Here is a 57,671-nt window from a genome sequence, read left to right as displayed (position 1 = left end):
AAAGCTTCAGGCTTATAATGAAGGGAATGAGCAAAACTTGACGCAATTGGTGCTACCATCATCACTGTTGCTGCATTATTCAAAAATGGCGTGACCAACATAGCTGTCACCAACATAAGCGCTAAAGCACCGGATGGCGGGAAAAATATTGCCAATTGGCTCAGCCATTGACCAATGAGATCAGTACATCCTGTTTTCTCTAACGCTTCACTCACTGGAATAAGAGCCGCTAATAGCACTAATATTGGGCCATCTAATGCCTGATACAGATCACGCGCGGGCAAAACACGAAAGATCACCATTGCAGCAGCAGCAGAAAAGAAAGAAAAAGCAACTGGAACAATATGAAAAGCTGTAAAAATAATTGCTATAAATAAAACAGCTAAAGAGATGAAACCATGTCGTAAATTTCCAAACACAATATTTCGTTTTGCTAGGGGCAAGCATTTCAATTCTCTTAATAAATTTGGAATAACTGCATCCTGTCCTTGCAAAACAATCACATCTCCAAGATGGAAAATAATATCATCAAGTCTTCCCCGCACCCTTTCATGTTGACGACTTAACGCAAGCAAATTTACATTATAGCGATCAAATAAAGAAAACTCTTTCGCACTAATACCGATAAGAGGTGAATTATGGGTAATGACTGCTTCAATAATATCAATATCACTGTCCTTATCACCTGCAACAATAGTTCGCCCCTTAGAAAACTCTAAACGAGCAGAGTTCATCACGCTATCTAACCCTGTATGTGATCCTTCCAGCAAAATAATATCATTTTCAGACAAAACAAAATCTGGTAATGGTGAAATAGATACTTTGTTTCTGATGATTTGAATCACCATAACATCACCACTTGATGGCTTAACCAAATCAACAATATTTTTTCCCACAATCGGTGAATTTATTGGAATATGTACTTCTGCAACATAATTACGAATATCAATGGCATCATCAAACGATACACCTGAACGCACACGCACAGGCAAAAGCCAATAAAAAAGAACCAAATATACAACACCAGCCGTCGCAACAACCGCACCAACTGGTGTAAAATCAAACATAGTAAAAGGTGTTCCTGCTAAACGTTCTTGCATCGCTGAAATAACAACATTGGGAGATGTTCCTATCTGTGTCATAAGCCCCCCCAACAAAGAACCAAAGGCCATGGGCATCAAAAAGACAGAAGGAGAAACCTGAGAACGACGTGCAAACTGAAAAGCTATCGGAAGCATAATCGCCAAAGCACCAATGTTTTTAACAAACATTGATAATACGACAACAGAAAGAACCAAAAAAGCTAATTGAAGACGCACCGATTTCACGTCTGGCCATATCCGTTGGATAATAAATTCCATTATACCAGAGCGAGATACAGCAGTACTGACAACAAACACACTCCCCACGATAATAACGATATCATTACTAAAACCGCTAAAAGCTTCCTTCGGACTGACAAGACCAAGGGCACAAGCTATTAATAAAGTACAAATAGCAACAAGATCATAACGAAATCGATCCCAAATAAAAACAACCATCATGAGACCAATGATCGAAAAAGCCATTATTTGATTTTCTGTCATAACACTTACCTCTCCCCATTAAATTATAATGAACAAGAACATATTTTTTATGTTTTAAATATTCCTATAAACAGCAGCAAGATAAAAGCAGACATCGAAATATTTTAGGATAATTTTAAAGTGATAAAAAATTATGATGCGCATAAACTTGCCTCTCCTTATTATGCGTGCTTTTCTATAAAGTGCTGAACCCAAAGAAAATTGATAAAAGTTGATAAAGCTATATTGTAAAAAAGATGAGAATAACTCTAATATAGAGAGTAGATAATTGTTGAAACTGGTACACGCTATATTTAAACCTTTGTCGTTGCTTAAAAGAATTTATCTTCACTCTCAATTCAAAGAGTGGTAAAAATGAAAGAAGAAAGAATGGTCAATCTTAATAGTGGGTATCAAAGTAACCTCAGATATTGGCTCACTTGCATTATTGGATTTGTTGCTATCTTAGCAATTATAATTGTTGGTGGATTTTATATTGCAAAACCCTATCTTGACAGTTTTGTAAGAAAAGAAATAGCCCGTCATTCCATAAAAGCCGAAACATCTGAAGTAAGCATTCTAGGTAAAATCAATTTGAAGAATGTGACATTACCTGTTCCAGCTGGTACATCACTTAAAATTGGTGCCATTTCTGCCCGTCCTCCTCTTTCCTTTATTCCCGGAACTTTTACATTTTATAATGTTGATTTAAAGCATAATAATATTCACGTGCAAATTCCCCAAATTTCTCTTCGGAATGTATCCTTAAAAGAAAAGGATAGAACGATAACATCACGTCTTTTACAATCAATGATGCGTATTGAGCTTTCCTCAATTATTGCTCCCAATATACAACTTTCTATAGAAAATAAAAATAACCGAACAGAAACGGTTGAAATCAAGAATTTCCAGCTTTCTGATTTTAGAAATAACCATATCCATTCAGTTAGTATCAAAAATATGGATCTTAAAACGGTCGTAGCAAATGGTGCCAAACAGATGCAACTTATGGCTAAAAGTGATACAATAAAAGCCCATGATATCGATATCAACTATGCCTACTCTATCATTTTTGGAAAAAACAATGCTCTCAATCAAGGTAAAACCGTTACTGGCCCCATTTCTTTGAATAATATAAGTGTCGATATTTTTGAAGAGGCAGAAAAAAACAGCTCTTTCTTCCTTGGACAGTTTAAAACATCTGGTTTAAAGATGAAACCGCTTGAACAAACTCCTGAAAAATTAATCAAAGCTTATCTTAATGCAAGAAAAGAGAATAATAAAATCGCTGAAAAAGTAGCACAAAATGGTCTTCTTCTAAACATACTGCTCGCCATTACCTCAGCGGATGCCAAAGTTGATAATATCACCGTTGATATACCGCAGTTGAAAGCAACGCTCGAATCATTCCAATTCAAACCAAGTTTGTGGAAACAGCCTATCCCTAAAAAGCTTTTTCTTTCTCTCAATAACCTTTCCGTTTTACCTAAAAAAATGAATGAAAAAGACTTAAATTTGCTTAAAAAAATCAATCTTGAGCGCTTTAATGTTTCAGGAAAAATTGATATTTCTTACGATGAAAAAAAACGTATGCTCTTTCTTGATACAATGTCTTTCAATATGAAAAACGTTGGATCTGGGAACATATCTGCTAAGGTTATTGATGTTGATGAAAAGCTTTTTTCTGGTCAGAAAAATATAATGATTGCTGCGTCTCAAGACCTTGGCATCAATGAAATTAATATACAATATACGGATGCAGGTTTCATTGATAAGCTTTTTTCTTATCTTGCGCAAAACCTTAATGACAGCCAACATGATCTAAAAAAGGAACTTTATGACGATTTCTATCTAATGATGACGCAGACCCCAAAAATTCTTATAAAAAATCATGACGAAGCAGAAAAAATTTCAAAATCCTTAGGAGAATTTGCTAAAAATTCACAAACATTGATCGTTAAAATTAAAGCAAACGATAATAAAGGTCTCGCAATAGTTGATCTCGAATCTGCTCTACAAAATGATCTATCCAAGGCTTTAAGCAAAGTACATCTCACTATTAAAAATGAAACATCACCTTAAACATTTTGTGCTTTAAACATGATGATCTTACCTATAAATTAAGAACTTTATTCCTCTTTTTTCTTTTATATGATACAGAAGGTATCACACAGAGTCATTTATACAGAGAATATAGAATCTAAAATTGTCGATTCTTGGAGTTGTTCATGTCTGATTTATCTTCAAATCGCCTGCCTAATCGCGCTTCTCGTGTCACCAATCAAGCGCTTTCTGCTATCGAGCGTTTTCTCCATATTGAAGCTCTTAGTGGTGTTGTTCTTTTATTAGCTGCTGCTGCTGCACTTATTTTTGCCAATTCTAAATATGCTGCTTTCTATGAATCTTTTTGGCATACACCTCTTGGCTTTAATTTGGGTCATTTCACTCTTTCATGGGATTTACATTTCTGGGTTAATGATGCCCTTATGACTATTTTCTTTCTCGTCGCAGGAATGGAAATTCGACGCGAAATTCATGAAGGTGCTCTTGCCGATTTTAAACAAGCAATCTTACCAATTGTTGCTGCAATAGGGGGCGTTTGTGTTCCTGCAATTATTTACTTTATCTTTAATTTTAACGAGGGACATATCCGCGGTTGGGCTGTGCCAACAGCAACAGATATTGCCTTTGCTCTAGGTATTCTTGCTCTTCTAGGAAAAAAAATTCCTTCTAATCTTCATATTATTCTTCTATCATTAGCAATTATTGACGATATTATCGCTGTTCTTATTATTGCTTTTTTCTACTCAACAAACATTGATCCTAGCGGTTTAATGATTGCAGGAGCGGGTATTGCTTTGGTACTATTTTTTCAGTGGATCGGGCTTGCATCAGCATGGCTTTACATTTTACCTGGTGCAATCATTTGGTGGGGTTTAATGGTAACAGGTGTTCACCCATCGCTTGCTGGCGTAATCTTAGGGATGATGACTCCCGTTCTTCCTACCCGTACTCTTGTAGCGCCACTCACCATGCTCAGTAACGCTATGCAAATTCTTCAAGAAAAAAATACAAAAACAGATCTGCATCATATTTCAACAGCATTGAAAAAGATGCGCAAAGGACAACGGGCCATGATTGCCCCAGTAACACGTGTTCAAAAAGCATTGCATCCATGGGTTGCATACGGTATCATGCCAGTTTTTGCCTTCGCAAATGCAGGAGTAAGTTTTGCAAACTTTGATCTTTCTTCTGACAAATCATTCTTGATTGTTCTGGGTGTTGTAATTGGTCTTTTCATCGGTAAGCCTCTTGGTATTATCACTGCCAGTTATATAGCTGTAAAATCAGGGCTATGCCGCCTACCCCCTCATATGACCTGGACAGGCGTTTTACTCATTGGTTTTTTAGCAGGAATTGGCTTTACAATGTCTATTTTTGTTTCAATGCTCGCTTTTAAAGATATTATTCTGCTTGATGCGGCAAAAATTGGGGTCCTTTGTGGCTCAGGTTTATCTGCCCTTATCGGTCTGGGATATGGATTTATTTATATTAAGCGCAATAAAGGAATTTCTCATAGTTCCTAACAAACTAACTGAAAATACATTTTTATGCAGAACTTTTAAAAAACGATTTCGCTCATTTGTTGGGTTCGGACGATATTTAATGTAAAAGCTGTTGTCTCGCCTCATCTTTACACTTATGAAGGAGAAAACTAACATCATCATACTATTTACGAGCCTCTAATGTTACAACACCTTTGACTCTTAAGAAGACTTATAAGAGATATTTTTATTTCTTTCTTCAATATTCTTTTACTCATGCACCAGCTCCACTCATGATATGCACAGAAATGATTTTAATTGTTTCAATATAAAAGGCTTCGTGGTTTCAGAAAAGCTGCCTTTCGTCAGGACTATTATTCACTATAAAAAAATTAATTATTATGAATCAATATCTTATGTTTAATCATACGAAACAGATAAGAATAAGCAAAATTCAATAATCAGTTAAGTAATTCCATGGTTTATTTTTTTCCAATAAACCACCCTCCTCGTTACTGATTTTATTGCGGTATTCTAAATAACTTTAATTTTTATCTGCTTAAAAGCACATTATTTTTGGATAAAAAATATTTAATTTATCATTATAAATCTTGAATGGAGTTCAAATATCGTATGATTTCTTCATTTCAAATCTGTACATGATAAATCAATCAAGACTATTCTCTTACACGTCACAAGCCGAGGAGAAATATGGATTATTTGAAGAAAGAAGACTGCTTCACCATATCCATACAAGAGTTGTTCAACACGAAAACTAAAAATTAAATGATGACGGCCAACTGACACCTTTGATCTAAGAAGGAGATGGGGCGCACAATGGCTTTACCGTTATACCATTCATGGTCGGTGCCGTGAAATGGACTTGGGGGGCTTGAGAGATATTTTTTCAAAACAAGCGCGTAAATTGGCACTATAATAGCGTTTTGTTTTACGTGAAAGGTATATACGATTTAAATAACGCAATAAACAAAAACGTGAACCAATGTGTAATATCCATTATTTAAAAGATATTGCTGTCAATACCTTTGAAAATTGTAAAGCAGAATTAAAAGGAAGTTGGTTTTCACTTTTATGGCTTCATATTCTCACCCAATTAGGTTTTATCTCCATTTCAGAAATTACCCCACTAGGTATACGCAACATCCTTATTCCTATCTGGCATACAAAAACAGGAGTTGCTCGTAGGCCCCTTATCCGTCTCAATATACCATCAAATATGCATCTGCTCTGACATTAGATATTGATACAGGTAACAAAAAACAAAAGATTTATTTGGAATAACAACGTCATAACATCACTATTAAATTGACAATGGAGTGGAAAAATATTCCCGTTTTTTATCATCGACACATCGCTTGTCTCACTCCATGAAAGAATTAAACTTGAAGCATGCTTTCATAGGGAGCACTCTAGTTTACGTAATTAACTCGCGGGAAAAAAGAAACCCCTAGTCATTTAGACTATTCTAAAACATATGATTGATGGAAAAATAGAGCATATATATCGTTGTTCTCCCCTTTTTCCGCTCTTATTTGATATTTATTTTCTTTTTGTTTAAAGAGGTCGCTCTATATTTCTTGATACCATAAAATACTCTTCATAGATAATTTAAAAAGCAATGTTTCCGAGACTTTCGAATTTATACAACGCCACATAAAATACAAGAAGAGTAAAATAATATGGCTATATTTCTCACAAGAAGAGCTTTACTTACAAAGACCACCATTTGCAAAATATGTAAAAATGATAAGAAACTAGCACAATATACTGCAAAAACGAAAGAATGTATTTCATGTGTGATTGGCAGTATGACACAGAAAATACTTATAATAGAGTAGTTAAGGGAAGAAAGTTAACCTAAAGAACATATGGAGGTATCAAAAACTTTGTAAATCTTAATCATAATTCAAAAAAGAGAAATAGACATGGAAAAAATTTAAGTAATAAAATCATAAAAGCAACACACTGTAACATTATCATTAATTTTGATCTATATTTACATGATTTTATGAAAAGTACTTCTGAAGAAGCTATAAACGCATAATACATGGTAATTTTATAACTTATAGTGCAACATAAATATTATCTATAGAGATATATTTTTTATTGCCTCGTAATACGGAAAAAATTAAATTTTCAAGATATACATAAAGTCATAAACAATCATTTGATGACAAACTAAACATCTCTAGAAAATACATCATCAATTCTATTTTGGTAATTCCGTCACTAATCCAATGAGCTCCCATTTCTCTAAGATTTATAATATTAAATCTGTATTCACGAGGCTGTCCCTCATGTAACATGCATTCTTTGAATAAACGCAGTGCATTGTTCCTTAGTTCTATTAAGGCTTATCGTAAAGTCTTCTCCATCTCACTCTATAGGTTCTAAAACGTTTATAGACGGCATATTTTATATCCCTTCTTAAACCGTTTTTTACCCAAACATCTTTCTCTTGTAATGTATAAGTGACCATTTTAAATTCATCATGAACAAGTTTAAAATGAGAGAGTCCTGCTGTATTAAATATTCCATTTAAGTTAAAATATAAATATCCTTAACAAAAATTATTAATATATATTAAAGCTTTACGTTATTGAAACTCTGTTGAAACTAAAAAATACTTATCCCTTATCAAGTGCATAAACAGCATGTAATGTTCTAACCGCAAGTTCAGTGTAAGCACTATCAATCAAAATAGAAATTTTAATTTCTGAGGTCGTAATTGCTTGAATGTTAATACCCTTTTCAGCCAAAGCCTTAAATGCTGTAGCGGCAACACCTGCATGGCTACGCATTCCAATACCAATCACAGATACCTTGGCGAGATCGCTTTCAAACTGGAGAACATCAAATCCAATTTCTTTGCGATTCTTTTCAAGAAGTGTAACGGCTTTTTCTACATCTGATGATGGTACAGTAAAAGTCATATCAGTTTTTGAGCCATCTTCAGAAATATTTTGCACAATCATATCAACATTAATGCTTTCTTCAGCCAAGGGACCAAAAATTGCTGCCGAAATCCCTGGACGATCGGCAAGCCGACGAAGGGAAATTTGTGCTTCATCCTTAGCAAAAGCAATACCAGTAACATTTTGTTGTTCCACAATTTCATCCTCATCGCAAATAAGTGTTCCAGAAGAACTCATTGGATCCTCCATGCCTAACGCATCAGGATCCTCAAAACTTGAACGCACAAAGGTACGAACCTTATGAACCATTGCCAATTCAACAGAACGAACCTGTAAAACCTTTGCACCAAGAGAAGCCATTTCTAGCATTTCTTCAAAAGCTACTTTTGGTAAACGACGCGCTTTCGGCTCTATACGTGGATCCGTTGTATAAACACCATCCACATCCGTATAAATATCACAGCGATCAGCTTGTACAGCAGCGGCTATAGCAACAGCACTTGTATCTGATCCCCCACGCCCTAAGGTAGAAATCCGGTTATCCGGAGATAACCCCTGAAAACCAGCAATAACGGCAACCTGACCTTCCTGAAAACACTCGATTAAAAAAGATCCATCAATATTAGTAATACGTGCACGGCCATGCGCATTGTCTGTATGAATAGGAATTTGCCAACCAAGCCATGAACGTGCATTCACCCCCATTTCTTGAAGTGTCAAAGCCAACAAACCTGACGTAACCTGTTCACCAGAAGCAACCACAACATCATATTCACGAGCATCTCTATGCATAGAGGAAGCATCACTTGTCCACTGAACAAGTTCATTTGTTTTACCAGCCATCGCAGATACGACAACGGCAACCTCATTGCCTGCATCAACCTCTCTTTTGACATGCCTTGCAACATTATGAATACATTCAATGTTTGCTACAGATGTTCCACCAAATTTCATGACAATGCGCGCCATTAATAACACTCTTACCTTTACATCTCTTATCTCAAACAGTAATGAGAATTAGATGCTGTATCAACTAACCATTTTCTCGACATAGCGAATATCTATCATTTGTGCAAGTTTCATTATGATTATATTAATTTCTCTTGACTTTGTATAAAATCTACTTGACCTGATCATTAAAAATAAAGGAAGGCAACATGATCGATGAAACACAAACGACTATTGATCAAAGTGAAATTGATCATTTTTCACGTATTGCTACAGAATGGTGGAATCCACAAGGAAAATTTCGACCTCTTCACCAATTTAACCCAACACGCCTTGCTTACATCAGAGAAAAAATCTGTTTAGAGTTTAATCGTGACCCTTCTTCACTTACGCCCTTTCACAATTTGAAAATTCTTGATATTGGCTGTGGAGGAGGCTTGTTATCTGAACCAATGGCACGTCTTGGTGCTATAGTTGTAGGCGTTGATGCTGCACAAACAAATATTGAAGTCGCAAAAACCCATGCAGCTCAAAATGACCTTTTAATTGATTACCGCACGACGACAGCAGAAGTACTTGCCAATGAAGGAGAAAAATTTGATATCATCCTTAATATGGAAGTTGTTGAACATGTCGCTGACGTTAATCTTTTCATAGCAGCTACAGCAAAAATGTTGAAACCACAAGGGTTGATGTTTGTCTCAACACTCAACCGCACATGGAAAGCATGGGGGCTTGCTATTGTAGGCGCTGAATATATTCTACGTTGGCTTCCTAAAGGAACCCATGATTATAAAAAATTCCTAAAACCTCTAGAACTTAAAAATTTCTTATCAAAAAACGCTCTGACTGTCGTTGATGAGATAGGTATTACTTATAACCCATTAAACGACAGCTGGAATCGCTCAAAAGACATGGGCGTTAACTATCTCCTTCTTGCAAAACGGTCTTAAGAATATGTAATTTACAAATATTATATGCCTTGTAATAAAGAATTGAGCTTTCCCTCAGCCTCTAAAGCATAAAGATCATCACAACCGCCAACGTGATAATCACCTATGAAAATTTGTGGAAATGTATTACGTCCATTTGCACGCTGTACCATTTCTTGGCGAAGGGATGTGGAAGCATCAATATCTGTATACTTTACGCCTTTTTTATTAAGCAAATCACGTGCTTTTGTACAATAAGGACAGTTAGGGCGTGTATAAATTATTACCTCTTTCATAGTATTATCCTCCAATATTTTTTAATAATATTCATTTTAAATTCCTCTTAAGAAGAGGGAAAAATAGAATCTTCTTTGAGAACACGCGAAAATGTTAGCACATCAACCTGTCGTGCACCTGCATCTTTTAATGCAGCAGCTGCTGCTGTAACTGTTGCACCCGTTGTAAATACATCATCAATCAGCAAAACAGAACATCCTTTGAGATATTTTTTAACTTTATGCGAAACCTTAAAAGCATTTTTTACGTTAAGTTTTCTCTCTCTCGAAGAAAGACTAACCTGCGGACGGGTATGCCGACAACGAACAAGCCAACTCGGTTTTAAAAGCTTTTTTTGTGATGCTGCAATATAACGTGCAAGCTCAGCAGATTGATTATAACGCCTCTCCCAAAAACGACGAAAATGCAATGGAATGGGAATAATAACATCACAATCATCAATAACCTCGCGTCCAGCAAACATCATCCAATTGGCCATAAATGATGCCAATTCTATATGATCACCATATTTTAAGCGCGTTACTAAAGTTCGTGCAAGCCCTTTATGAACAATGACTGAGCGAACACGTGAAAAAGGATGGGAGTTACGGAGTGCTTCACCACTAAGAAAACCATCCCCCATATCACAAACAAAAGGAGTCCCCATAACAGGACAATAAGGTTTCGTGATAAATTGAAGATCTTTCCAACATTCGGAGCAAATCGTACCATAAGTAGAAACATTTTGCTTACATCCAGGACAAATTGGTGGATAAAGCATCGTTTTCAAGCGTTCAACGAACTTACTTAGTATATCTCCGCTATTTAACGCCGCTTCTCGAAAATACAACATTATAAATTTAGGCTTTTACAAGTTTCCCTCAGAACAAAAGTTCCTTTGTATTTCCTAAACTTATAATTTTAATTCCTTTAAAAACTCTTACCTTCTATAAATTTATTTTCTTTCATATTATAAACTTGACAGAGCTTGCACAAATAATGAACCTTTTCAAAATATATTCTTTCATAGATCGAAAGTGTTCTACAATATGTCGCATCCTTTAATTTTTGATCATAACCGCATTGAACAATTCCGAAAACGTGCCTTTCAAAAAGCAAAAAAAGGATGTGACTTTTTACTCTCTCACATGGCAGAAGATCTCTATAAACGCCTTAGCACTGTTGATCGCCTCTTTACATTAGCTCTCGATTTACACAGCCATACAGACCTTGCTGCGCAAGCTTTAATGAAATCTGGAAAAGTTTGTTCCATAGAACGCATTGAGACCGATACGCTTTATCAAAGCCATGATAAAAAATTTCATTTACGTCATCGAGAATTTCTTGATTTACCTCAAAGTTACTGTGACCTTATTGTTTCACTTCTTTCATTACAATTGACCAATGATACCCCTGGTGTTCTAAGCCAGATAAAAAATACTCTTAAACCAGATGGCTTATTTCTTGCTGTTATGGCAGGAGCTGGTACATTAAGAGAATTGCGGGAAAGCCTGCTGCAAGCTGAAAGTGAAATTTATGGTGGAGCAAGCCCTAGAATCTACCCTTTTGCCAACATTCGTGATGCAGGCGCTCTTTTACAGCGTGTTGGCTTTGCCCTGCCTGTAGCAGACGTTGAAGATATCACAATACGTTATAATACAATGTTTGACCTTATGCACGATCTTAAAGCTATGGGAATGCAAAATGCACTCATCAATCGTTCACGACGCCCTGTATCCAAACGTTTTTTTCTCCGCGCAGCTGAAATCTATGCACAACAATTTAGTGATCCTGATGGACGTATTCGTGCACATTTTTCTTTCATCTGGCTCTCTGGTTGGGCTCCTCATCCCAACCAACAAAAACCCCTACAACCTGGTTCAGCGCAAATATCTCTTACAGATGTTTTACAGCCCCAAAAAATATAATCTAAAATTATTTTTTAAAAATACTTTTATCTGTTGTCCGTAATATTTGACTAGTGACCGTTCCAGCTATCATTGAATCGCTCACGTTTAGAGCAGTACGTCCCATATCAATTAGCGGTTCAATAGAGATAAGTACAGCAACCAAAGTAACAGGAAGCCCCATAATTGGTAACACAATCAATGCAGCGAAAATAGCACCTCCCCCCACACCAGCAACACCAATAGAACTCAACGTTACAACACCAACAAGCGTAGCAATCCAAGTGGGATCAAGAGGATTAATACCCATAGAGGGTGCAATCATGGTCGCAAGCATTGCTGGATAAAGACCAGCACAACCATTTTGTCCAATTGTTGCCCCAAAAGAAGCTGCAAAACTCGCAATGGATTGTGGTACACCTATCCACTGTGTTTGCGCTTCAATATTCAAAGGAATACTTGCAGCACTTGAACGACTGCTAAAAGCAAATGTTAAAACTGGTAAAACCTTTTTGAAAAAACGAAAGGGATTAATCCCAGAAATACCAAGCAATACACCATGAATTCCAAAAATTAAAATAATACCGACATAAGAGGCAATGATAAAAACCAGTAAATTTAAAATATCTGTAATACGCGATATTGCTCCTACTTTCGTCATAAGTGCAAAAATACCATAAGGCGTCAAAGCAATCACAATACGGACTAACCGCATAATCCAAGCTTGTGCCACTTGAATAAATAAAAGCGCTTTTTCTCCTTTTTCTGGCTCATCTTTCTTTAAAAGAAGAACCGATGCACCTAAAAATGACGCAAAAATAACAACACTGATAATTGACGTACGTTTAGCTCCACTCAACTCAGCAAATGGATTTTTAGGAATCATAGACAAAATCATCTTTGGTATATTCATATCTCCAAGTTTAGAAATATGACCTTCAAGAAGAGCAGAAACATTTTGCCCTTCATGCACCAAACCATCGGTTGTTAATCCAAAAAAATTAACCACAAGCACACCAACCAATGCTGAAAGAGCCGTTGTAAAAAGCAATATTGAAATTGTTATTATACTCATCTTTCCAACAGCATAAACAGAATGTAAATGAGCAACTGCTGAAACGATAGAGATAAAAACCAATGGCATAACAATCATTTGCAACAATAAAATATAGCCCTCACCGACAATGTTAAACCATTCAACGGATTTCAATAAAGTGCTTTCACCCTCTCCATAAATAAACTGCAAAACACTTCCAAAAATCAAGCCAAGGATAAGCCATAGCATAACACGTAGTGAAAGACTCCATTGCATTTTCTTACTTTGAGAAACCAATAATAAAAAAATAACAAATAGAAATAAATTGACGAAAAAATTAAATGTCATTGTCTATACTCACTATTATTATGGTTGACATAAATAATCTGCATAATTCAAAATCAATGCATGATATTTAAAATTAACCTATAAAGCTTACAAGGCTTTTACAAAATCATTATTTTTTTAATTTATAGATTAAAAGAGAATTTTTTATCTACTAATAACTGTTTAAAGAAAATAAATAAAATTATTTTCTTATTCTTTAAATTTTCACTCTCATAAAATATTTAAAAAAGAGAAATATAAGCAACATTCATTGCATCTTAATACTGAATAATTACAGCATATCTTATCCTATAAATCTCCTTACCTCTCTCTTTTTCTATTTGAACTGAAGCGGGCTTTCCAAGCAAGGATGAATTAACAATTGAACATTCATGATTTTTCTAGAAAATACACCAACAAGCTACTTCTGCTCATTTTATGGACTGCACTCTCAATAGCTTTGATCAGCACTTCAAATATAATTATTTTATTGAAAATACTTTTTATACATTCTTTCTTTGCTCTCAATGAAAGCTTTTTTATTTTTCAAAACTCTTTTTATAGTCATAAAAAGGCTTTGAAATACAACATGTTGATTTATAATCATAATTTACTGTTTTGCATATTAAATTTGCATATTAAATGAGAGTCCCGAATAACGTAAGATTCTCTCATTTCAAACCTGTTTATCTTGAATCAATCAAAATCATTTGCTTGCACGTCACAAGCAGGGCTGGCGTATGGGTAAAAATGTATAAGAAAGGAGTAAAAAGACCTTTTATGAAACATCTTAATGCAAGAGCTGTCGCAACATTGGAGGGCGGAGCTTGAGCAGCAAATATAAATAATATGATTGCTTTTTATAATAGCGCAGTAAAACGTTTTAACGATACCTATTCATATGCTGATCGAACAACACGTGCACATGCTATAGATAATTTTGCCACTTTAGATATAAAAAAGATAAGTTGGAGTTATAATCTTACGCAAGAACTAATAAGAGGAAAGGTTTTTGAATTTGAAGAGGCATGCCTCACTCAGAGTTCATATCATCCTTTTACGCAACAGTGGTTTTATTGTAATCGGAATCTCAACGATGGAATTTACCAAATGCCTCGTATAGTCCTGATAGGACAAAAAGTTGAAAATAGGATGATACAAATTACAGGCATAGGAGCACGAAGCGTTTTTTCTGTATTGATAGCTAAGAATTTGCCTAATCTAGATGCAATAGATACAGATCAATGCTTTCCACGGTATCTTTATAAAAACGTTGAATCTCTGTAACTGTTCATGATGAAAAACAATCCCATTTGTTTGCAAATTCAATAAAGGAAAGAAAAACATCTGGTTTACAGAGGCGTGATGCCATTAGGGATGAAGGACGAGCACATTTTAAAGCTGCTTATCCTAGTGAGAGCATAACAAAGACGATTACAAATTTCTAGATAATGAAAACAATGGAAAAGACTGAGGATATATGATTAAAATGGGAGGCTTTAAACCTAAAAATATTATAAATTTTATGAATAATACAGTTTAAAGCATTAAAAGCAGTCTTACAGTAGATTTACAATGTATGGGGATAATTAATTGCCTATAATAAGTTGCGCTCATACTGATAAAGATTATTCTGCTATAGAAATGTTGTGCTTTTTTGACTTTTTGTGCGTATTCAAACACTCATTCGTTGCAAATTCAATCTCTTTATCTCGTGCCTCTTTATCAAGAATAATAGTATTTTAATATAATACCCCTTTGCATACAAATAGTTATTTCTTATCTATGAATAGCTTATAATTTCATATAACTCTATGAAGATAATATTTTTTATTTATCAATATTTAATGATGTAATTAACACATTCATTATATATATATAATAATCTTTATTTCTATCTATTTACATAATATATTTCTTTTTTTATAAAAATAAAATTGAGTTATACATACATCGATCTATCGGTATTTTTTCTACTTTCTTTTTAGCGCACTGAAAGATTGATATCGTAATTTTTGTATAATAAAATACTCTTTCATATAAGCATCGTATATTGAATTATAATAATTGACTATTAACGGCAAATTATATTTTTTTATCCCTTTTAAAAGTAAAAAATATTATTTTCAGACCTATTCATAAGTAGGCTTAGCCAAGTGAATAAAAAATGTTTGATAATAAGCTTTATCTCTTATGAACTATCTTTTGTACAAAGGGACAACATTATGATTACGGAAATATCGTGATATTATTAGGTATAAAAATCACACTCCCCAAGAAATTTTTGTATTGTATCCTTTCCGTTATGAGAAATGTTAAAAGCAAGATAGGGTATGCTCTCTAGAGCAAATGAGTGAATGAACCACCACGGTGATATGTATTTTTAAAAAAATAGGAAGTATCTTTGCTTCAAATTTAATAGGCACATTCTAAAAATAAAGGTTCTACAGACTCATTCCAAATAGAATAGTAATGGGACAAATATTTTTCAGCATCTGTTTGTCCCATTGCAACAACCTCTTCTAAAGGATTAAGAAAATTTGTTTCATCAAAACCATTCGTATCATACTGTTTGCGATTTTTTAAGCCTTTGCGAGCAATAGTAAGAGCTTGACGTGCTAACTCTAAAAGAATAGTTTGACGAAAAGGAGTTCTTAACCCTTCTTTAGGAACACGTTGGCGCAACTCTAAAACTTCTTCAAAACACCAATCTTTTGTCAAAGCCTCTGCCTCATTAAGTGCTTCCCTATCATAAAGAAGCCCAACCCAAAAAGCTGACAACGCACAAATGCGCTTCCAAGAACCACAATCAGCTCCCCTCATTTCTAAAAATCTTTTTAATCGGACTTCAGGAAATAACGTTGATAAGTGATTAATCCAATCTCCCATGTTTGGAATTGAATTTGCAACTTGTCCTTTTAATGCTCCATTCATAAACTGACGAAACGTTATGTGTGTACAATCATAATAACGACCATCACGCACAACAAAATACATTGGAACATCAAGGGCCCATTCAACATAATCAGCAAAACCAAAACGCTCAGAAAATACAAAGGGCAGAACGCCTGTCCTCTGATTATCCGTATTACGCCAAATTTCAGAACGCCACGATAAAAAGCCATTTGGGCGCCCTTCTGTAAAAGGCGAACTTGCAAATAATGCCGTTGCAATGGACTGTAACTTCATGGATACTTGCATTTTTCGCCGCATATCACTTTCAGATGAAAAATCAAGATTAACCTGAACTGTTGATGTGCGATACATCATATTAAGACCATTATACCCCACTTTAGGCATATAATCAGTCATAATCTGATAACGTGATTTAGGCATTCGCGGCGTTTCAGCTAAAGTCCACTTTGGACTAGCTCCAAGACCTAGAAAACCTATACCTAATGGTTCTGCAATTTTTTTGAGAAGAGTTAAATGCTCCATCAACTCGTAATATGTATGGCTTACTGATTTTAATGGTGCACCAGATAATTCAAATTGTCCCCCAGGTTCCAAAGAAATGGCTCCCTGATCAACTGATCCTACGAGCCCAATAATATTCTCTTCATCTAAAATAGGTTTCCATCCTAAGGCGCTTTGCATCCTCTCTAAAAGCGCTCGGATTCCCCTCTCTCCTTCATAAGGAACAGGGTGAAAACCATCTCTATAAAACGGAAATTTTTCATGTTCTGTACCAATGCGCCAATCATCTTCTGCTTTATACCCCCCTTGGAAATAGCTAACCAAAGAATCTAAGTTATAAATTTCACTTTCATCAGTTATATCAAGCGCCATAACTTACCGTATCCTATAATTGGTATCATCATCTTAAATAAATTGTTTAGAATGATTTTACAGATTTCTCAATCCATTGCCCAATCCCCCACGGTAGCATTAAGAAGAGCCAAAGCAGCAACAGCGGCAGTATCAGCGCGTAAAATACGCGGACCTAGTGATATTGGAACCACAAAAGGATGTTTTTTTAAAAAGCTCCGCTCTTCTTCACTAAAGCCACCTTCCGGTCCAATAAGAATACCAGGTGTTGTAACGTCACGCTTTTTAAAAAAAGGTAATGGATTATGCGATTTATGCTCTTCATCACAAAAGAATAAAGGCTGTGTCTCATCCCACTGTGCTAAAAGTTCTGCTAATGATAGAGCCGATACGCATTCAGGAAGAGATAAAATTCCACACTGTTCAGAAGCTTCAATAACATTGGCTTCCATACGCGCCATATTGATACGCGTAACCTGCGTATGATGCGTTATAACAGGCTGCAAAATCGATACCCCCATTTCAACAGCTTTCTGCACCATATAATCCAACCGCGCATTTTTGAGTGGAGCAAAGCAATAAATAAGATTGGAATGCGTCGTCTGTAATCTTTCTTGATGGATAAGCTGAACCACAACAAATTTTTTCTTAACAGTGATAAGTTTAGCAAGCCACTCACCATCCTGTCCATTAAAAAGTAAAATTTCTGCTCCTTCTTTCATACGCAAAACATGCATAAGATAAGAAGCTTGTGCCCCCTCTATCTTTATTTCTTCATTCAAAGCCAATGTCTGTCGGATAAATAATCTTTTAAGTTTATAATTTATGCGCATAAAAATTTTGCCAATGCTCACTATCGTCATCAAGAAAATGAAGAAAAATATATAGCAAAAAGAAAAAATTATATCTATAGAACTATAATATATTAAAGAATTATAGAGTTTTTTTAGCTTTATGAGATAATAATAGGAACTTATAGATCCTTAAGTGATTCTGCTTTCATAAAAGTTTAAATAATGCACCATTCATCTTTGCATTCAGTCATTGATGCATCCGTGGAGGAAAAATATGTCTGCTAAAAAAGCTACAATTATTACGATTACAACCCTCTTAGCCTTTATTTTGATTACAGTGGGAATTGGTTCTGTTGGAGCCGACGGGAAGCATACAATTACCAAAGATGGCTATGGTATTTCTTCTGCGATTCAATAAGCACTGGCCAACATCCTCCTTAAAATTTTAATGTTTTTTAGCAATTTTTATAAGATTAGCACCAATATTATGAATCTCTTGTATTTGAAAGATTCCATAAGAAGGTTTTTTATTCCTCTCTTCAGTCATTTATCTATACCAACCTCACTTATTATGACGGTGAGGATGGTTTTTACTGCTTCACGACGAACGGATTTAAAATGAGAGAATCTTCCGATAATGGGAGCTCTGATTTAAATTTAAAAGACAATTTTAAGTTGCAAAAAGACGAATTACCATTACAGGATAGAATATTATACAGATGAAAAACGATACTCAATCTGCGTCAATATCTTTTGTAACCCAAAAATCACCATGATTTTGTCCTTTAGAGCTTAGAGAAAAAGTAAAAGGCCATGCAAGGCTATTAGCAAGACATTGGACATCTTTACATAAAGTTTCTGATCTATAGTTTTTGCGTAGTTGTGCCTGTAATATCAGTTCATTTTCCTTCCCTTGCGCAATAGCAGTTGCAATGGTTCCTTGAATGGATAAGCTCAAGTCTGCTGTACGCATTAATGACTCTGTTACCTTCATCATACCTTCTGAAAAGCTTGTCTGAATATCCCAGTAATCAAATGTTGTTAAAAAAGTATCATTATTCATTAAAAGAAATTGTTGTTTATTTGAAAGTCTTGTTTGTAATTCATTCAGATCATACCCTAATAGCCGACCAGAAGACATCTTCAGTGTTAACTCACCCTGCATTTTCGTAAAAATTTCTGGCCAAGAATCAGCAAGTGTTCGTACCGTTGCAGTAAAATTCGTTTTGCTTTGTATAAATGGAATAAATCCCCAAATTTCTAAAGTCTCCTGCATATCAATAGAAGCGCCTGAAATATTTCCTCCAATACGCACTTTCTGTCCAGCTGACGTAACTTCAATATTACTTTGCACGGATCCACCAAAAATATTCGCATGTCCAAGATCAAAAATACCATGCCCATCTCTTATTTGTATTGCAGCAGCTAAATTTGTGAGTGAAATATTTCCTATTTTAGCTTGTGGCGCAGAAAGTCGTATATCCACGCCAATACGATCAAAAATTCTCATGTCAAAGCAGGCATTTTTCTTTTTACCTGAAAAAAACATTGAACCCAAGAGGCTAAGGTCTAGGTTATCAAAAGCTAAAGAGCCCATGAGATTTGGTACATAATCTTGAAAATCGAGTTTCAAAGCTCCTCGCGCATTGGCTTTCCCCATCGTAAATGTAACATTGTTCATTTGGATATGCATTGGCTGCGCTAAAAAATGAGATTCCCATACAATGGGTATTTTTAATTTATGTCCCCAAAACTGATTTCCACCAACCCAAGACAATGTCTGATTCCATCCAGGAGAACGCATCGACACTTTTCCGTCAAAAATATAATATTCAGATAATCGAGCCTTTCCTGTAAAAGTTATTCCCCCACGTACAGAATTGAGACTTGCCCTAATATGACTTTTGCCTCCTGCAAGAAGCAGCAATGCTTGAGAAGCATCAAGTGATAATTTTGTAAATTCTCCGCGCCAACGCGCATCTGCACGTAACCGTACTTCCTGAGTTGATTCCGGCCAATCTAAAGTTGCATTTAATCCTGTTATTTTTTCTGCTACTCCTGAAAAACTATCGTGATACACAAGAACACCATTTTTAATGACAATCCGTCCAAAAGGTTGTTTTAAAAGGTGCTCTATCTCTGGATGCTCAGGATTATGTTTTAATATTTCACGCGTATTACGTATAGCCACCCCTAATGCACCTTGTGAGCGAGAAAACCGATCAAAAAAATCTGCTATTGTTTTAACAGGCTTTTCCATAACAAATTGAGGACGCATAATCCGCGTCTCTGAAAAAGAAATATGTCCCCAAAGAAGATCGACGACAGAAAGATCAACTTCTATTGATTCAGCTTCCATTAATGGCGCAACATCATCCATTTTTGATGTTAAAGTAACGCCAGAAAGAAATGCTTTAGGATAAGGAAAAAGATGTAACCGCGGTGGATCACGCAATTGCACATTGTAACCCGTCCATGCACTTAAATCCTGCGCTAAACGAATACGAATCGCATCTGTAGAAATAAGATAAGGTAAAACGAGAATCCCCACTCCAAATAAAAAGATAATTGTAATAAAAACTCCGCTCAAAAATTTTATTATTCTGATGCGCACATTATCCCTCTATACTTATCCCCCTATAACAGATTAAAAACAAACTTAAATGATCATAAAAAGTTTTTATAATCCTATAATTCACTATATCCACTTTGTATCTTCATTATTTTTGTTCTTTATCCAAAATTTATTCAAACAGCAATGTTGCTGCTTCTTTATAAAGCAATTATTTAAAAGTCTTCAAAACTATAAATCCACAACATTATAAAACCATTCTTACTGTTCTCATATGAATATTGCTATAAAACTCTATCGTATTATTAGAAAATGCTTTACAAAAAAAACAAACAGCCTTACCGAAAGGATCTCTGAATGAATAATATTATCGACGGAAAAAAACTTGCTGAAGAGATTATTGTGAAAGTTAAGGCCGAAACAGCAAAGCTCCGCCATCACTATAATATACAACCTAGTATCGCTGTTATTATCGTTGGAGATGATCCTGCAAGTCAAGTATATGTCACCTCAAAAAATAAAAAAGCCGAAGAATGTGGGTTTCTTTCAATCAAACATGTCGTTTCCAAAGAAACGCAAGAAAAAGATCTCCTTCAACTTATTACAACATTAAATTCTGATCCCAAAATTCATGGTATTTTGGTACAGCTGCCTCTCCCTGCTCATATGAATACAAATCGCATAACACAAGCCGTTGCTTTCCAAAAAGATGTTGATGGTTTTCATTATATTAATGTAGGAAAACTCGCGGCAAACGCACTTGAAGATGCGATGATTCCCTGCACTCCAGCTGGTGCCATGATGATGATTGAACAACACTGTGGGCAAGATTTATCTGGACTTGATGCTGTCGTTGTTGGACGCTCTAATATTGTTGGAAAACCTATGGCTGCCCTTTTAACAGCAGCCAATGCCACTGTGACAATTGCCCATAGTCGTACCCGTGACCTTGATGATGTGTGTCGAAGCGCTGATATTCTAGTAGCAGCTGTAGGCCGCCCACAAATGATTAAAAAAGACTGGATAAAAGATGGTGCAATTGTTATTGATGTCGGTATTAACCGCGTTGCTGCACCAGAAAAAGGTATAGGGAAAACACGTCTTGTTGGTGATGTCGATTTTGAAAATGTAAAAGAAAAAGCTGCTGCGATCACCCCTGTTCCAGGAGGCGTTGGACCAATGACAATTGCCATGCTTATGGTTAATACACTCAAAGCGGCCGCACGATCATACAATCTGCCTATACCAAAATTCTAAAAATTGTAACAATTCCTTGTATATGGTTTAATTGTATATGATTCAGCTTATTTATTTTTGCATTTTTCATGTCATAAAAACAGATGCCCCTTGATCTGCACGATTAACGGATTGACGAAAAACATGAAAAAGTTCGCGTCCAACACCATGTTCGTTTTTTGAAAGATCCGGAGATATGATTTTTCGCGCGTTAAATTTTGCTAAATCCTCCAAAAGGGTTAATTTACCCTCATGAGCATCAAGAAAAACAATATCACCATCCTGCAAACGTGCAATGGGGCCATTATCCACTGCTTCTGGTGTCACATGGAGAGCAGCAGGAATTTTTCCTGACGCTCCTGACATACGCCCATCGGTTATCAATGCTACCTTTTGACCGCGATCTTGTAAAACGCCTAAAATGGTCGTTAATTTATGAAGCTCTGGCATACCATTGGCTTTTGGTCCTTGATAGCGAATGACAGCGATAAAGTCTTTATTATGCAACACTCCAGATTTAAAAGATTTTTGTAGTTCCTCTTGATCATTAAAAACAAAGACTGGTGCTTTAATCTGCCAATACTCTGGTTTAACAGAGGAAACTTTTATAATAGCTGTTCCCAAATCTCCTGATAAAACACGAAGACCACCATCAAGCTGAAATGGCTTTCTCCACCCCGCTAACACCTTATGATCACCACTTTCCTTAAGAGCCGCTTCACGCACCACATGACCATCAGCAGAAAGCTTTGCTTCAATTGCATAAGCATTGAGATCTTTACCAAAAACCGTAGAAACATCTTCATGGACCAAGCCTGCCTCGATAAGCTCGCGAATAATAAATCCCATTCCCCCCGCAGCGTAAAAATGATTAATATCTGCTAAACCGTTAGGATAAATGCGCGCTAAAAGAGGCACAACGGATGAAATTTCTGCAATATCATGCCATGTCAATTTAATACCGCAAACAGCAGCCATAGCAATCAAATGAATCGCATGATTGGTAGAACCTCCTGTTGCATTTAATCCTACAATGGCATTCACAAAAGAACGCTCATCAATGATCATACCAAGTGGACTATAATGATCACCAAGATCTGTCATTTCAAGTACACGTTTCGTAGCTTCTTTTGTTAAAGCATCACGCAACGGTGTATTCGCATTAATAAAAGAAGCTCCAGGCATATGAAGCCCCATCATCTCCAGTATCACCTGATTAGAGTTAGCTGTTCCATAAAATGTACATGTTCCTGGCCCATGATAAGAACGTGCTTCTGATGCTAAAAGTGTTTGGCGATCTATTTTATTTTCCGCGTAAAGTTGACGTATCTTCGCTTTTTCATCATTACCTTGACCACTTGTCATGGGACCAGCTGCTATAAAAATTCCTGGTAAATGACCAAATGTTAGGGCACCAATCAATAAACCTGGCACAATTTTATCACACACCCCAAGATACAATGCTGCATCAAAGACATCGTGTGATAAGCTTATAGCTGTTGCCATTGCAATTACTTCACGCGAAAAAAGGGAAAGCTCCATCCCCGCATTTCCCTGCGTAACACCATCGCACATCGCGGGAACACCACCTGCAACCTGTGCAACACCACCAACCATACGGGCCGACTCTTTAATTAAGTGAGGAAATTTTTCAAAAGGTTGATGTGCTGAAAGTATATCGTTATATGCCGTGATAATGCCAATATTCCCAACGATATTTCCCTTCAAGCGCTCTTTATCTATTGCACCACAAGCAGCAAAGCTATGAGCCTGATTGGCACATCCTAAAAAACTCCGTTTGGGGCGATGAACTTGTGCTTTTGCAATACGATCTAAGTAAATTTCTCGTGTTGATTGAGACCGTTCATAAATCCTTCGTGTAACTGTGGCAATTGTCTTGGAAAGTGCCATATTTCTCTCCCCCTTTCATTGTTTCTTCCCCTCATTCATTGAGAGAGATTACGTTTTTATTCACCTTGTGTCGCATATTTTGATTCACTTATTTCATTTTCTGCAGGCGACCAATAAACCTGAACGAGATGAGGGGAATTACGCAAAATTGCCCGAATAGGCATTTCTGTTTCAGACCCGTCTTGACAAGCTTCCTCAAAACAATCGCGTTTCTGAAGACCCTCGAAATGGAGAATAATGCAACGAGATTGCATAATAACTGGCAAAGTTAGTGAGAGTCTTGGCTCAACAGCACTCTTAGCATGAAGGGGTAAAACAAGTGCTTGTGTTCGTAAATCAAGCGCTTGCTTTAAACGATCAGCATCAGGAAAAAAAGAAGCCGTATGTCCATCCTCCCCCATTCCTAAAACAACAACATCAAAGGGTTTAGGCAAAGTATTAACACGACTCGCCGCTGAAAAAGCAGCAAGTTCAGCAGTAATTGCTTTATGATAAAGCCCTACAAAACGTGCTTTTGCGGCAAAATTTTGTAACAAATGACACCGTACCATATGTTCATTTGAACGTTCATCGTGTGTAGGGACAAAACGTTCATCGACCAACGTGATAATAATCTTTTGCCAATCAATATCCGCTTTTGACAAATAATGAAAAAACAATTCTGGTGTTTTACCACCAGACACCGCTAAAACAGCTCTCTTGCGCTCAAGAACAGATACACTAAGCTCTGCTGCTACTCGATCTGCTAATGCCAAGGCTAAAGTCTGAGGGGTTTCAAAATCTAAACGGTCAATATTCATTCTATACATACTTATTGCTCTAAACTAAATTGTTCCATATACGCCCATCACGTTCCATGAGGCTCATCGAAGCAGACGGCCCCCATGAACCAGCGTTATAACTGTGAACAGGCTGTTTTATTTCTTCCCATCCCTCAATGATTGGATCAATCCAACGCCAAGCAGCCTCAACTTCATCACGACGCATAAACAGTGTTTGATCTCCACGAATAACATCCATTAATAAACGTTCATAAGCATCAGGATTACGTTCAGAAAATGCGGAAGCAAAACTCATGTCTAATGGAATGTGACGAAACCGCATACCGCCATAACTTGGATCCTTAATCATCAACCATTGTTTTACACCTTCATCAGGTTGGAGACGAATTACAAGCCGATTAGAAAAAATTTCATCTAAATCCACATTAAAAATATTATGAGGAATAGGTTTAAAAACCACAACAATTTCAGACATTCGCGTGAACATGCGCTTACCTGTTCGTAAATAAAAAGGCGTATTAGCCCAACGCCAGTTATCAATCTTAACCTTAAGTGCTACAAATGTTTCACTCTTACTCACTCTTCCCAGATCATCAAAATAAGACTCTACCGATATACCATTTGATAGACCAGAAAGATACTGCCCACGTACAGTATGCTGCCCTACATTATGGACATCAAGCGGTGTTAAAGAATGTAAAACTTTAAGTTTTTCATCGCGCACAGCATTAGCACTGTTGGTAAATGGTATTTCCATCGCAACCAAACAAAGTAATTGTAGCATATGGTTTTGAACCATATCGCGTAGAGCACCAGTGCTTTCATAATATTCTGTACGGCCCTCTAACCCTAAAGATTCAGCAACGGTTATTTGAACATGATCAATATAATTGGAGTTCCATAGCGGTTCATAAAGTGTATTAACAAACCGCAATGCCATTAAATTTTGAACAGTTTCCTTCCCAAGATAATGATCAATACGAAAGATCTGCTCTTCATTAAAGGCACTTGCAAATACATCATTAAGTGAAACCGCTGTTTTTACATCGCAACCAATTGGTTTTTCAATGATAATCCGTGTTTGTGGTGTCACCAAATCATTTTTTTCCAACTTCATCGCAATATCAGCAAAAAGTGACGAACCAACAGCCAAATAAAAAGCTCGAATATCCGCTGAATCTTGTGACAGAAGGAGGGCTAAATCCTCCCACCCGCGATTTGAGGTCACATCAACAGAAACGAAAGTTAAACGTGCAAGAAAACGATTGAGTTCTGTTGAATTGAGATCTTTTGGATGGATATGTTTTTCTAAAGAAATGCGGACAAAATTTTGATATTCTTCACGACTTAAGGAAGTGCGCGAAACCCCAATAATACGTGTTGGCTCACTGAATTGCCCAGCACACTGACAATGATACAAAGCCGGCAAAAGCTTGCGCAACGCCAGATCACCATTGCCACCAAAAACAATACAATCAAAGGAAGAAACTGGAATAATTTTACGCACCATGAACTTGTTTATTTTTCTATTCGATTATGAAATCCCATATCACTTATAAAAGCTTTCATCATTAAAGCAGACAGATACTAAATAAGCCATTAATTTTCTTCATTTCAAGCAATGTTTCCATTAAAGGCGATCCAATAAAGAAAACCAACGCATTGCTAAAAATATAAGCGGATAACGCAAAACTCTTCCTCCCGGAAAAGATGAAATCTTTAAGTCTTGGAAATAGGAAAAACGTTCATATTTTCCAGTTAACCATTCTGCGTATAATTTTCCCACGAAAGGAGCCAGCATAACGCCATGCCCTGAATAACCACCACAATAAGTCATCCTTGAAAAAATTTGGCGAACATAGGGCATGCGTTCAACTGTGATGGCAACCGTTGCTCCCCACCGATGGCTTAAATTGATAGAATGTAATTGAGGATAAATTTCAACAATTTGCCGTTTTATACGTTCATCTAAATTTAGAGGATGCTTATTATCATAACTTTCTACACCACCAAATAAGAGACGATTATCAATGCTTTTGCGAAAATAGCGAACCATAAAACGGGAATCATCAACCGATTCCCCCCCTATAAGAATTGAACTATGCTTTGGTAATGGGTCCGTTGCTCCAATATAAGAGCGAATAGAAACAATATTTTTTTCAATAAAACGCTCCAGACCAAGTTTATACCCATTTGTTGCAAGTAAAACATGCTCTGCTGTTACACTACCTTTTTCTGTTATTACTTTCCAATGTGCTCCCTTGCGCCTTACGGTCGTTACTTGTGACTTCTCATAAAGCTTAGCACCAGCATCTTGTGCTCTTTTTGCCAACCCAATAATCAATTTTAAGGGATTTATATGACCGGTATCCGCATCATAAATACCACCACAATAAAAAGTTGATCCAAGTCGCTCAAATGTTTCAGCCTTATCCATAAAAGTAAGCGCGTGATAGCCATAACGCTGCATCGCCTCAATATGCTGTTGATAAGAGAGAAGCTCACGCCTTTTATGAGTTACAGAAAGCTGTCCTCCTATCAAATCACAAGGACAATTAGGCATTGCGCATAAAGCTAAAATATCTCTTTTAGCTTCTTCTGCTAAATCAAATAGAGCCTTACTTCGCTCAAAACCATACTTTTTTTCTAATGTTTCTACCCATTGCCGTTGCCCTGTTCCCAGCTGTCCACCATTGCGCCCTGAAGCACCATCACCAAAACGTGATGCTTCAAATAAAACAACATCTACTCCAGCCTTGGCTAAATGATAAGCAGCCGAAAGACCCGTAAATCCGCCTCCAATAATGACCACATCACACTGTCTGTTTTCACAAAAAGAAGGATAAGAGGGACGTTCTCTTAAAGCATCTTCATACCAAGAAATTCCTGGAGAAATTGAATTATAATCAATCATCGTCATAAAATTTAAACATTCAGCAGGAGATATTCACGCTCCCACGGACTGATTACTTCCATAAAAGTTTCAAACTCTTGTCGTTTGATTGCAGCATAAGTACTGACAAACACATCCCCTAAAATAGCACGTATCACTGTATCTTGTTCAAACAAATTGACTGCCTCAATGAGCCCACGCGGTAACTCAATATTATCAGCGTTTACATTATTTATCGCTGGCTCATCCGGCTCAATTTTTTGTTGCAAACCAATAAGACCACACGCTAAAGAAGCCGCAAGGGCTAAATAAGGATTCGCATCTGATGAAGGAAGCCTATTCTCAACACGTCGCGCTTGAGGAGCAGAACGGGGAACTCGAAAAGCTGTAGTACGATTATCATATCCCCACCGCAAATTAACAGGAGCCGAATTATCAGGGACAAGACGTCGATAAGAATTCACATAAGGCGCAAGCATCACAAGTACGCCTGGCATATGTTTTTGCAATCCACCAATAAAATGGCGAAAACAGATACTTTCTTCACCATTTTCCTGTGTAAAAATATTCATGCCGGTTTTCTTATCAACAACCGATTGGTGAATATGCATAGCAGAACCCGGCTGCCCTTGAATGGGTTTTGCCATAAAAGTTGCATACATATTATGTTTTAGTGCTGCTTCACGAATTGTTCGTTTAAACATAAAAACTTGATCCGCTAATTCAATAGGATCACCATGACGTAAATTGATTTCAAACTGTCCTGCTCCTTCTTCATGAATGAGGGTATCAATTTCCAATCCTTGTGCCTCTGAAAATTGATAAATATCATCAATCAAATCATCGAATTCATTAACACCAGCAATGGAATACCCCTGTCCACCACCAATTGAACGCCCAGAACGACCAACCGGTGGAACTAACGGATAATCAGGATCGGGATTTTTTTGTACCAAATAAAACTCAATTTCTGGTGCCACAACAGGGCTTAAACCCATTTTTGTGTAAAAATGAACCACCGTTCGTAAAACATTGCGTGGTGTATAATCCACAACCTGACCATTTTGATACACAAGATCACAAATCACCTGTGCCGTAGGAGCATCTTCCCATGGCACAATGCTTAACGTAGAAAGATCAGGCTCAAGGCGTAAATCACCATCTGCTTTAGGATATTCAAAACCATGACCATCTTCAGGATAATCCCCTGAAATTGTTGCCATAAAAACTGCTGAAGGCAATGCCAATGATGTTTCCGATGTAAATTTTTTAGAAAGCATCATCTTGCCCCGTGGTACCCCTGCTTGATCAGGCGTAATACATTCAATATCCTCTACCTTACGAAAAGCAAGCCATTGTGAAACTTGTTCCCAATTGCGCACACCACGTAAACTTTTGAGAAAACGAGAGACAGGTTTAAAATTCTTACTTTTCGTTTGTTTACCATTTTTTACAGCCATAACATACCAACTTTAAAAACAATCAAGTCCTATTCTTATTGTATCAGCCCATGCATAAACGACACGAAAAAAATTTATCAACTGATATTTTTGAAGAATACTATAAGATCTATCAAGGTAAAAGAACTTTACGCTCAAAAAGCTATCCTATCACCATAGTGAAAAAATTGATATTGCACCCGATACATCGATGCGAACCTTCTCCTTATATAAAACAGCGAGAAATACCATATTGTACGTAACCTAATTCCGATTCAAATAATCATATATAAGCAAACATTGACGAGAATAATAAAGGCGAGATATTTAATTTCCTTTTGGTTGTAGCAATGCTTCATATTAAAAGAAAAGAAACTTTTCTTTTAATATGAAGCAAGTTTTGTAACTCTATTGTTATCCACATAGAAGTAAACACCCTAGGATGGTGAGTAACCTTTACAGCTAGTGCTTACAAACACTCACCCCGCCATAATATGCGTAAATGTATTTTCAGGATAAGTCATACGCCCAGCATTTCCGACATGAAACTTAACCATCGTCTGCATAACAGAGCTATCAACCTTGTTCTGAGTGGATGGTACAGACTCTGCACTTATATCAATTCCCACCGCTTGACATTGCACTTCGCACACAATATTTAGAGCTGAGAATCCAGTAGAGCATACCAAATCCAATAGATAGGATTTTTTGCTAATTGCGCCATGCGTGATCCAACATTTGATAGTCTCCAGCCCACTAGGAGGTGTGTTATTTATATCTAAAAAGCCAAAAAATCAGGATATGAGAACACAATAATATCAATTTCCTTTTAACTAACGTCCTTTATCGTCGATCTTCCACCATCGTAAAATCTATTTTGTATCAGTTGCTTTCACATACTTTGACTTATGATCTCGTGATACTGGGCAGACTAAGTACACATCCCCAGAGCCCAGATTATAATTAAGTTCGTACCATTCTGCTCTTTTATAGAGCTAATATTTGAAAATAAATAACCATAATCTTTAGATATAATACGCCTAGGTTCAATAATTACCGTAAGCTTATGTAAATCACAACCCAATTGTGATAATGCCTCATAAATTTTACGAGGGTATTCGTCATTGACCGTCACGGCATCGCAAAACGCTGTGGAAGTCGGATATCCTCCGCCTAGACTGATAAAACTTTTTTGATCCTTCAATGCGTAAATATCCTTTCCAGCCTTAGTTAAGGTGGATACTATTAACTCAGTCGAATTCAAATTAGAGCCCACATGCAAAGGCACCCCATTAAGCCTAATCCTATTGGATTCTAGCAAAGATAATGCGGCACGTAACTTCGCCGCAGTCATACCAAAACACGATCTATCCCCGTTTGCCAGTACATGGCACAATCTCAATGAGATTTTAGGTAATATATCAAAATGGCGTGCAAGAGTGATGATGTCATGTAATTCGATAATATTATCACACTGGATATTTATATGTTTTCTAATAGGATAATTCTATCTCTTCTCGAAGTTTTACAGGGATATAAAAAATGTATCTCTACCTTTAAAACCATCTTTTTGCGCTAATGATATTTCATAACCAGACGCAAATTCCAAGTCCTAACAACATAACAATGATGCCCCGCACATCCATTAAAATACCCTGCTTTTTCTCGCTCTAGGCATTCATAGCCGGACCACGTAAAACAGGATACCAATTACAATATCAGACCATAAGGCTGAAAGAGAAAGTTTTTTTATATTTTTATCTTTACATTGCCTCTTAAACAAGCTGGCCTGTTCATATAAGAAGTTATATGTATAATACATATAACTTCTACAAAAGGAGGATTCATTATGTTCCGTGAAAATCTTTGGTAATACACTCGGGTGATTGGGTCACCAGTCGCCCGTCAATAATATAGTGCGAGTTAAGAAATTGGGGGAGGTAAGCTATGCAACTCGTGGATCATCCTTTTGTGAAGTTCGATCAACTCAAGCCGATTTACAACTTCACATATCCGTTATTTCGCACTATTTCAAATGAATTTTACGATTACCTAGACTTTAATAAACTAGCGCACAGTAAGCAGATTCCACAAGCGCGTACCATTTCTCTTTATTTGCATATTCCCTTTTGCGAAACCATCTGTTCCTTCTGTCCCTTTCAGAAAGGGGCCTACAAGCACGTTAAACAAATCGAAGCTTATATTTCAGCGCTTACCACAGAGATCAGAAACAAAGGAAATTTCATTCGCTCGCTTAGAGGTCCCATCCGCAGCATCTATATAGGGGGTGGCACACCGTCGCTTTTGTCCGCAGATAATATCCGACACATCGGAAAAGTATTGCATGCCGAATTTGAGCTCTCTTCCTTAGCCGAATTTACACTGGAAAGCGAACCGAAGAGCGTCACACGTGATAAACTTTATGCTGCCCGTGAGATCGGCGTTAACCGGATCAGCTTCGGTATACAGAGTTTCATTGAGCGTTTCCGATCATTGTTTAACCTCACCTCAACACGTGAACAAATCAACAATACCGTGGCTTGGTCACAAGAGATAATTGGACATGTCGGTTTCGACCTACTATATGGCATACACAGCCAGCAAGCCGAAGAACTATTATACGATTTGAAGCAAGCCAGCGAGCTTCACCCTGAAACCATCAACCTCTATGCAATTAACAATCTGGCTATCACGTCGCAACTGCATAAGTCTTACGCACAAAAAGGGCTGAAACCGTCCAGCCTACAACATCGACAGATGCTTCGATTATTTAGCGACATCGTTATGCGCAGCTGCGGCTATGCGCCGTGTAATGGGCATTCCTATATCAAAATTTCCAATAACACTCCTCTAACGCTCGCTAAAACGAGTTCAGCTAATTATTTCCGCTATCACAAATATTTGCATGGTTATCATGATGATTATGTGGTTGGCTTTGGGGTGTCAGCACAGTCGATTCTTGGCTCACTCGTCACTCGCGCCAATCCCAGTCGAAGCGGATACATTACCGACATACAACTTAAAGGCAAATCAAAAGTGTACTACAATTGGGTATCAGCGGAGCAACAAGCCTCCAAGGCTTTGTGTATGCGGCTACCTTATAACGGCTACGCCAAAAAAGAAAGAATTGACTGGACCGCACTTCCCTCTTTCGTATACAATAACCTACAGCAACTTATAGGTGCAGGTCTCATCGCAGAAAGTGATAACGATCTCCAGCTGACTCAGCGTGGTTGGCAATGGTATTCCAACCTTATGTATTTTCTTCTCCCTCAGGAAGACAGGAATATCTTGGACGACTATGTCGCAAACATGCTGAATACAACCGCCGTACTTGATGGACCAGCGGAAATCTGTGTGGCATCTTAAGGAGAACAGAATGTTCACGCTTTTTGCCAACAAGAACATACGCTATTTTTGCCTCACCGTTAGTCTGCTCGCCTTACTCAGCGGTGCTTTGCGCACTGCCATCCCGCTATTAGCAAGACAATCTGGATATGGCGTAGTTGGAGTAAGTTGGGCGCAAGGTCTCTTCTCATTAGCGTGGCCAATTTTCGGCATCCTTGCAGGCGTTTTACTTGATCGCTGCGACAAAATAAAACTTGCCACCTCAGCTCTCTTCATCTTCATGCTACTGCATATTGTCCTGTTCATACTGCTCATGATACAGATTACTCCAGCCGAACAAATTTTCTTCTATGCAACCATTGCTGGATTCATCGTCGTTTCTGCCGAAGCTTATATAATGACGATTCCACCACTTATCATGGAGGGAGAGCGATTGATGACCTTCTACTCAATTGTCTTGTTTTTAGATTTCGGGGTCTCCTATTTTCTTGCCCCTGTCATAACAAGCAGCATTTTAGCGCATAGCACACTGCTATTTCTCGGCCTGTTAATCGTGCTTTTTATCGCATTGATTTTTACCGCTCGCCATGCTGTTCCGACATCGCCAACACCTGATAAAGAAAACATCACTTTCCGTTATATCATTGCCGGCTTTCATTTCATTTTTTCAAATCGGCATCTTACCTCCCTTACATTACTCACATTCTTTCTATCGGTGGTATTTGGAGCATTCCTAACCTCGTTCATCTTCTTCGTTACCGACGGTCGGTATCTGGGCCTACATAGCAGCCAATATGGCGTGATGTTTGCAGCCTACGCGCTTGGAACAATGGCAGGTGCCCTATTTGCACCGCGTATACGTTATGCACCGGTGCGCCTAGCTGTTCTCACTGACGGTTTAGGAACGGTTGTCTTACTGCTGGTTCCAGCCTTTTCAAAAAGTGCTGTCGTCGTATGGGGCGTCACCTTTATCGCTGGCGTTGGAGCAAGCTTATGGTTTATTGGTGTTACCGCCTTCAGGCAGCGCCTCACACCAAAGCAACTTCTCGGGCGAGCTAATTCTGCTTTTCGAGTGATAGGCTATGCTGGAACGCCGGTCGGAAGCTTTTTGGTCGGCGTCCTTGGTTCTTTTATATCATTGCAGTTTGCTGCCACCTTTATCGCTGGGCTCCTATTGGTGGCTATCGCGATAACGCTTCCTTTTCTTTGGCAGGCTGATCATATAAACACACCCAATCCTGCCACGAGGTAACAGCTGCTTTTTAAAAAAGACACGGTCAAAAAAGGCACACATACCCTATTACGCAATCGATTGATCTGTTCTTTGGACGAGAAAATTATCACCATAGTGGCTGATAGAGCCAGCGGCACTATAGAAGCAGCCAAACAAGCGCTAAAGACAAAACAGCCCCTTTACGTTGCATTGGGCGATGATCCAACGCCTATATGAAAGATGCAGAGAGCTTATAGCGTACGAAGTGCAATTCTTAACCAAAAACTCCGCCCTAGCAATACCCACTTATACTCCAGTTAATCCGTTACCCGCTGGACATCAAATGCCTCACCCCTTTACTGCTCCTCAAAATACATTTTGCTGCACTTACGCGCCGTATTCTTCCTTTGTAATCAAAAGAGCAGCCCTCCTTTCCTAGTTTAGGATCTTTGCCTACACAACGCAGCAACAGATGCGACCATATATGCAATCACGCCTTAGGGCCTGCATAGTAGAAAGCTTAGTTCGAGAGATTCATAAAGCCTATATCCCAATAAATTTTCCACCCAATCCACCTTTTAAAAGGGCGGCTTTATATAAACCGTTAGAGCAAGCTATGAAATCCTTAGGTGTATTAGAAATAATTGGCGGTTTTACCTCAGACCAATGTTGATTGACTTTTACTCGTGCATATACGCAAGCGGTGCTACTCTTTTCTCAGATAGAAAGGACATAACCGTTACCATCTGACCTATTATTGTTTGAAAATAAAGAAAAAGTATCAGTGTGACTAATGATATTGAAGAGCTATCTCATTATGTGGCTGTACTTAATTACGGCATTGGGAAGCTAGTCACGTAATCACCCCCTTCTGCGCGCGCCTTCTGCATGATATTCATAAGATTTTATTACGCGGTAAACGCAGTACGTCCAAAAGCCTTAGCGAATTTCGCAAAGCACAAAATTAGCTTGGCGGTACGCAACTAAAGACAGCGTCATTCGTGCCGCCCACTCTTACCACAGCCCCACTCTCTCTACCACCATCCCCGCTTAGAATCGCGCCAACTCATCACCGGTGCCTCGTTAAACACCACACCAGTCTCAAGAGCGGTAAAATGCGCCTTGCCGCATTTAATCTTCAGCATTTCTTTAAGGCGCAAATCAAACTCGCTATTCGTTCCTTTTGTTTCCAGTACAAAATAAAGCTTTTGTGCGCCATCTCACTCTAAAAAAACATCCAATCAGGCGTATAAGAACCAATGGGAGTGGCTATTTTAAAACTTCTTGGCAGTTTAAAAAACAATCTTACATCAGAGTCATTATCGAGATTTTGCGCAAACTCTTTCTAAATACGGCTCTCACAAATCTCATGATCATAAACACTTTTCTTATTGACCACCGTCAGCTCTATGATCGCCTTTTCCGACCTAATTTTACAGATGTAGAATCCATCTTATTATGATGCGCACATCCAGAGATTATTTTATCCTCTGCATTAGAACCAAAAACATGAACAATACGCAGAGGCTTCGGTAAGAAGGCCAACCGCTCAATCTCAATCTACACAAAAATACATGTGCAGGCGAATGCCCTCCATAATATGCAATATTTCAAGCCCGTCCATAGTGGTACCCTTTTTAAAAATTGTGTCTATGGCTTATAATAATCTCCAAAATATACATTTAGCCCTTGTCTGAAATAGCTCAATTTTGGATTGATGAGAATAAAAACGCGCTGCGATAATCACGTTGTTCAGCCCTCATGACCGGCAAAAGGGCACCAATATTCCTGTACTACCAACGACTAACTAACGGTATTTCTTATCATTTTTGATCATATCCTCCACCCTTATTATTTTAAAATTTATACATTTCATCAACAAGATGTGCGCAGCGAGCCCGTACATCTTCGCTGTTCAATCTCCATGTACGGCCTGCATTCTCAGACACAAAATCATCTTTAGCCGAAGCAACTTGATATTGCAGAGCTTGTCTATAAAGCGTATGCACAACTGGTACCAAATATTTACATGACAGTAGCGCATTTTTTGCTGTACTGCCATGAGAGAGAAGACCAACAACTTTATCCCAAAAAGCATCACAATCTAAATTATCAAAAGCGTTCTTCAAAGTCTCTGAATAAGACCTGTGATAAACAGGGCTTGCAAGAATAACATCGTCAGCGTCTGCGATTGTTTTGACAAATGTATACACTTTAGCATCGCAATGGTAATAACTTATAAAAACAATAACTTTTTTAAATGACTCCTCAACGGCGTATGAATATAAGCACGTTTTTTCTCGTCATTTTTTAAGGTATTAAACTCTTCCAATCTACCGAACTTACTCTTAAATTGTAGCCGAATGATTTTAATAAACCTATATTATTTTAAAAACTCAATAAATAATATTGAGACTACAATCAAAGACACTTCTTTTCAATATTAAGCAAGTTTTGTAACCTATATTGTTATCTCCATAGAAGTAAAACAGCCTCTATGGACGATGAGTAGCTAAGCCTTCACAGCTAGTGCTTTACAAGCGCTTTTATAACACTCACTCTGCCCCAAACATAGGATTGCATTTTATTAAATAACCCACGCGCATATAATTAAAGATAGAAACGATTAAGCTTGCACCAATCATGCCAAACCAATAGCCAATAAAGCCATATTCAAAAAAATGCGCCATTAGCGCTCCCCCAAATAGGCCTAACCCCCAATAACTTATTGCTACAACAATTGTTGACCAAAACGTATCAAGCAAGCCCACAAGTATGCCATTGAGCATAGCACCTAAAGTGCCAAAAGCAAAAGACAATAAAATGAACGGAAGCAATTTCCAAGAGAAAACAACAACGCGTTCTGAAGAAATATTAAAGATGGTTGTAAGGATGAATCCATAAGAGAGATAAACAATCCCTGATAAAAACAAGACATAAGTTACAGCAAAAACAGTGACATTCATACGCAATTGTTTTAGAGCCATATTATTCCTATCTGCTCTATACCACGCTGCTATTGTTGCGGCTGCGCTGGAAATCCCCAAAGCCACCACAGAAATAAGCATATCGAGACGCATCCCTATCGTATGTGCGGCCAAAGATTCGACCCCATAAGCCGTAATCATGAATGCAATGAACGAAGGAAAGCCCTCCGCAATAAGAATACGTATACCAATGGGTAGCCCTACTCGCAGCAATTTTATTATTCGTGAAATCTCTAACTTTTGTCTCAAATAATTAAAGCGAAAAGAATGAAAAGCAGAATTGCGGGACAAAATTATTGCTGCTGCAATAACAATTAAAATACGGATCAAACTGCTCGCAATTCCTGCACCAAAGACACCTAATCCGCTTATAGAACCTATACCAAAAATAAGCGGCCAAGAGATAAGAAAATTCACAAGGATAGCCGCAAGCATAACCCAGGTTAACGGCTTTGGATTACCAATTGCTGACAGTAATCCCCGGCTATTCACATAAAGATAAAAAAACACCACCCCTATAGCAGCACCACTATTATATTCCTGCGCTATATTGGCAATTGTCCCATCTTGGCCGAGAAAACACAAAATATTCCTCGTGTTGAGTAAAATGATCGCACTCATCATTCCAATCAAAAGGGAAAGCCATATTCCTTGATCAAACCATGCCTTCAATGCATATCTATCTTGTCTACGAAAACTTTCCGCAAGTTTTGGTGCAACCGCGGTAATAATACCTAGCCCAAACAACATAACAAAACTAAATATACTCAGAGCTAACATTGTACCACTCAAGGCTTGCACGCCTAAATGCGCTACAAGCGCTGCATCTGTGAAGGAAATCATCATCTGAGAGATAAACCCAACAGCCAGAGGCATGCCAAGAGAGAGCAATTGCTTCATCACAACAAACATTGTGAAATACCCTTCCATATTGAAGGGCATATTAAGCTCGGATCTTTTAAACAAAACACATTGATTTTTTCCGTAAAGTCTTTCCATCGCAAGTCTTGTGTAAAGGATGCATAATGAGAACGCATTAAGGTAAGAGGAGATGCCCAGTTCTTAAAAGAGAAGTGCAATGCGCCTTTATTGGTTTTCTGTACTTTATGCCATGCGTTTTTTTTGTACAATATTATGCCCCCAAGCAACTACAGTCATTGATAAAAGATCCTCAGTGAGCCGTTTGTTCGTCTTGTATATCCATTTTCAGTATTTTCAATAAAATTTTTTGGTACGGTTGGTGGGATTTGAACCTACGACCTCTGGTGCCACAAACCAGCGCTCTAACCAACTGAGCTACAACCGCATAAAAAGAAAATGTATCATAACTGTTCACGATTTCGTAAACATTTATTCTTATGCTTATGTGACATAAGGAAAATCAACAAAGTTTGCAAGCCCCTTTAAAAAAATCTCGCAATTTTTTGTGAAGAAAAAAGCGTTTTTTACAAAGGAAATTTTGCCCAATGCTCAAGACTATGATCACGATAGCCTTTTATGTTATCAACGCCATCTTGTTGCATCATCTGCAAAATCTCTTGCAGAATAGTTATGACAAGATCTGGACCTTCATAAACCATCCCACTGTATAATTGAATCAAATCTGCACCAGCTTTTACTTTTTCCAAAGCAGTCTGTGCATCCTTTACACCGCCAACGCCAATGATTGCAATCTCCTTCCCTAATTTTTGACGCATTTTTGCAAGCATAATAGTAGAACGCTCAAAGAGTGGACGTCCAGAAAGCCCACCCTCTTCATTACGGAAGTGACTATTACTAAGACCTTGGCGTGAAAGAGTTGTGTTAGAAACAATCAGCCCATTAAAATCAGAAAGTTTTATTTCTTCAGCAACATCATCTAATTCTTTCTCTGATAAATCGGGAGCAATTTTTAAAAAAATGGGAATGGAGAATCCGTGCTTGTTCTCTTGCTCATTTCGCTCTTGCGAAATTGCACTCAACAAAAGATGCAAACTGTCACGGGCCTGTAAATCACGTAAACCTGGTGTATTAGGAGAAGAAATATTAACCGTAAAATAATCAGCAACATCATAAAAATGAGCAATACCAACAGTATAATCATCAATCTTATCGACCGTATCCTTATTGGCTCCAATGTTGACTCCTATAACACCAGTTTTTTTACACGCACGTAATCTATTGTAAACAACTTGATGTCCATCATTATTAAAGCCCATTCTATTAATAATCGCTTCATCTTCTTTTAAACGAAAAAGCCGTGGTTTAGGATTTCCAATCTGAGAGTTTGGTGTCACTGTCCCAATTTCAGTAAAACCAAATCCTAACCGAAAAATACCATCTACAACCTCTGCATTTTTATCAAACCCCGCTGCAAGACCAATAAAATTTTCAAACTCAAGACCAGCAACAGTTACACACAATCGTTTATCGACAACCTTTTGACAACCATTTAATCCACTTTTCAGCCCAAGAATCGCTAAACCGTGTGCTTGCTCTGGATCCAACATAAATAAGGCAGAACGGCCAATACAACGAAAAAAACTCATCAATTCTTCTCCACAACATAAAAATGATCCATCGCACCTCACCTCTACCTTTTAACACAAAAGATTACTAATCAAAGAGAGCATATTATCCAAATAATACTGCTCTCTTCTATAAGAAACTTCAGCATAAAAATCCATTAATAACCATACACATTTATATTGATGCATACCGTGTAAAAACTTTTTATTCTTTAAAAAACGTTTCTCTTTTTCGACATTTTTTAAAGATTAAAATATGAATCCTAATCTTATAAAATTCAGCATGAATTGGAACATCAATGGCTCTTACCATAGTCATGGTTTTATGACGCCTTATGCAGGCACGCTCATAATTTTCTTAAAAATGCAGGCAAATTATCTCTATTCCCAAAGTTCCTTTGTGTAATATTGTTTTCAATAGAAACAAAGCTTGTTCTATAAAGCTATTTTTTCCTAGCATTTATAGGATACATGGTTCATAAAATCATCTAAATTCATACTATTGTTGCACTATTTATGAGCAACAGAATGTTCAATCAATTTGTACTCTATTGATAATCTGCGTTGTTTTCTTTACCATTTCTGATGTATTAAATACAATTTTGCATCTATTAAGTGCTCTGCCTAACATATATTTTAAGTAATGACAGTTGATTATTGAACTCAAACATTATACCAACGACTTCCAAACCAAAATGATCTTGCAAACCCTAGAGCTCTGCTATTTATAAACTGATACAATCTTCCAGCAGATGAAATGTGTTTCTTCCATCCGAATTATCGCCATTTTAGCTCATGTAACCCAATACAAATAGCTTTTAGATAAGCCATAATGCCCTCCTAATTGCTATTATCGCTTACTAAATTAAGAGGAATTAAATTATAAGTTTTACTCCTGTCTCATCTATCTATTTCTTCTATCAGTGCTGAAATATATTTTTTATTCCTAAATTCTCTTTTTATGACAAAATGTTATGCTAATATATGCACTTCATTTGAAAAGCTTTCTGATAGCTCAACTTTCAACACTACTCATTTTGTAGTATTGTGTAAAAATCTCTCTTTTTAATGTTATCATAAAGATCTTGAGGAAATTATATAAATTAAGCTACAGTTTTCTACTTTCTGTTGAAAAAGCAGATATAGTTTTTATCAAAAAAGCTTTTTTCTAGGAAATATTCTATGTACATTCAAATAGAGCCCTAAAGCTCTTTATTAAACCTTATAAAGTTCTTTGAAAATAATATTAATATCGTAATATAATCCTAAAAATAAAATCTGCCCTTTCCTTTTTCATCAAAAGCGGTAAGTAAATTACCGTATATCGCTTATATAAAGGGGAAAACGCAATGCTTAAAGAATTCAAAGAATTTGCCCTAAAAGGTAATATGATTGATCTTGCTATCGGTGTGATTATAGGGGGTGCTTTTGGTAGCTTGGTCAACTCAATTGTCAATGATATTTTTATGCCAATCATTGGGCTGATTACAGGTGGGATTGATTTTTCTAATATGTTTATTCAACTTGCTGGCGAAAAACAAGCAACATTGAGTGCCGCCAAAGCAGCTGGAGCAACCATTAGCTATGGACACTTTATTACTTTACTTATCAATTTTCTCATTATTGCTTGGGTTCTTTTTTTATTCGTTAAGGCTATGAATAAAATTCGTAGAAAAGAAGAAGAAAGCCCCAAAAAAACGTCTTCAGAAGAACAACTTTTAACAGAAATTAGAGATCTTTTGGCTAAGAAAAAATAATTTTATGCCAGATTTACATCATGGAACACGAGGAAAAAACATTTCCACAGTTGTTCCATGATTGGGTTTTGAGAACAGTAAAAATTGTCCCCCTCTTTCTTCCACCATTGCTTTACACATTGGGAGGCCTAAACCTGTTCCCATAAAAGCGCTATCACCAGATCGTCCATCTTTGCGCTCTACTTGACCATAAGGTTGCAGTGCCTGTATAATCTCTTCTTCGTTCATCCCTATACCATTATCACTCACTGAAATTTTTACACGTTCTTTTCTATAAGAAACGTGAACAATAATCTGTCCACCCAAAGGTGTAAAACGAATAGCATTGGAAAGAAGATTCCATATAATCTGGCGAAACACTTGTTGTGATACAGGAATAAATGGAACGTGGGGTGGAGCAACAATACGCATGATAATGCCGTTCTGATTGGCTTGAGTTTCAAGAAAAGCTATCGTCGCACGTAAACAAGATATTACATCAAATGTTTCAGAAATAAGGGAAGAATCAATCTGGTTATCGGAACCAGAATAATTTATCTTCGAGCACTCTAGTAATTGATTAATCAGCAATAATATATGTTTTCCAGAGGAAATAATATCGCGTAAATATCCATGATAGCGCTCATTTTCTATCGAACCAAAACGGCCTTCTCTCATAATTTCTGCAAAACCAATAAGAGCATTCAAAGGTGTTCGTATTTCATGAACAACTCCAACGATTTTATCCTCTTCTGCTTTTTTTTCTCCTGATGGAACTGTTTGTGTCCTATCACGCAACATAACAGCATAATTGCCTTGCTTTGCCAAAAATACAATCGTTATCAAAACGGTTATATTTTTATGATTTTTTGTCATTAAATCAGCGGTTTCACTGCGATTTAAAACCTGATTTTTTCCCTCCATACGGATTGATTTAAAATACTTTTCAACCAAAAGTCGGCTTTGCAAAGTAAATAATGAAGAGAATGGTTGTCCTCGTAGTTCATTTATTTCATAACCCATTAATGCTAAGGCTGCCCTACTCGCTGATTGAACAAAGCCCTCTTCATCCAACCATAAAACACCATTTGTTGCTGTATCCAACAATGATAAAACTGCAGCGGGCTCTTTTACGAGAGCTTGTTCTATAGCATTTACCGGCAATGTTTGTGCATATGGTAACTGAATAGCTGTTTCTTCAACTAAATTTTCTTCTTTTACCGATGAATTCAATTCATCACGCAATTGCTCTGCAATTTCACGAAAAGCTGAGCGTTCTATCTCCGTAAGACATGGCATTTCTGTTTCTAGCTTTTCATTTCTTTTTTCTTGGACTTTTTTTTGTATTTTTAAAACACCAAAGCCACGAAACCCCTTAAGCTGCTTTTTAACATCAAAAATTGGCAAAGCTGACAATTCAACATCAAGCCATTGTAAGCAACCATCAACAGGCCATTGAACAATCTCTTTACTCCAAGGCATAGCCGCTTCAATAAAACGACTGAGAACCAGATATCGATCATCATTAAATTGATGAGCAAGCTCATGAAAACTACACCCTAAAATAGAAGAAGAGAGAGGACCAACAACTTCAGCTAGCTCTTTTGAGACTTCACAAAACAAACCATTGTGATCGATTTCCCACGTAAAAGGCCGTGGCAAAAGCTCTGGTGTAAAACGAAAAGCTTCTTGCTGACATTTTAATTCATTTGTATTTAACTTTAACTCATCTGCTTTTAATGGCATAACTAAAACTAAAAAGTGTTGAATTTACTCTCAAATGAATAATGCTAATTTGTTTACAATTATCTATTCTGGTTAAAATAACTTGATATCTCATATCAATTGTCTGTAGCAAAATTTTGACTGTTTCATCAACAAAACAAGAATAAAAAGAAGCTTCCAGCTCTTGTTGCTTATTCACCCATTATTGTAATAAATCTTGTTACAATAATGGTAACATATCCCTCGCATAAATAGTACTCAAAAAGAATACACTTATTTTACGCATTCATGCGCCTGTTTTGAAAAGATATCTCTCAAGATCCGCAAGCTTATTTTACGACAGTATCCGTAAATGGTGTAATGTAAAGGTCCCTATAGAGGATATCAAGGCATTGTGCACTACCATTTTTATGCTTATAAAAGAGCTTGTTAGCACCATCATTATACTAATTTCAGCCCCTAATGTTACCAATAGTTCTCGGCATTTGAAGGCGTTCATAAGAAGCCTTTTTATTTTTTAACTTTTTTACTCGTACATTATTATGATACGCAAGAAAATGGTTTTAATTGTTTCAACAGAAACAGATTTGAAATGAGAAAATCTTACAATGTTTGAGACTTTTATTCACTGTGAATAATGATAAATTACTATAAATCAATATACTGCATTATAAAAATCTCTTTTTCAAATAAAGCTTCTCGTAAGAACATCTTTCTTGAGCCAATAATATCAAATGATAATAAATTCAGCGTGACGCTTTAAAGTATCCTATGCAACAGAACTTGCATATTGGGCATTTTTCTTATGATGCTCTCAATAATCTCCCAAAGATCTTTCTTTCATTAGAATCGCTACAAAAGAAAAAACAAAAAATATGCCACCGCACTATTTTATTAAAAAATTTCTCTGTAAAAAAGAGAACACAAATCATCTGTCCTCATATAAAGATTTGTTTAATTTCTTTATATTCCAGATCATTTAGAAATGTTAAAAATATCTCATAATCTCCTTTGATATCAGCTTGTTTACCTTATCAGAAGTCTTAATACAAAAGATCGCTTTTTCTTTATTACTCTCCATTTAAATTTTTAATATTATATAAAAAATAAAACAAGCACATTTAAATAATGACTGTTAAATAATGACTGTCAGATATTTAAAAAATTGCATATTTTTAAATGTGTTTGTTTATTTTCCTTCATTGAGTAGAATTTCACGTTTTCCAACATGATTAGCGGCTCCAACAATGCCTTTTTCTTCCATCCGCTCGACGAGAGAAGCTGCTTTATTATAGCCGATTGAAAGTCGGCGCTGAATATAAGATGTTGAACATTTTTTATCACGCATAACAATTTTTACAGCTTGGTTATAAAGTTCCTCACCCTCTTCATCAAAATTTTCTTCCTCAGAATTTCCAGCAGCTGAATCAGCAGAAGTATCCTCTTTGTTATCGTCTTCATTATCTGTTACCGTTGCTAAATAATCAGGTTTACCTTGCATTTTTAGATGTGCAACGATGGATTCAACTTCTTCATCAGAAACAAAAGGTCCATGAACGCGCACAATGCGTCCACCACCAGCCATATGAAGCATATCCCCCTGACCTAAAAGCGTTTCAGCACCTTGTTCACCCAAGATCGTACGACTATCAATTTTTGATGTTACTTGAAAAGAAATGCGGGTAGGAAAGTTCGCTTTAATTGTACCTGTGATAACATCAACAGAAGGACGTTGCGTTGCCATAATAAGATGAATACCTGCCGCACGCGCCATTTGCGCTAAGCGCTGAATGGCATTCTCTATCTCTTTCCCTGCCACCATCATAAGATCAGCCATCTCATCAACAATCACAACAATATAAGGAAGCTGCGTGAGATCCATGGCTTCTTCATGATAAAGCATTTCCCCTGTTTCCTTATCAAAACCCGACTGAACAGTACACATGATCGTTTCGCCTTTTTGAGCGGCAAGTGCAACGCGTGCATTAAAACCATCAATATTACGCACACCCAACTTAGCCATTTTGCGATAACGCTCTTCCATTTCACGAACCGCCCATTTTAAAGCTGTTACTGCTTTTTTGGGATCTGTGACAACGGGTGTTAAAAGATGTGGAATGCCATCATAAACAGAGAGCTCTAACATTTTAGGATCAACCATGATCAAACGACACTGCTTTGGTGTCATACGATAAAGAATCGACAAAATCATTGTATTAATTGCAACAGACTTGCCTGATCCTGTTGTTCCTGCAACCAATAAATGAGGCATTTTTGCTAATTCTGCAATGACCGGTTCACCATTAATCCCCTTCCCCAAAGCAAGAGCAAGTTTAAATTCACTTTCACGAAAAGAACGTGTTTGGATTAATTCCCGTAAATAAACGGTTTCACGAACCGCATTGGGTAACTCAATCCCGATAACATTCCGTCCAGGAATTACAGCAACGCGTGTAGAAATAGCAGACATAGAACGCGCAATATCATCAGAAAGATTAATAACGCGTGATGATTTTACACCCGCAGCGGGTTCAAATTCATACATTGTTACCACTGGCCCTGGATGAACATGGATAACTTCACCCTTAATGCCAAAATCTTCCAAAACACTTTCTAAAAGTCCAGCACCACGTTCTAATGTTTCTTGAGGAATCATCGTACCTTCATGAAAAACAGGTTCCTGTAATAAGTTGATCGGAGGAAATTCATAAACATCACAGTCAATAGATTGAATATTTTGCATAAACGCAGAATCATAATTACCTAATGGCATACGAGTAGATTGCAATGTTTTAGTTTTACTGTTTGCTTGCATCACAGAAAAATCTTTTGAATTCTTTTTGACGGCTTTGTTTATACAATCAACAGTATTATTGGCGACAATATTATTGGTATTTTCAGTCTCTATACTAGCCCCTGCATCACTTAACGCCCCTGTATTACTTAACGTATGAGCAAAATCTTCAACAGAAAGCTTAGAATGACACTCTTTAGTAGTATCATTATTTGTATGCATTAAATCAGAAATTTTCTCAACACCTCGCATCCTTTCCGCTGGAGATTCTGATGTAATTGAATCATAGAGTTGTGGAAAGCGGTATTCAAGAACACGGTAAAGAGCAGTTATTGACTCATCAAAGGCTGTGGGAATATCCGGTGTAATTTCATTTGTCGTGTCAATTGATGTTCCATCCTCTTTTGATATTTGAGTCTCCACATGCTCAAATATCAAAGATTCACACTCAAAAAATGCATCATCAGAAAGATGCAACGCAGGTTTTATTTTTTGTAGCACATTTTCCACTTGTAATTTATGTTCTTGTTTATCCTCCTCAAGTGGAATATTTGCTGACGGCATACGAGTAGTTTGACGTGACAACTGCTTCAAAACCGTTGAATGACAAACTGATGTTTTATTCTCTATTGATTGAGGATTAATGACTTTTTTTGTCGAAAGAATATTTGTTGTTTTCTTGTTACAACGTACAATATCTGTATCTGTAATTTTTTTTTGATCTTGCTTCGTAAAAATTTTAAACTGTTTTGCAAAAACTGGATCTGTTTCTATACGACGACGCAAAATCTCAACTTCTGGGGTTCTCGTGAAACGGACGTTTTTTCCGAGAGCAAATGCCTTTTTCCACACTTCCGGATAAGGAAATATCTCAGTAATCTTAACAGATAAATCTTCTCTTGATGCACCTTCCGTACTATCATCAGAAAAAGAAGACGTAGAAATAGATTTTGTTTTCGAATTATGCATGGCACCCAACAAATTTATAGCAATGAGAAAAATAACCTTTTCAAAAAGAATTCGTAGAAACTATCATACGAAGGTTAATAACCTTTTGCTGATGGTTACTTTTTAATGAAAAAAATAATGCCATAATGCATATTCATAATCTGCCTTTTGCATATTTACGATATAAATTACTCAGTTTATGGTGTCATAGAGCTCGTATTTCATTTGTTTTGAAGAAAACTTCATGATAAAAAAGCTTCAAGAAAATTGTCTATGCCTCTCTTTCTCTCCCTTTTCATAAAAGAAACTAGTCTCAATAATACAATAAGCATTGCTCTATTGAATTCTCCATGCTCAATTATCACGATATAATCTAATTTCTCACGTTTTTATAAGATTATCCTTGTTATCCTCGTTTAAAAAGGCTTAGACTAAGACAATCATAATTACATAAATACAAATAGAAAAAAGGGAGTGAATTATGTTTAATAAACGGAAATTTTATATCAATGGTCTATGGGATGAGCCAAGCACTCCTCACGATTTTGACGTCATTAATCCATCAACAGAGGAGGCTTGTGCTGTCATTAGCCTTGGAAGTACAAAAGATGCCGATAAAGCAATTAATGCGGCTAAAGAAGCGTTTCAAAAATGGAAAACAACGTCACCAAATGAGCGTCTTGGATTTGTTGAAAAAATTCTAGAGATCTACGAAAAACGTTCCAAAGACATGGCAAAAACCATTTCAATGGAAATGGGAGCACCGATTGATATGGCGCTTAATGCGCAAACTGCAACAGGAAGTTCCCATATTCGCAATTTTATCGAAGCTTATAAAGAGTTTTCGTTCCAAGAAACTTTAATAAAGGGAAATGAGCAAGCAATCCTTCACTACGATCCTATCGGCGTCGTAGGATTAATTACGCCATGGAATTGGCCCATGAATCAAGTAACTCTTAAAGTTATTCCTGCTCTCTTGGCTGGCTGTACCATGGTGTTAAAGCCCTCTGAAATTGCGCCTCTTTCTGCTATGCTTTTTGCTGAATTTTTAGATGAAGCCGCACTTCCAGCCGGTGTTTTTAATTTAATCAATGGTGATGGTGCGACTGTCGGCTCTTACCTCTCTGCACATCCAGATTTAGAAATGATCAGCTTTACTGGTTCAACTAGAGCAGGAAAAGATATTTCTAAAAATGCCAGCGCTACTTTAAAAAGAGTCTGTCTGGAACTTGGGGGAAAAGGAGCGAATATTATCTTTGCTGATGCCGACTCAGATGCTGTTCAACGTGGTGCACGACATTGCTTTTATAATAGTGGACAAAGTTGTAATGCACCGACTCGTATGCTTGTGGAACAGAGCATCTATGACAAAGCCGTGAAAATAGCCAAAGATATTGCAGAAACAACAAAAGTAGGACCAAACTGCCAAGAAGGAAATCATATTGGGCCCGTTGTTTCAAAAAAACAATATGATAAAATTCAAGATCTTATCCAATCGGGAATTGATGAAGGTGCAACTCTTGTTGCAGGCGGGACTGGTTTACCAAAAGGAATGGAACGCGGTTATTATGTCCGTCCAACAGTCTTTGCTGATGTAAAACCTCATATGCGTATTTTTAAAGAAGAAATCTTTGGTCCAGTTCTCTCGATTCTTTCTTTTAGTACAGAAGAAGAAGCCGTCGCTTTAGCGAATGAGACTGAGTATGGTCTTACAAACTATATTCAATCGCAAGATCGCAACAAATGTCGTCGTATTGCGGAACAAGTACGCTCTGGTATGGTAGAAGTTAATGGACATGGATTACCCAGTGGAAGCTACTTTGGAGGTGTAAAATTTTCTGGGCGCGCTCGTGAAGGAGGACATTGGGGAATTAAAGAATTTCTCGATAGTAAAGCAATTTCGTACTGGTAAAATCTTATTAAAAACTTAATAGGAATCGTATGGTAATACAGAAAATAACGGATGAAGGTGCTCTTGGGCAACGTCTTGATCAGTGGCTCGCAAAACAATATCATGATGTGCTCTCACGTTCGCGTTTGCAAACCCTCATCCGTGAAGGCTGTCTTAAAATTGATGGTCAATTCATAAAGGAACCAAAAACAAAATTAAAACCTAACCAAATAATTGAATTGGAAATGCCGGACCTTCGTGATGCAGAACCTAGCGCTGAAGCCATTGCATTGGACATTCTTTTTGAAGATGATCATATCATTGTTATTAACAAACCAGCTGGTCTTGTTGTTCATCCTGGGAATGGAAATTGGACCGGTACATTGGTTAATGCCCTTATTTACCACTGTGGGAATAGTTTATCTGGTATAGGTGGTGTTAAACGCCCTGGTATTGTCCATCGTCTTGATAAAAATACAAGCGGTGTTATGGTTGTTGCAAAAAACGATCTAGCTCATAAAAGTCTCAGTGCTCAATTTTCTGATCATGGACGTACCTGCGCATTAGATCGACGCTACCATGCCTTGATTTGGGGAACACCTCAGCGCAATGTCTGGACAATTGATGCATCACTTGGCCGTTCGCCCCATAACCGGACAAAGCAAGCTGTCATCCATAACCAAAACCCTTATGCTCGTCATGCTGTTACACATGTTTCTCTGCTTGAAAAATATGGCTCTCATGCAGACTCAACATCTTTTGCTAGCCTTCTGGAATGTCGCTTGGAAACTGGACGCACCCATCAAATCCGTGTTCATATGACTCATATAGGGCATCCACTCATAGGCGATACAGTTTATGGAAACGCTTTTAAAACAAAATCAAACATATTCAACCCCACTATTAGAAATGCAATCGATCAATTCAACCGACATGCACTCCATGCTGCAAGTCTTACTTTTGAACATCCTTCTACCGGTAAAGTTATGTCGTTTTCCGCACCACTGCCTCAAGATATGGCTAAACTTATTGAGCTTTTTAAAAAAATGAATTGAAACTTTTCCCCTTCTCAAGATTTCACAATAAAATATCTTTTTTTGAACAAAATTGAAAAATATGCTAGAGTGAGGTTATGAGGATAGTTAGCTATCTAAAACATAGAATTTGCCTTATCAGGGAATTCAAACAAAAGGAGGGTGCTATATGGCCCATATGAATTTATTATCAGTAATGACAGGTGATGGTGGTTTAAACCGTTACTTGGAAGAAGTGCGTCGTTTTCCAATGCTTGAGCCAAAAGAAGAATATATGTTAGCTCAGCGTTACCGTGAGCATAATGATCTAAAAGCTGCGCATAAGCTAGTAACCAGCCATTTGCGTCTCGTAGCTAAAATCGCGATGGGATATCGGGGCTACGGACTTCCCATTGGGGAAGTCATTTCAGAAGGCAATGTTGGACTCATGCAAGCTGTTAAACGTTTCGAACCAGAGCGGGGTTTTCGTCTTGCAACCTATGCAATATGGTGGATTAAAGCGTCAATCCAAGAATATGTATTGCGCTCTTGGAGTTTGGTGAAAATGGGGACAACAGCTAATCAAAAGCGCTTGTTTTTCAACCTTCGTAAGTTAAAAAGTAAACTTCAAGCACTTGATAGTGGTGATCTCAATGCAGAACAAGTGAAAGAAATTGCAACCCAGTTGAATGTCACAGAAGATGAAGTTGTATCAATGAATCGTAGGCTTGGTGGTGACACTTCACTCAACGCACCAATTCGAACAAAAGAAGGGGAAAACAGTGAGTTGCAAGATTGGTTGGTGGATGAATCTAACGATCAAGAACAAATTTTAATTGAAAAAAGTGAATTAGAAAATCGCCGTTCCATGCTCATAAATGCCATGGACAATCTCAATGAACGCGAAAAGCGTATATTTAAAGCGCGTCGTTTAAACGATGTACCACTAACCCTAGAAGAACTCTCTGGTGAATTTAATATTAGTCGAGAACGAGTAAGACAAATTGAAATGCGTGCATTTGAAAAAGTGCAAAACTCTATCAAAGATTCTACTTTATCTCAAAGTCAAGTATAAAACCTAGAGTTAAGTATAAAGCCAATGGTTTGCACATTCTTTAAATGTGAAAATGAAAAAAAGCATGCCTTGGCTTTATACTTGTAAATTGGTCTATCGAATTCTTTAAGTTATTGATATGTAAAGATTTAGTGAATGTATGTGGTATATAATTGATAAAGACGGTCGTAGAAAATTCTTCACAGTCGTTTATTTTTTTGCATCTATGTTTTATTTTTTTGACCAAGAACTGTTAACTTATCTTGTTGTGCAAGCCATTGTCCAATAACTTCATTAAAAATAGACTTACCTGTTGGTCCTTTTGCAAAGGTTAATTCACTTATACGCCCGTTTTTATCCGTTAACACCAAACGCATCCAATCTAATTCTCGCATCAATTGTAAATTTCGATCAAGAAATGGATGATTTCCACTCAATGCGACAAGAAAAAAGTCATCGTTAATCTTTGCAGCAATGGTTCTTGTTAAAGCCTGTCCAATGGATTGTTCACTTGCTTTAAAGGTTAATGCTTGAACATTGCTTATAGCTTTACCTGAAAATTTATCAGAAAGAATAAAAACAAGGTCCATAATATATGCAGCAGGAAATGACTGATCGGTATTACGACGTAAAATTAACCGTAATGATACCCCTTCATCAGGAATTGTTATATCACCTTGTATAGTTGTTTCTTCTGGAGCCCCCTTCACTTGAGACTCTTTTATAAGCGTCCAGCGAGCACTTCCCGTTGCTATCTTTTCTGCATCATAATTTGTACGTGCTTGATAGAAAACAGCTTCACCTGATTTTTCAAGCGATTGCAAATTGCTATCAACAACTGTTGAGAGTACTTCTTCATCCGAAGAATCTATCGCTTGTTTTAAACCAACATCAATTTCACTTCCATCCTCTAATAAGCGTTGTGTTAACTTTCTCTTAATTGGAAATGCCTTTGGTACTCTGTGAGAAGCTTGAAGATTTTCTTCTAAAAACTGATGATCATTTGATACAAATACACGCTCACCAACAAAAAAAATACCAACAAGTAAAACAACAAAACTAACAACAGAAACAGCACTTATCACAATACGCCTTTGCACTAACGATTTATTAGCACGACGTAAAGCCTGAGAAAAAATGTGCGAAACAATATGCGGATTATCTTCCTGCGAAGGAGAAATCTTTAACACACTGCTATTAACATGCTGAGAAGGCACATCAGTCTCCATATTAACAGGTTCTGCATCTGGTATATCTGATACACAAAGCTCAACAAATACCTTGTTATCCTTTGAACGTGTAACAAAATCTTGCTTTCTTTTTATGTTTACCTCTGACAATTCATTATTTTTTGGTAATATAGTTTTTTTTGTATATTTCTTATCTTCATTTATATTTGTGGGATTCCACCCAATAACTGAAGAAAGCCGTTTCTTTTCAACTGCTAAATATTCTCCTTCAACAGTTGCAATAGAACTTTGAAGAATCTTTCTTTGTTCATCCGCTATTGCTTGTGGTATTTTTGCTGTTACAAATTGATGTTCTAGTGTTTCGGTAGCCCGCTTATAAATCCGCTTACGCACTTGTGGTGTAATATTATTTTGTGCATTAATTGTCTTTTTTAAGATTCCAACGAAATCTACCATTTCCTCTATAATCTCTCTTAAACTGAGAAAAAATCAATAGTAAAGCCAAAAAACTTTATTTTAGCCTTCTAAATTGGTTGCCATTTAATATTGGTACAACTATTGCAATAATGTAAAATGAATATGAAAAATAAACAATGCTATTTTGCACCTTTCTTTTACGTGCTCTTAAAAACTTTTTTGTAAAAAGATACAAAAACGAACAGAGAGCATATATAGAAATCTAAAAACAATAATCAATTAACAAAGGGATCCGTAATAAGAATAGTATCTTCACGCTCTGGACTTGTGGATAATAAAGCCACTTTTGTATTAATCAGTTCTTCAATATAGCGTATATATTTAATAGCCTGCACTGGTAAATCTTCCCACCTCAATGCATGTGCTGTTTCTTCCTTCCAACCTTCTAATGTTGCATAAATAGGCTTCACCCGATCCTGAGCTCCCATGGAAGAAGGTAAATAATCAATCCTTTTACCATCAAGCTCATAACCAATACAAATTTTTATTTCATCCAAACCATCTAAAACATCAAGTTTTGTCAATGCTATACCTTGAACACCGCAAATTGTTACCATCTGACGTACTAAGACAGCATCAAACCAACCACATCGACGCTTTCGACCCGTTACAACACCAAATTCATGTCCACGCACTCCTAGAAATTCACCAATATCATTTATCTGCTCTGTCGGGAAAGGCCCTTCTCCAACGCGTGTAGTATAAGCTTTTGCAATACCCAAAACATAATGAATTGCATCAGGTCCCATCCCCGAACCTGTACATGCTTGCCCAGCAACTGTATTAGATGACGTTACATAAGGATAAGTTCCAAAATCATTATCTAATAAAGCACCTTGCGCACCTTCAAAAAGAATGTGTTTCCCTCCTCGATAACCTTCATCTAAAAGACGCCACGTACAATCCATAAAGGGCAAAATTTTATCCGCAACTTGCATCAATTCATCATAAAGTGCTCGAGAATCAATCTCTGAAACACCCATCCCACGACGCAAAGCATTATGATGCCTCAAAAGCCGCTCAATCTTAGCCATAAGTGTATCTTTTTCTGCTAAATCCATCACTCGGATAGCACGACGTCCCACCTTATCTTCATAAGCCGGTCCAATACCACGCTTTGTTGTACCAATCTTTAAACCAGATAAACCGCTTTCTCGAATTGCATCAAGATCACGATGCAAAGAAAGAATCAAAGGAGCATTTTCAGCAATACGCAAAATTTCTGGTGTGATTTTTACACCCTGATTACATAGTTTTTTTACTTCTGCAACAAAATGATGAGGGTCAACAACAACACCATTACCAATAATTGATAACTTGCCACGCACTAAACCAGACGGTAAAAGTGATAATTTATAACTGTCTCCATCAACAACCAATGTATGGCCAGCATTATGCCCCCCCTGATATCTCACCACGATATCTGCTCGCTCAGACAACCAATCTACAATTTTACCTTTGCCTTCATCACCCCATTGTGTACCGACAACAACTACATTGGCCATAACTTTCTCCGTCGTGTTTGGTCAAAAAAACCAGCATTCAAAAACAAACTCTTCTTTATAACGAAACCTTAGAGCAAGTGCGACTCCTCATTTCAGATTTTTCTCAATCTTCAAGTGATTAAATTTTCAAATTTATGATAATAAAGATAAGCAAATACCCAAATATTTTAAATCTGTCATTTTCGCTACAAAAAGTAAAAACATTAGAGATTTTAATTTGTGCGTATCTAACACCTGACAAAGCATTCATTCCCCGTCTTAATCTTTTACAATTCATGTAATATTTAGAGGCTGTTTGTCTGATACAAGAATACGAAAGATCATCATAATCTCTCGTATCCTTTTTTGTTTAAAAACACGTTTTGAAAATCACCAGTAATTATTTAAAGCTGTGCTTTTTCAACTTGGAACGCCCACTCAAGCCACTGTGTTAAAATTTCAAGATCGGAAGCCTCAATTGTTATACCCGCCCAAATTCGAAGCCCAGGAGGAGCATCGCGATACGAACCGATATCATAAGCAACCCCTTCCTCATCAAGACGCTTCACAACCGCTTTTATAAAAGATACTCGCCTTTCCGTATCCAAAGCAGTAATCACTGGATCCACAATATCTAAACAAATAGCGGTGTTAGAACGCACTTCAGGATCTTTTGCCAAATATTCTAACCATGGCGTTTTGCGAACAAAAGCATCAAGTACAGAAAAATTTTTCTCAACCCGTGCTCTTAATGCCGCTGCACCTCCTAGAGATTTTGCCCACTTCAACCCATCAAGGAAATCCTCAACACAAAGCATAGAAGGTGTATTGATGATCTTTCCTTTAAAAATATCTTCGTTCAATTTTCCATTTTTTGTCATATAGAAAAGTTGGGGCATAGGCCAAGCTGGAACATGATTCTCAAGCCTCTCAACAGCACGAGGACTTAAAATCACCATACCATGTGCAGCCTCGCCTCCCAAAACTTTCTGCCATGAAAAAGTAACAACATCTAATTTTGAAAAATCAAGATATTGCGCAAAAGCTGCCGATGTTGCATCACAAATGGTCAATCCAGCCCGCTTATGCGGAATGAAATCCGCATTAGGAATACGCACACCAGAAGTTGTCCCATTCCATGTAAAAACAACATCCCGATCAAAGTCAAGTTGTGTTAAATCTGGTATTTCACCATAAGGAGCTTCAAAACGACGCACATCAGAAAGCTTTAATTGCTCGACAACATCTTTATTCCACCCAAACCCAAAACTTTCCCACGCTGCCATATCAATGCCACGCTCACCTAATAGAGACCATAGAGCAGCCTCAACAGCACCGGTATCTGATCCTGGCATAATTCCTATACGATGATCAGAAGGAACCTCAAGAATCTCACGGGTTAAATTAACAACTTCAGCAAGTTTTAATTCTGCTTCTCTAGATCTATGTGAACGCCCAACTAATGCATTTTTAAGAACATCAAGAGTCCAACCAGGCCGTTTGCTACAAGGACCTGAAGAAAAATTAGTATTATTGGGACGATTACTTGGTTTTTGTAACATTATCATTATTTCTCCCCTTTTAGATGTTTCTCTTTCTTTATAAAGAAAAACAAATTATTATAAAGACTAATCAATAATCTTTTTAGAAAAAAGTCAAAAATGTTGTCTATTATTTCGTATGCTTAAAATTTAGGGAAACTTTATAAAAAAATCTTTCTTAATCATTCTTCTCGATTGATTCTTTTAATTTTTTTCGTATTACCACCACGATAAGACAGCATTCTAATAACAATACACTAAAGTGTCCAATATACCTATCAAATTTATTTTATGATAAAGATTCATTGATAACGCTCTAGAATAGGGAGATAAACTTATTAAAAAATCAATTATTTTTCTTTTGATGACTGGACAGAGAAAATTTTAATGTTATAACCGCAAACGCTTTATATTTTTTATGAAGCATGCCCAGATAGCTCAGTTGGTAGAGCAGCGGACTGAAAATCCGCGTGTCCGTGGTTCGAATCCGCGTCTGGGCACCACTTTTTGTGTTTAACATATTGAAATATATAGATTTTTTCTTTAAATAGCCATTTTCAGACCACCTTTTAGACCACCTTCTACAGTTTATATAATTTTACCTAATTTGTTCTTATTTGCTCCTTATTTTTCTTTGGAGTGAAGGCTAAGATCTCTTTTTTTCTCCATCTCACTGCTCTCCCTAGCTTATATGGCTCCGGAAACAACCCCTGAAGCACCCAATTGCGAATCGTTGTTGTGGATACACTAAAAAGCTGTGCACACTCACGTGTCGTTACATATCTATCTCCATCATCAAATATCATCTCATTACCTTTCTCTTTTTTATATTAATTAAATGGGTGGGAGTGCTGGAAGGCATGTGAAGCACTCCAACTTTTAAAAATTTGCAAGTTTATTTTTTAGATGTGCTTAATTTCATATTTCCAATCAGGCAATTGAGTAAAAGCTAATGCGAGTTGTCCTCTATGACACATGCATACATTTTTATCTTCTAATAGAATAGCTGTCTGGGTTTCTGATGCTATAGTTTGTCGTTGGAAGATTTTAAGTTGTTTTTTTAAGCTTCGTTGTTGTACAAAAAGTGTCACCATTCCAGTAACTATCGTAGCAATGATAGGAGCAATCGTAAGATTATCACTTATCCAGTGCCGCAAAAATACAGCACTATCATTTATCCGGTGCAATAAAAATACAACCTTATCAACTACCCATTCTTGCATCATAACTCCCCCCAATTTTTTAGAATCGCTGGGAGGATACTTTTTCATAAACATTTTTTCAAGACAAGCAATCACAACACGCTCTGTCATAGCACACATATAAATACGTAGAGCCTTAAAGGGGGATTATGATCACTAACGCACAAAAAACCATTTTATGTCTTGATCTAGGGACTAAGACAGGCTGGGCGATACGTGGTGCGGATGGTCATATAACAAGCGATACAGAAGATTTTCAATCACGCCGTTTTGAAGGCGGTGGTATGCGTTATTTACGCTTTAAACGGTGGCTTACTGAACTAAAGAGATCTGTTGATGAAATTGACGCGGTATATTTTGAAGAGGTGCGCCGGCATGTGGGTACAGATGCTTCTCATATTTATGGGGGCTTTCTAGCAACCTTAACAGCGTGGTGTGAACATCATCAGATACCATATGAAGGCATTCCTGTTGGCACAATTAAGAAGGCGACGACAGGAAAAGGCAACGCCTCAAAAGAAGAAATGATTAAGGCGGTATGTGAAAAGGACATGTACCTAAAGACGACAACGAAGCAGATGCTTTAGCAATTTTATATTTGATGCAAGAAGAGGGTATACATGTCCAGTAAAATACCATGGACGAGACTGTTTGCCGATAAATGGGCGGTGGTCGTCGATTATTTACCTCCTGTAGAAGGTAATATCTATATGAGATTGCGATTTCGCATGCTTCGTACTGGTGAACCTCTTTTTTGTAATATTAAAGTTTTATCTCATTACACTGGTTATTCAGTAAAGAAATTTGAGACAGCATTGAATATTTTGCTAGAAGAGGGATACATCATACGTTTAGAAGATGGTCGTTTGTGGAGTTCACAAGTTGAGGAGGAACTCAATAACTTCAATGAAGATCTAAATAATAATAAAGAACAGGAGGGGAAATATGTCAACTAAGTTAGCTTGGGTTCGTTGTTTTCCTTCTGATTGGGTATCTGATGCTAGTGGAATGACGTCGCATCAAATATCGACTTATATGATGTTGATATTGCTTATGTATAAGAAGAGACAGCCAATTCTTGAGAATGCCTCTATATTAGCACGCATTTCTGGTTGTTCAGTAAAAGCTTTTAATAAAGCGCTAGATTTTTTATTGAGTGATGAGAAACTGATACGTTTAGAAGACGGTCGTTTATGGAGTTTACAGGTTGAAGAGGAACTCAACAACTCTAATGAGAATTTGAATAAGTTTTCAGAGAGAGCGCAGAAGGCAGCGAAGGCAAGATGGGATAAAAATACAAAAGATGCTTGTGATATTAAGCATGATGCTAACAGCATGCTTAAGGATGCTAAGCATGATGCTTGTGATGCTATAACAAACAATACAAACATATATAATAAAAAAACTAAAACTATCGTTTTAGCAAAAAAAGAAATTGGTTCTGAAAGTTTAGCAACAATCGATTTGGTTGACGAACCAACAGAGGTTGCTGCTGTTGAGACCACATCAGAGCAAATCACAACGGGTGTAGACAACCAACCCCCCATTCACGAGCAAGAGAACGTTCCCAAAAAAGCAAAACGAGCGCAAGCTAATCGCGGTTGTCGATTGCCAGAAGATTTTGAACCTAATTTGCAATACGCAATCGATAAAGGCTAACCCATGATGAGGCGCTGTTAGAATTCGAACGGTTC

At 37.1% G+C, this 57,671-nt stretch carries 42 protein-coding genes, 2 tRNA genes and 2 pseudogenes (1 of these 46 running past the window's edge); 18 read left to right on the top strand and 28 right to left on the bottom strand.

Annotated features, from left to right (window positions below):
• Positions 1-1,586 carry the 5' portion of an SLC13 family permease gene (locus tag ACFINW_RS06405; RefSeq protein WP_375621096.1) on the bottom strand. Its footprint begins 187 nt before the window's first position, so the window shows 1,586 of its 1,773 coding nt (coding positions 1-1,586); the start codon lies at positions 1,584-1,586; its stop codon lies beyond the left edge, outside the window.
• A 354-nt stretch (positions 1,587-1,940) separates the two neighbouring features.
• On the opposite strand from ACFINW_RS06405, the gene ACFINW_RS06400 reads away from it, so the two are divergent.
• From ACFINW_RS06400 to ACFINW_RS06390, 3 genes are all read left to right on the top strand, one after another.
• Positions 1,941-3,647, top strand: coding sequence for a hypothetical protein (locus ACFINW_RS06400; protein ID WP_375621097.1), 1,707 nt, complete (start codon positions 1,941-1,943; stop codon positions 3,645-3,647).
• A gap of 146 nt (positions 3,648-3,793) precedes the next feature.
• Complete coding sequence (gene nhaA, locus ACFINW_RS06395; protein WP_375613536.1) at positions 3,794-5,152, top strand: Na+/H+ antiporter NhaA; 1,359 nt, start codon at positions 3,794-3,796, stop codon at positions 5,150-5,152.
• A gap of 961 nt (positions 5,153-6,113) precedes the next feature.
• Complete coding sequence (locus ACFINW_RS06390) at positions 6,114-6,362, top strand: hypothetical protein (protein WP_375629565.1); 249 nt, start codon at positions 6,114-6,116, stop codon at positions 6,360-6,362.
• A gap of 1,396 nt (positions 6,363-7,758) precedes the next feature.
• On the opposite strand, the gene ACFINW_RS06385 is transcribed toward ACFINW_RS06390, so the two are convergent.
• On the bottom strand, positions 7,759-9,015 hold the full coding sequence (locus ACFINW_RS06385) for an aspartate kinase (protein ID WP_375612083.1): 1,257 nt from the start codon (positions 9,013-9,015) through the stop codon (positions 7,759-7,761).
• 188 nt (positions 9,016-9,203) lie between these two features.
• Between ACFINW_RS06385 and ubiG the strand changes: the two genes are divergently transcribed.
• Positions 9,204-9,947, top strand: a complete 744-nt coding sequence (gene ubiG, locus ACFINW_RS06380) for a bifunctional 2-polyprenyl-6-hydroxyphenol methylase/3-demethylubiquinol 3-O-methyltransferase UbiG (RefSeq protein ID WP_375629567.1) — start codon at positions 9,204-9,206, stop codon at positions 9,945-9,947.
• 20 nt (positions 9,948-9,967) lie between these two features.
• Here ubiG and grxC read toward each other — a convergent pair whose 3' ends face one another.
• Positions 9,968-10,222 (bottom strand): glutaredoxin 3, encoded by a 255-nt coding sequence (gene grxC / locus ACFINW_RS06375; protein ID WP_375612081.1) that lies wholly within the window; start codon positions 10,220-10,222, stop codon positions 9,968-9,970.
• Positions 10,223-10,269: 47 nt separating this feature from the next.
• The gene (locus ACFINW_RS06370) at positions 10,270-11,055 is read right to left on the bottom strand and encodes a ComF family protein (RefSeq protein WP_375613539.1); all 786 of its coding nucleotides are present in this window, start codon (positions 11,053-11,055) and stop codon (positions 10,270-10,272) included.
• A 196-nt stretch (positions 11,056-11,251) separates the two neighbouring features.
• On the opposite strand from ACFINW_RS06370, the gene ACFINW_RS06365 reads away from it, so the two are divergent.
• Positions 11,252-12,130 carry a methyltransferase gene (locus ACFINW_RS06365; protein ID WP_375621101.1) on the top strand — a complete coding sequence of 293 codons (879 nt, stop codon included), beginning with the start codon at positions 11,252-11,254 and terminating at the stop codon, positions 12,128-12,130.
• A gap of 7 nt (positions 12,131-12,137) precedes the next feature.
• Here ACFINW_RS06365 and ACFINW_RS06360 read toward each other — a convergent pair whose 3' ends face one another.
• A complete protein-coding gene (locus ACFINW_RS06360; RefSeq protein ID WP_375640941.1) occupies positions 12,138-13,493 on the bottom strand; it encodes an L-cystine transporter in 1,356 nt (451 codons plus the stop codon).
• An 828-nt stretch (positions 13,494-14,321) separates the two neighbouring features.
• Here ACFINW_RS06360 and ACFINW_RS06355 point away from each other — a divergent pair.
• Positions 14,322-14,759: a type ISP restriction/modification enzyme gene (locus tag ACFINW_RS06355; RefSeq protein WP_375640942.1), complete on the top strand. Its 438-nt coding sequence runs from the start codon at positions 14,322-14,324 to the stop codon at positions 14,757-14,759.
• Positions 14,760-15,887: 1,128 nt separating this feature from the next.
• On the opposite strand, the gene ACFINW_RS06350 is transcribed toward ACFINW_RS06355, so the two are convergent.
• Both ACFINW_RS06350 and ACFINW_RS06345 read right to left on the bottom strand, forming a co-directional pair.
• Positions 15,888-17,261, bottom strand: coding sequence for a glutamate--cysteine ligase (locus ACFINW_RS06350; protein ID WP_375621104.1), 1,374 nt, complete (start codon positions 17,259-17,261; stop codon positions 15,888-15,890).
• 68 nt (positions 17,262-17,329) lie between these two features.
• Positions 17,330-18,073 (bottom strand): 16S rRNA (uracil(1498)-N(3))-methyltransferase, encoded by a 744-nt coding sequence (locus ACFINW_RS06345; protein WP_375621105.1) that lies wholly within the window; start codon positions 18,071-18,073, stop codon positions 17,330-17,332.
• A 235-nt stretch (positions 18,074-18,308) separates the two neighbouring features.
• On the opposite strand from ACFINW_RS06345, the gene ACFINW_RS06340 reads away from it, so the two are divergent.
• Positions 18,309-18,452, top strand: a complete 144-nt coding sequence (locus tag ACFINW_RS06340; RefSeq protein ID WP_273790383.1) for a hypothetical protein — start codon at positions 18,309-18,311, stop codon at positions 18,450-18,452.
• A 315-nt stretch (positions 18,453-18,767) separates the two neighbouring features.
• On the opposite strand, the gene ACFINW_RS06335 is transcribed toward ACFINW_RS06340, so the two are convergent.
• Complete coding sequence (locus ACFINW_RS06335; RefSeq protein WP_375621106.1) at positions 18,768-20,648, bottom strand: AsmA family protein; 1,881 nt, start codon at positions 20,646-20,648, stop codon at positions 18,768-18,770.
• A gap of 315 nt (positions 20,649-20,963) precedes the next feature.
• Here ACFINW_RS06335 and folD point away from each other — a divergent pair, with 315 nt between their 5' ends.
• A complete protein-coding gene (folD, locus tag ACFINW_RS06330; protein ID WP_375640943.1) occupies positions 20,964-21,863 on the top strand; it encodes a bifunctional methylenetetrahydrofolate dehydrogenase/methenyltetrahydrofolate cyclohydrolase FolD in 900 nt (299 codons plus the stop codon).
• Positions 21,864-21,929: 66 nt separating this feature from the next.
• On the opposite strand, the gene edd is transcribed toward folD, so the two are convergent.
• The 7 genes from edd to ACFINW_RS06295 all read right to left on the bottom strand — a co-directional run bounded on the left by edd (position 21,930) and on the right by ACFINW_RS06295 (position 30,347).
• Positions 21,930-23,753, bottom strand: coding sequence for a phosphogluconate dehydratase (edd, locus tag ACFINW_RS06325; protein WP_375640944.1), 1,824 nt, complete (start codon positions 23,751-23,753; stop codon positions 21,930-21,932).
• A 56-nt stretch (positions 23,754-23,809) separates the two neighbouring features.
• Positions 23,810-24,562 (bottom strand): 6-phosphogluconolactonase, encoded by a 753-nt coding sequence (gene pgl / locus ACFINW_RS06320; RefSeq protein WP_375640945.1) that lies wholly within the window; start codon positions 24,560-24,562, stop codon positions 23,810-23,812.
• 10 nt (positions 24,563-24,572) lie between these two features.
• Positions 24,573-26,045, bottom strand: a complete 1,473-nt coding sequence (zwf, locus tag ACFINW_RS06315; RefSeq protein WP_375640946.1) for a glucose-6-phosphate dehydrogenase — start codon at positions 26,043-26,045, stop codon at positions 24,573-24,575.
• Positions 26,046-26,165: 120 nt separating this feature from the next.
• Positions 26,166-27,449: an NAD(P)/FAD-dependent oxidoreductase gene (locus ACFINW_RS06310; protein ID WP_375629621.1), complete on the bottom strand. Its 1,284-nt coding sequence runs from the start codon at positions 27,447-27,449 to the stop codon at positions 26,166-26,168.
• Between the two features lie 11 nt (positions 27,450-27,460).
• Positions 27,461-28,888, bottom strand: coding sequence for a glutamine synthetase family protein (locus tag ACFINW_RS06305; RefSeq protein WP_375618430.1), 1,428 nt, complete (start codon positions 28,886-28,888; stop codon positions 27,461-27,463).
• 458 nt (positions 28,889-29,346) lie between these two features.
• Complete coding sequence (locus ACFINW_RS06300) at positions 29,347-29,583, bottom strand: class I SAM-dependent methyltransferase (protein WP_375673970.1); 237 nt, start codon at positions 29,581-29,583, stop codon at positions 29,347-29,349.
• A 215-nt stretch (positions 29,584-29,798) separates the two neighbouring features.
• Positions 29,799-30,347 (bottom strand): hypothetical protein, encoded by a 549-nt coding sequence (locus ACFINW_RS06295; RefSeq protein ID WP_375673969.1) that lies wholly within the window; start codon positions 30,345-30,347, stop codon positions 29,799-29,801.
• Positions 30,348-30,814: 467 nt separating this feature from the next.
• Here ACFINW_RS06295 and ACFINW_RS06290 point away from each other — a divergent pair, with 467 nt between their 5' ends.
• Positions 30,815-32,236 carry a coproporphyrinogen-III oxidase family protein gene (locus ACFINW_RS06290; RefSeq protein ID WP_375673968.1) on the top strand — a complete coding sequence of 474 codons (1,422 nt, stop codon included), beginning with the start codon at positions 30,815-30,817 and terminating at the stop codon, positions 32,234-32,236.
• 10 nt (positions 32,237-32,246) lie between these two features.
• The gene (locus tag ACFINW_RS06285) at positions 32,247-33,467 is read left to right on the top strand and encodes an MFS transporter (protein WP_375621112.1); all 1,221 of its coding nucleotides are present in this window, start codon (positions 32,247-32,249) and stop codon (positions 33,465-33,467) included.
• Positions 33,468-34,462: 995 nt separating this feature from the next.
• On the opposite strand, the gene ACFINW_RS06280 is transcribed toward ACFINW_RS06285, so the two are convergent.
• The 6 genes from ACFINW_RS06280 to ACFINW_RS06255 form a co-directional block, all read right to left on the bottom strand.
• Positions 34,463-34,588 (bottom strand): hypothetical protein, encoded by a 126-nt coding sequence (locus ACFINW_RS06280; protein ID WP_375621113.1) that lies wholly within the window; start codon positions 34,586-34,588, stop codon positions 34,463-34,465.
• A gap of 65 nt (positions 34,589-34,653) precedes the next feature.
• A complete protein-coding gene (locus ACFINW_RS06275) occupies positions 34,654-34,731 on the bottom strand; it encodes a hypothetical protein (RefSeq protein WP_375629624.1) in 78 nt (25 codons plus the stop codon).
• A gap of 553 nt (positions 34,732-35,284) precedes the next feature.
• Positions 35,285-35,641 carry an NADPH-dependent FMN reductase gene (locus tag ACFINW_RS06270; protein ID WP_375629599.1) on the bottom strand — a complete coding sequence of 119 codons (357 nt, stop codon included), beginning with the start codon at positions 35,639-35,641 and terminating at the stop codon, positions 35,285-35,287.
• A 342-nt stretch (positions 35,642-35,983) separates the two neighbouring features.
• The gene (locus ACFINW_RS06265) at positions 35,984-37,327 is read right to left on the bottom strand and encodes an MATE family efflux transporter (RefSeq protein WP_375621116.1); all 1,344 of its coding nucleotides are present in this window, start codon (positions 37,325-37,327) and stop codon (positions 35,984-35,986) included.
• 317 nt (positions 37,328-37,644) lie between these two features.
• Positions 37,645-37,721: transfer RNA gene (locus tag ACFINW_RS06260), tRNA-His, on the bottom strand.
• Between the two features lie 139 nt (positions 37,722-37,860).
• Positions 37,861-38,943 (bottom strand): quinone-dependent dihydroorotate dehydrogenase, encoded by a 1,083-nt coding sequence (locus ACFINW_RS06255; protein WP_375629602.1) that lies wholly within the window; start codon positions 38,941-38,943, stop codon positions 37,861-37,863.
• Positions 38,944-40,271: 1,328 nt separating this feature from the next.
• Here ACFINW_RS06255 and mscL point away from each other — a divergent pair.
• Positions 40,272-40,679 (top strand): large conductance mechanosensitive channel protein MscL, encoded by a 408-nt coding sequence (mscL, locus tag ACFINW_RS06250; RefSeq protein WP_026500234.1) that lies wholly within the window; start codon positions 40,272-40,274, stop codon positions 40,677-40,679.
• An 18-nt stretch (positions 40,680-40,697) separates the two neighbouring features.
• On the opposite strand, the gene ACFINW_RS06245 is transcribed toward mscL, so the two are convergent.
• The gene (locus tag ACFINW_RS06245) at positions 40,698-42,404 is read right to left on the bottom strand and encodes an ATP-binding protein (protein ID WP_375629605.1); all 1,707 of its coding nucleotides are present in this window, start codon (positions 42,402-42,404) and stop codon (positions 40,698-40,700) included.
• 1,168 nt (positions 42,405-43,572) lie between these two features.
• Complete coding sequence (locus tag ACFINW_RS06240; protein ID WP_375621119.1) at positions 43,573-46,146, bottom strand: DNA translocase FtsK; 2,574 nt, start codon at positions 46,144-46,146, stop codon at positions 43,573-43,575.
• Positions 46,147-46,606: 460 nt separating this feature from the next.
• On the opposite strand from ACFINW_RS06240, the gene ACFINW_RS06235 reads away from it, so the two are divergent.
• From ACFINW_RS06235 to rpoH, 3 genes are all read left to right on the top strand, one after another.
• Entirely contained in the window at positions 46,607-48,037 is a 1,431-nt protein-coding gene (locus tag ACFINW_RS06235; RefSeq protein ID WP_375621120.1) for an aldehyde dehydrogenase family protein, read from the top strand.
• A gap of 29 nt (positions 48,038-48,066) precedes the next feature.
• Entirely contained in the window at positions 48,067-49,071 is a 1,005-nt protein-coding gene (locus ACFINW_RS06230) for an RluA family pseudouridine synthase (protein WP_375621121.1), read from the top strand.
• 148 nt (positions 49,072-49,219) lie between these two features.
• A complete protein-coding gene (gene rpoH, locus ACFINW_RS06225; RefSeq protein ID WP_375621122.1) occupies positions 49,220-50,104 on the top strand; it encodes an RNA polymerase sigma factor RpoH in 885 nt (294 codons plus the stop codon).
• Positions 50,105-50,307: 203 nt separating this feature from the next.
• Here rpoH and ACFINW_RS06220 read toward each other — a convergent pair whose 3' ends face one another.
• From ACFINW_RS06220 to ACFINW_RS06210, 3 genes are all read right to left on the bottom strand, one after another.
• Positions 50,308-51,729, bottom strand: coding sequence for a hypothetical protein (locus ACFINW_RS06220; RefSeq protein WP_375621123.1), 1,422 nt, complete (start codon positions 51,727-51,729; stop codon positions 50,308-50,310).
• 236 nt (positions 51,730-51,965) lie between these two features.
• Entirely contained in the window at positions 51,966-53,255 is a 1,290-nt protein-coding gene (locus ACFINW_RS06215) for an adenylosuccinate synthase (protein ID WP_375640953.1), read from the bottom strand.
• A gap of 383 nt (positions 53,256-53,638) precedes the next feature.
• Complete coding sequence (locus tag ACFINW_RS06210; protein ID WP_375612053.1) at positions 53,639-54,802, bottom strand: phosphoserine transaminase; 1,164 nt, start codon at positions 54,800-54,802, stop codon at positions 53,639-53,641.
• 400 nt (positions 54,803-55,202) lie between these two features.
• On the opposite strand from ACFINW_RS06210, the gene ACFINW_RS06205 reads away from it, so the two are divergent.
• Positions 55,203-55,278: transfer RNA gene (locus tag ACFINW_RS06205), tRNA-Phe, on the top strand.
• 99 nt (positions 55,279-55,377) lie between these two features.
• On the opposite strand, the gene ACFINW_RS06200 is transcribed toward ACFINW_RS06205, so the two are convergent.
• Together ACFINW_RS06200 and ACFINW_RS06195 are read right to left on the bottom strand one after the other, a co-directional pair.
• The gene (locus ACFINW_RS06200; protein WP_005865986.1) at positions 55,378-55,581 is read right to left on the bottom strand and encodes an AlpA family transcriptional regulator; all 204 of its coding nucleotides are present in this window, start codon (positions 55,579-55,581) and stop codon (positions 55,378-55,380) included.
• Positions 55,582-55,677: 96 nt separating this feature from the next.
• The gene (locus ACFINW_RS06195) at positions 55,678-56,097 is read right to left on the bottom strand and encodes a hypothetical protein (protein ID WP_375640954.1); all 420 of its coding nucleotides are present in this window, start codon (positions 56,095-56,097) and stop codon (positions 55,678-55,680) included.
• 29 nt (positions 56,098-56,126) lie between these two features.
• On the opposite strand from ACFINW_RS06195, the pseudogene ACFINW_RS06190 reads away from it, so the two are divergent.
• The 3 genes and pseudogenes from ACFINW_RS06190 to ACFINW_RS06180 all read left to right on the top strand — a co-directional run.
• Positions 56,127-56,608, top strand: a pseudogene (locus ACFINW_RS06190) (crossover junction endodeoxyribonuclease RuvC).
• Positions 56,598-56,933 carry a DUF1376 domain-containing protein gene (locus tag ACFINW_RS06185; RefSeq protein WP_375640955.1) on the top strand — a complete coding sequence of 112 codons (336 nt, stop codon included), beginning with the start codon at positions 56,598-56,600 and terminating at the stop codon, positions 56,931-56,933. The pseudogene ACFINW_RS06190 and the gene ACFINW_RS06185 overlap by 11 nt, the downstream one beginning before the upstream one ends.
• A pseudogene (locus ACFINW_RS06180) lies at positions 56,923-57,633 on the top strand (DUF1376 domain-containing protein); the annotation flags it as partial. The gene ACFINW_RS06185 and the pseudogene ACFINW_RS06180, both read left to right, overlap by 11 nt.
• Positions 57,634-57,671 lie beyond the last annotated feature (38 nt).

The organism is Bartonella sp. AA18HLJMS (assembly GCF_042197245.1).
GTDB lineage: Bacteria > Pseudomonadota > Alphaproteobacteria > Rhizobiales > Rhizobiaceae > Bartonella.
This window is presented reverse-complemented; position numbering and strand designations above follow the sequence as displayed.

Bases quoted from the DNA above. Each gene is read 5' to 3' on its own strand.
- ACFINW_RS06400 (WP_375621097.1), top strand. From the start codon at position 1,941: ATGAAAGAAGAAAGAATGGTCAATCTTAATAGTGGGTATCAAAGTAAC.
- nhaA (WP_375613536.1), top strand. From the start codon at position 3,794: ATGTCTGATTTATCTTCAAATCGCCTGCCTAATCGCGCTTCTCGTGTC.
- ACFINW_RS06390 (WP_375629565.1), top strand. From the start codon at position 6,114: ATGTGTAATATCCATTATTTAAAAGATATTGCTGTCAATACCTTTGAA.
- ACFINW_RS06385 (WP_375612083.1), bottom strand. From the start codon at position 9,015: ATGGCGCGCATTGTCATGAAATTTGGTGGAACATCTGTAGCAAACATT.
- ubiG (WP_375629567.1), top strand. From the start codon at position 9,204: ATGATCGATGAAACACAAACGACTATTGATCAAAGTGAAATTGATCAT.
- grxC (WP_375612081.1), bottom strand. From the start codon at position 10,222: ATGAAAGAGGTAATAATTTATACACGCCCTAACTGTCCTTATTGTACA.
- ACFINW_RS06370 (WP_375613539.1), bottom strand. From the start codon at position 11,055: ATGTTGTATTTTCGAGAAGCGGCGTTAAATAGCGGAGATATACTAAGT.
- ACFINW_RS06365 (WP_375621101.1), top strand. From the start codon at position 11,252: ATGTCGCATCCTTTAATTTTTGATCATAACCGCATTGAACAATTCCGA.
- ACFINW_RS06360 (WP_375640941.1), bottom strand. From the start codon at position 13,493: ATGACATTTAATTTTTTCGTCAATTTATTTCTATTTGTTATTTTTTTA.
- ACFINW_RS06355 (WP_375640942.1), top strand. From the start codon at position 14,322: ATGATTGCTTTTTATAATAGCGCAGTAAAACGTTTTAACGATACCTAT.
- ACFINW_RS06350 (WP_375621104.1), bottom strand. From the start codon at position 17,261: ATGGCGCTTGATATAACTGATGAAAGTGAAATTTATAACTTAGATTCT.
- ACFINW_RS06345 (WP_375621105.1), bottom strand. From the start codon at position 18,073: ATGCGCATAAATTATAAACTTAAAAGATTATTTATCCGACAGACATTG.
- ACFINW_RS06340 (WP_273790383.1), top strand. From the start codon at position 18,309: ATGTCTGCTAAAAAAGCTACAATTATTACGATTACAACCCTCTTAGCC.
- folD (WP_375640943.1), top strand. From the start codon at position 20,964: ATGAATAATATTATCGACGGAAAAAAACTTGCTGAAGAGATTATTGTG.
- edd (WP_375640944.1), bottom strand. From the start codon at position 23,753: ATGGCACTTTCCAAGACAATTGCCACAGTTACACGAAGGATTTATGAA.
- pgl (WP_375640945.1), bottom strand. From the start codon at position 24,562: ATGTATAGAATGAATATTGACCGTTTAGATTTTGAAACCCCTCAGACT.
- zwf (WP_375640946.1), bottom strand. From the start codon at position 26,045: ATGGTGCGTAAAATTATTCCAGTTTCTTCCTTTGATTGTATTGTTTTT.
- ACFINW_RS06310 (WP_375629621.1), bottom strand. From the start codon at position 27,449: ATGATTGATTATAATTCAATTTCTCCAGGAATTTCTTGGTATGAAGAT.
- ACFINW_RS06305 (WP_375618430.1), bottom strand. From the start codon at position 28,888: ATGGCTGTAAAAAATGGTAAACAAACGAAAAGTAAGAATTTTAAACCT.
- ACFINW_RS06290 (WP_375673968.1), top strand. From the start codon at position 30,815: ATGCAACTCGTGGATCATCCTTTTGTGAAGTTCGATCAACTCAAGCCG.
- ACFINW_RS06285 (WP_375621112.1), top strand. From the start codon at position 32,247: ATGTTCACGCTTTTTGCCAACAAGAACATACGCTATTTTTGCCTCACC.
- ACFINW_RS06265 (WP_375621116.1), bottom strand. From the start codon at position 37,327: ATGTTTGTTGTGATGAAGCAATTGCTCTCTCTTGGCATGCCTCTGGCT.
- ACFINW_RS06255 (WP_375629602.1), bottom strand. From the start codon at position 38,943: ATGAGTTTTTTTCGTTGTATTGGCCGTTCTGCCTTATTTATGTTGGAT.
- mscL (WP_026500234.1), top strand. From the start codon at position 40,272: ATGCTTAAAGAATTCAAAGAATTTGCCCTAAAAGGTAATATGATTGAT.
- ACFINW_RS06245 (WP_375629605.1), bottom strand. From the start codon at position 42,404: ATGCCATTAAAAGCAGATGAGTTAAAGTTAAATACAAATGAATTAAAA.
- ACFINW_RS06240 (WP_375621119.1), bottom strand. From the start codon at position 46,146: ATGCATAATTCGAAAACAAAATCTATTTCTACGTCTTCTTTTTCTGAT.
- ACFINW_RS06235 (WP_375621120.1), top strand. From the start codon at position 46,607: ATGTTTAATAAACGGAAATTTTATATCAATGGTCTATGGGATGAGCCA.
- ACFINW_RS06230 (WP_375621121.1), top strand. From the start codon at position 48,067: ATGGTAATACAGAAAATAACGGATGAAGGTGCTCTTGGGCAACGTCTT.
- rpoH (WP_375621122.1), top strand. From the start codon at position 49,220: ATGGCCCATATGAATTTATTATCAGTAATGACAGGTGATGGTGGTTTA.
- ACFINW_RS06220 (WP_375621123.1), bottom strand. From the start codon at position 51,729: ATGGTAGATTTCGTTGGAATCTTAAAAAAGACAATTAATGCACAAAAT.
- ACFINW_RS06215 (WP_375640953.1), bottom strand. From the start codon at position 53,255: ATGGCCAATGTAGTTGTTGTCGGTACACAATGGGGTGATGAAGGCAAA.
- ACFINW_RS06210 (WP_375612053.1), bottom strand. From the start codon at position 54,802: ATGATAATGTTACAAAAACCAAGTAATCGTCCCAATAATACTAATTTT.
- ACFINW_RS06200 (WP_005865986.1), bottom strand. From the start codon at position 55,581: ATGATATTTGATGATGGAGATAGATATGTAACGACACGTGAGTGTGCA.
- ACFINW_RS06195 (WP_375640954.1), bottom strand. From the start codon at position 56,097: ATGTGTGCTATGACAGAGCGTGTTGTGATTGCTTGTCTTGAAAAAATG.
- ACFINW_RS06185 (WP_375640955.1), top strand. From the start codon at position 56,598: ATGTCCAGTAAAATACCATGGACGAGACTGTTTGCCGATAAATGGGCG.